The sequence below is a fragment of the Microbulbifer okhotskensis genome (genome assembly GCF_023895975.1).
In the GTDB taxonomy this organism is placed as follows: Bacteria; Pseudomonadota; Gammaproteobacteria; order Pseudomonadales; family Cellvibrionaceae; genus Microbulbifer; species Microbulbifer okhotskensis.
Window position 1 is genome coordinate 1 of record NZ_JALBWM010000013.1, and the last position, 57,671, is coordinate 57,671.

Consider the following 57,671-nt stretch of genomic DNA (forward strand, 5'->3'; position numbering starts at 1 on the left):
TGATAAGTAAAATATCGGGCAGGGCGTGCAACTTGCGCCGATCAACTCGAGGATCGTCCATGTCGTCAAAGTGATGTAAAAGGCTAACGCTATCCATTTTGTCTAAAAAACACTCTATGCTTCAAAAAAGATGGCTATTCTAGGTCTATTTTGTTCGTTTTTACACCGATTTATATGGGGCAGCCCTGCCGCAGAGAGGGAAACAGCGCTTGATATGCTTGCGGAATTACCGGATTCAAAAGTCAAGACAGTTGGTGCGGATAAAGGTTATGACACTCGTGGATTCGTAGAGTCCTGCAGAGGTTTGGGAGTCACGCCTCATGTTGCTCAGAATAATAAACGGCCAGGAGGATCGGCAATTGACGGGAGGACAACTCGTCACACTGGCTATCAAGCCAGCATGAAAGTTCGCAAACGAATTGAGGAAGGTTTTGGATGAGGCAAAACCATAGGACTGATTCGGCAAATCAAAGTGCGCGGTTTAGATCGTGTAAACGAGGTTTTCAATATGACATTTATTGGGTGGAATCTTACCCGAATGAAAAATTTACAGAATCAATCCGCCTGCTGAATGGGAAAGGGCAAGAAAACGCGAAGATTTTAGTTGATTTAACGATTTTTGGCTAAAAAACACCCTAATCAGGATTGATTTAGAAAAGGAGCTCGGAAATTTCATTTTTTCTGCGACCTAAATATTAATTCAGGTACTCATTTCAACAGCCTGCTAGGCAGATATTGGGAGAATATGTGGCCGCTTAAGCAGCCTAAAGGGTAATACACTTCAGAGTTGGATGCAGGTCATTAAAAGTATCGACTAGTATTTTTCTTTTGAAATCAGTCCAACTATTTCCCCACTGGCTACATTTACATCGACCACCCCAAAAAAATAACGGCCCGAATAATCAATTTCTACCGAACCCCTATCATTTAGGATGCCATATTCTGTCAATCTACCAATAGCATTCTCATAAGGCTCATAGAGCTCCGTATTGGTGGCAATATTACGCCCAAAAAAGGACCATGCCTGAATGATCACATCCTTGCTATCATCTGGCAAATTTACGTAAACCCAAGCAGGACCAAAACCCGAAATAAAAGAGTCAAACCCAGGCATATCCATTCTTGACTGCTCAAATGAATGACGATTTACAGTCACATACTTACCATCAAGAAACACAACGGCGATTGGGCGAGAATGCTCTACTACTGCCATCCCTCCGCAAATACAAGCAAACTGCATAACAGCAATGATCAACATATCTCTGGAAAGTTCTTTTTTTGCAACATTAAAAATCAATAAAGTCAATATTGGACCGACCACAATATCAACCCCAGCTATCAACGTTATCCCTTGCAACCCACCGTCCACCTCAAACAGAAATCCGGGAAACCAGACAAAACGGATAATACTGGACAACACTAAAAAAATCAGAAAACTTACAATTAGATGCAGAAAAAATGCAGACCATCGATTGTTTATTTTTTTTAAAAAAAACATTTTTCAAATAAAAGCTGTAACTATAAAACTAAACAAGGGCCTGCTAACCAACAGACCCTTACGTATTTACCTATTACGGAAGAAACTTACTGACATTCAGTAGGTGCAAATCGAGCGGGCAAAGAACCTGCTGTAATACCAGCCCAGGCGCCTGCGACTGCACCTGCGGCAGCGCAACGCCAAGCAATAGAATCTGTGGGCGGGGTGAATGCAGCAGCACCAGCAGGCAGTGGAGTTCCTATTGGCGAGTTAGGGGTAAAGGTTAAGTTACCGTTCCCCGCAGCAGCGCTCATAGTAACAATAATTTCTCCAGTAGCAGGAGTAATTGCGACACCTGTCACATTGTCGGTTGTGGTAGGAGAAGTATAACCCGTCGCATAACCGGTTGCTGCACCTCTCACATTACCGTTTGCCAATACATCTGCAACATTAATTTTTGCCGCTGCAGCAGCTAACAATCCCTCTGACACACGACCGCGAACGGTATAATCCTGATAGGCCGGCAGTGCCACTGCGGCCAGAATACCAATGATCGCCACTACGATCATTAATTCAATAAGAGTAAAACCCTGTTGTTTTTTCATTGTAACCGTCTCCATACAGACTTTAGGTAGATGCGATTTCCGCAAGGACGTACATCCTGTGAGGAAGTCACGGAACAAGATACAAGGTTTATGCCAATTCTTGCAAGCTAACGCAAGTTCAAACCACTACGGTTGAAAAGTGAATCACCTTAGAAATATGCTCACTAATGACCAGCACTATGTGTCACTATTCGCCAATCAGTGACACAAATTGTCAGCAGGGATTTTTTGCCTTTAATATATGTAGCAACCTCGCGCATCTGATTTGGCTCACTTCAACTAATTCGTTATATTTACCCAAGCTACGCCCTTAGTAGCAACCCACCTCAATCCAGCAAAACATGTGGGCATAAACTCTGCAATAACACTATCTGGCACCCCAACCCATGACAACTCCCCTCCTTAGCGGTCTGGCGAAACGCTTGGTTGCAGACCAAGTTCTTGATGAAGCAACGGCAGCTTCAGCACTCAAAGCGGCTCGCAGAGAAAAACAGACTTTTGCCCAACATGCCGTGGAGGCTAAACTGGTCTCGGCCAGGGAGCTAGCCAATATTGCCTCACTCGCATTTGGCACGCCTTTATTCGAACTGAGCAGCTATAATTTCGAGCTTATCCCCAAAGATATCATTGCTGAAAAATTAATCAGCAAGCACTTTACACTCCCCCTTTACAAGCGTGGCAATCGCCTCTTTGTGGCAGTAGCAGACCCCACCAACTTGGCAGCGCTGGATGAGATAAACTTCAATACCGGTCTAAACACCGATGCCATTCTGGTTGAGGCTGACAAATTAGCAAAGGCAATTGAAAGCTACCTCTCGCAAAATGACGATATGGGTGCCGGGCTCGATGGCGTGGACGATGAAGAACTCGACGCGCTGGATATCGACAACAATGAGCCGGATCGCAACAATGAAGATGAACCCGGAGGAGATGAGGCCCCCGTTGTGCGCTTTGTTAACAAACTACTCTTGGATGCAATCCGCACAGGAGCCTCTGATATCCACTTCGAGCCCTACGAGAAGACTTACCGAGTCAGGTTCCGAACCGATGGCATATTACACGAGATAGCCAAGCCGCCAATTCAGCTGGCAAACCGGCTTTCCGCCCGCTTAAAGGTGATGTCTAAAATGGATATCTCTGAGAAGCGAGTGCCACAGGATGGCCGCATCAAAATGAAGCTATCCAAAACCAAAGCCATCGATTTCCGAGTAAACAGCTTGCCCACGCTTTGGGGCGAGAAAATAGTTCTACGAATCCTCGACCCCTCCTCTGCCAAACTGGGAATCGACGCGCTCGGTTATGAGGACGCACAAAAACAAATCTACATGGATGCCTTGGCTCAACCCCAGGGCATGATCCTGGTTACCGGCCCCACAGGCTCCGGCAAAACGGTCTCGCTCTACACCGGCCTGAATATCCTAAACACCCCAGAACTCAATATCTCTACTGCCGAGGACCCGGTAGAAATTAACCTGGAAGGTATCAATCAGGTAAACGTCTCCACCAAAGTGGGCCTTAACTTTGCTGAGGCACTGCGTTCCTTCCTGCGGCAGGACCCCGATATCGTTATGGTGGGAGAGATCCGGGATCTGGAAACCGCCGAAATAGCGATTAAAGCGGCCCAGACTGGGCACTTGGTGCTGTCCACACTACATACCAACTCAGCCCCGGAAACCCTCACCCGCCTAATGAATATGGGCGTTCCCACTTTCAATATTGCCACTTCAGTCAGTGTTATTATTGCCCAGCGCTTGGCGCGAAGACTGTGCAGTAAGTGCAAAAAACCAGTGACATTACCAAGTGAAGTACTGGAAGCTGAAGGCTTCTCAACAGTCACCATCCCTCAAGATAAGTGGACGGTATACCAACCTATAGGTTGTGAACATTGCTCAAAGGGCTATAAGGGTCGCGTAGGCGTGTATGAAGTGGTTCGCATCACTGATAGCATCTCCAGAATTATAATGGAGGGCGGTAACTCCATTCAGATTGCGGATCAAGCTAGGGCAGAAGGCTTTAGTAATCTACGGCTTTCAGCCTTACGCAAGGTTGTGATGGGGGTTACGAGCCTGGAGGAGGCTAATCGGGTAACTAAGGATTGAATGCAGCTTTAGGAACTGGAATCCGGCTTTCGCCGGAATGATGCTAGATGTTTTATTCAGCAGCGTATTACCGGTAAGAAGTTAAAACGTAGAGGGTTATCTCTCACAAGTTTAGTAACCTTTGGCAAGAGATAAGAAGCAGGAAAAGTAATTATGGCTAATGCCACAGCAGTTGAATATATCTATAAAGGTGTGGATGGCAAGGGAACCAAGGTTCAAGGGGAGATCAACGGTACCAGCCCAGCCCTGATTAAGGCCCAGCTGCGCAAACAGGGGATTATTGCCAACCGGGTGCAAAAGAAACCCAAGCCACTATTTGGTGGCGGTAAGAAAAAAGTAAAACCTGCAGATATCGCACTCTTTACCCGCCAGATGGCTACCATGATGAAGGCAGGTGTACCACTGGTACAAAGCTTTGAAATTGTTGCCGACGGTCTGGACAACCAAGGGGTTAAAGAGCTAATTTTTAAAGTCCGCGATGAAGTTGCCTCCGGTACCGCATTTGCAGATGCCCTACGAAAACACCCCCTCTATTTTGATGCTCTATTCTGCAACTTGGTCGCCGCTGGAGAACAATCTGGTGCGCTGGAGACTATGCTAGACAGGATTGCTACCTATAAAGAAAAGACCGAATCCTTAAAAGCAAAAATTAAAAAGGCCATGACTTACCCTATAGCGGTAATTGTGGTAGCCATTGTCGTCACATCAATTCTGCTAATCAAAGTCGTACCCCAGTTTGCACAAACTTTTTCAAGCTTTGGGGCGGAGCTTCCTGCATTCACACAACTTGTAGTAGGAATGTCTGAATGGATGCAGGCGAATTGGATTATAGCCTTAATGTTTATAGTCATCGGTATTGGCGGCACTGTTGAAGCAAAAAAACGCAATAAAAAAGTAGCTGAATTTTTTGACCGGCTAATTTTAAAACTCCCAGTATTGGGGAGCATCACCTATAACTCAATCTCAGCGAGGTTTGCTCGAACGCTATCCACCACCTTTGCCGCAGGTGTTCCACTTATTGACGCTCTTAAATCTGTAGCAGGGGCGACAGGCAATAGCCTTTACGCGGAGGCAACGTTGAAGATTCGGGACTCAGTAGCCACAGGCATACCTCTCAATGCTGCCCTTCGCTCCTCAGGGCTCTACCCGACCATGCTTGTACAAATGACAGCTATTGGTGAGGAGTCTGGCGCACTAGATGAAATGTTAGCTAAGGCTGCTGATTATTATGAAGAGGCAGTCGACAATATGGTCGACAATCTCACCACTCTGCTTGAACCGCTAATTATGGCTGTTCTGGGTATTTTAGTCGGTGGGCTCATGATCGCGATGTACCTTCCTATCTTCCAACTCGGGCAAGTTGTTTAATAAAGATGCTAGGGAATTTCACTCTATACCCAGCGCTGCTCCTTAGCAGCGCCTTTATTTTAGGCCTACTCATAGGCAGCTTCCTCAACGTCGTTATCATGCGCCTCCCTGTCATCATGGAGCGGGACTACAAGCGGGATTTCTTTAGCTACTTTGATACCAAACCCACGCCTGCGGAGCAAGAGGAACTCAACAAGCCCTTTAACCTGATTTTACCGCACTCCCACTGTCCCAAGTGCAAGGTGGAAATCAAAGCCTGGCAGAACATTCCAGTCATTAGCTATTTGCTACTCCGCGGTAAATGCGGCTCTTGCGGCACCCCTATCTCCAAGCGCTACCCACTGGTGGAGTTGGCGACGGGCATTTTGACCGCGATTGTTGTCTGGCAGCTGGGCTTTACCTGGCAAGCCTTGGCGGGATGCTTCTTTACCTGGGCGCTAGTTGCTCTTACAGGTATCGATTTTGACAAACAGTTGCTGCCTGACAATATTACCCTACCCCTTCTCTGGGTCGGATTGCTGATCAATATTGGAGGGGTGTTTACAAGCCTGCAGGATGCCGTGATCGGTGCTATCGCTGGCTATCTATCGCTGTGGCTGGTGTTCCATATCTTTAAAATTGTCACCGGTAAAGACGGCATGGGAGCTGGGGATTTTAAAATTCTCGCGGCTATCGGCGCTTGGTTTGGCTGGCAGATATTGCCCTTGGTGATACTGCTTTCCGCGGCAGTGGGCGCCATTATCGGGATTGCCTGGAGCCTTGCCATGGGGCGGGATCGAAACCTGCCTATTGCTTTTGGCCCCTACCTCGCCGGTGCCGGCTGGATCGCGATGCTATGGGGGGATCAGATAATAGGCTGGTATCTCAACGTCTCAGGGCTTACCGGCTAAAACCTCTCGCTCACTCTTGTTGATCAAGTTGCATTACTATAACCCCGGCCAGATCCCTGGCCGGGGTTTTTGCTTTTGGCCCCTGGCGCTTCTCTCGGAGGATAACGATTGTTTACTGTAGGCCTAACCGGCGGAATCGGCAGCGGTAAGTCCGCAGCCGCGGGATATTTCCGTGATCTGGGAATTCATGTTGTCGATGCAGACTGGGCGGCGAGAGTTGTTGTACAACCCGGTAGGCCTGCATTGGAGCAGATTGCCCAACACTTTGGTGCCGATGTGTTGTTCGAGAGTGGCGAACTCAATCGGGGCAAGTTACGTACACTGATATTCAGTAATGCCCATGAGCGAAAGTGGCTGGAGAGCCTGTTACATCCATTGATCAGGGCAGAGATCATTTCCTCGCTGAGCCGGAGTCAGGGGGCCTACGCGATACTGGAATCCCCCTTGCTGATAGAGTCTGGGCAGCACCAACTGGTCGATCGGATTTGTGTGGTTGACTTGCCGGAAACCTTACAGCTTGAGCGCGCCAGTGCTAGAGATAACAGCCAGCGAGAGCAAATTCGTAAAATTATGGCTGCACAGATGACAAGGGAACAGCGGCTCGATAAAGCCGATGATAGGCTGGATAATACTAGCGGCCTTAGAGCGCTTAAGGCCCAGGTAGAGCAACTACACCAGAAATACCTGCAATTAGCTCGAGCCTAGCTGTCTGGCCCGAGTTACTATCGTAAAATTGCTACCGCAAAATTGCCCTCCCGATACACTTTAAAACCTGAATTACCCTATGACCAATTCTAAACAAGCCCCCACACTCAATTGCCCCACCTGTAAAAAACCGATCGAGTGGGGCGACAAGTTCCCCTTTAAGCCCTTTTGCAGCGAGCGCTGCAAGCTGATTGACCTTGGCGAATGGGCCAGCGAGGGGCATAAAATTCCAGGGCAACCTGTGTATGACGATGTTTTGAGTGATGACTTAGATCCCAACAAACCCCGTCACTAGGACTGTGCTGACACTCCTTGAGAAGCTACTTGCCGGTAATCTTCCCAAGGAGTGAAGCGCTGTTCTTGCAAAAACCGTTTTGTGTAGGATGGCCGGTAAGAGGCAGGAATTAAGAAAAGTTGGCTTTAACCGCGTCAATAATGGCCTGGTTAGCATCAGGGAATTGAAACTTATCCAATTCGGCAATGGAAACCCATTGGATGTCCTGCTGCTCTTGCCCTCGGGCTTCGCCAGAAAACTGTGTCACTTGCCAGGTATCCAGTAGTACGGTCTTGTCAGGGTAGTCGTGGCGAACTTCCAGCAAGGGCTGAAGTTGCTGTACCTCGATAGCCACCTCTTCCAATAGCTCCCGGCAGAGGGCGTCTTGTACCGTTTCTCCGACCTCCACCTTGCCACCGGGAAACTCCCAGCGCCCCCCCATATGTAAATGATCCGGGCGGCGGGCAATCAGAATCTTGCCATCCGCTCGAAACACCACCCCTACGGCGACATGGACAACCTTACTCACTTTAACCTCTCAGGTCCGGTACTCAGCATTGATGGTGACATACTCATGGGAGAAGTCACAGGTCCAGATATGTTCACTGCATTGACCGCGCCCCAGCTCAATACGAATAAGAAATTCAGGTTGTGAAAATACCTGTTCTCCACTTTCCTCCCGGTACTCTTGGGCACGACCTCCAGCACTAACCACCTGTACCTTATCCAGAAAAATATTGACCTTATCCGTATCCAGGTTCCCCTCAATCGCATTGCCAATTGCCATGACCAAACGCCCCCAATTGGGGTCTGAAGCGTAAAGTGCGGTTTTAACCAGGGGGGAATTGCCTACCTCAAAAGCAACTTTCAGGGCCTCCTCACTACTTTGCGCTGCGTCCACTTGCACGGTAACAAATTTAGTTGCCCCTTCACCGTCTTTGACAACCGCCTGCGCCAGCTCGATATGGATCTGGATCATGGCTTCCAGTAGATCCCGATAAGCAGTATCGTCATCACTCTTGAGCAACTCTCCCCGCACACCGGTTGCCACCAGTACACAGGCATCATTAGTAGATGTGTCCCCATCTACGCTGATACGATTAAAGGATACATTAACCGCTTCACGCACCATCTGATCTAATAGCGACTGCTCCACCGCTGCATCTGTGGCGACATAGGCCAGCATAGTGGCCATATTCGGCTGGATCATGCCCGAGCCCTTGGCAATCCCCACCACCGTAATTAGTTCACCATTGATCTGCACCGTTCGGCTGGCGGTTTTGGGCCGCGTATCGGTCGTCATAATGGCCTCGGCCGCTTGCTGCCAACCCACTGCGTTGAGCTGCCGGGCCGCAGCCGGTATCGCATCGAGTAACTTCTGCACGGGTAGATGCTCACCAATCACGCCGGTACTAAAAGGCAATACTTGCTCCGCATGGATTTGCAACGCCTCCGCTACCGCATCACAGGTGGCTCGCGTATCCACCAACCCTTTTAAACCGGTGGCCGCGTTGGCATTACCCGCATTGACCAGTAAAGCTCGTATCGCACCTTTGCCAATATGCTCTTTGGCCACAATTACCGGGGCTGCACAAAACGTGTTCTGGGTGAAGGTTGCCGCGACAGAAGCGCCTTCCGCCAACTCAATTAACAGTAAGTCATTGCGTTCCCAATCCTTAATCTTGGCGGGCACACTGGCAAGGCGAATCCCCTGTACAGAGGGTATGGATAATTCAGGCATAACAACAACGCTTTAAGGCTGCGGCAGCACTCCGAGAATCTTTGTTTCGACTCACAAAAAACAGCGGCGGCAATCATAGAAAGGAGACATTATCAAAGCCGCCTTGTATCAAGGCAAGCACAAAATAAACCTTTCTGCGGAATTTACGATAAAAACCGCAGATAATTTTTTAACTTTATAAAAAAATACCCCGCAAGCGGGGTATTTTCTTGTTAAAGCTGCCTTAAGCCAATCTCAAGCATTAACTCTGGGCAGAAGGGGCCAGCTTGCCGTGACACTGCTTATATTTCTTGCCGGAACCGCATGGGCATGGGTCATTGCGGCCTACCTTGGGACCGCGACGCTCAGGCACTGGAGCTGCAGACTGCTGACCTTGGGGCTCACCCTGGGGCAACGCTGAAGCTTCGGCATGCTGCAGTTCCAGCTGCTGCTGACGCTGCTCATCAAGGCGGCGCTGCTCCATCTCCTCCGCTTGCTCGCGAGTCATCGGTTCAACATGAGCGAGGATACGCACCACTTCGTGTTTGAGGTTTTCCAGCATGCTCTGGAACAGGTGGAATGACTCGCGCTTAAACTCCTGCTTGGGATTTTTATTGGCATAAGCGCGCAATCCGATACCCGCTCGCAGGTGATCCATACTGGAAAGGTGTTCTTTCCAGAGCTGATCCAGAACCTGCAGCATAATCTGCCGTTCAATGGTCGGCATCAAATTGGCATCATCGGAGGATTCGCCAATACGGGCAACTTTTGCTGCGTAGGCTGCCTGCGCAGCAATGGTGATCTTCTCGCGCAAACTCTCCTCATGCAGAGTGCGGTCGTCATCGAGCCATTTCTGTACCGGCAGCTCAACAGCCAGCTCACCGGAGAGCTGCTGCTCCAGACCGGGGATATCCCACTGCTCCTCCACACTCTGTGGAGGCACAGAACCGGAGACAATTCCGTTCACCACATCTTCGCGAATGGCCGAAATGGTCTCACTGATATTTTCAGCTTCCAGCAACTCATTACGCTGACCGTAAATCACCTGGCGCTGATCGTTGGCCACATCATCGTATTCCAGCAACTGCTTACGAATATCGAAGTTGCGGCCTTCAACACGGCGCTGAGCCTTCTCGATAGCATTCGACACCATGCGGTGCTCGATCGCCTCGCCGCGCTCCATACCCAACATCTGCATAAAGTTCTTCACCCGATCGGAGGCAAAGATCCGCATCAAGCTATCTTCCAGTGATAGGTAAAAGCGGGTAACACCCGGATCGCCCTGGCGGCCGGCACGACCGCGCAGCTGGTTATCAATACGGCGGGATTCGTGGCGCTCGGTACCAACAATATGCAGGCCACCCGCTTTGATCACCAGATCGTGGCGCTTCTGCCAATCTTCTTTAACCGCCAACAATTCGGCGTCGGTCAGCTCGCGGCCCTTCTCCTCACGAAGCGCGGTAGCTTCTGCCTCCCAGTTACCACCGAGCACGATGTCGGTACCGCGACCTGCCATATTAGTGGCGATAGTTACAGCACCCGGACTGCCCGCCTGGGCAATGATCTGCGCTTCATGCTCATGATATTTGGCGTTGAGGACCTGGTGCTCGATCCCCGCTTTCTGCAATCTGCGGGACATTTCTTCCGAGGTTTCGATAGAGGCGGTACCCACAAGGATTGGCGCCTGCTTTTCACGGCAGAGCTTTACATCCTCAATGATGGCTTCCATCTTCTCTTCTTGACTCAGGTAAACCAGATCATTGAGATCCTCACGCTGAATCGATTTATTCGCGGGGATCACCACCACGTCCAGACCGTAAATTTGCTGGAATTCGAAAGCCTCAGTATCCGCTGTACCGGTCATGCCCGCGAGCTTGGGATAAAATCGGAACAGGTTCTGGAATGTGGTGGAGGCAAGAGTCTGACTTTCGCTCTGGATCTGCACCGTTTCTTTCGCTTCCAACGCCTGGTGCAAACCTTCAGAAAGTCGACGGCCCGGCATGGTTCGACCAGTATGTTCGTCGATCAACACCACCTGGCCGTTTTGCACAATGTAATCCACATCGCGATTAAACAGCACATGGGCCCGCAGGGCTGCGTGCACATGATGCAACAAGCCGAGATTGCCGGGAGCGTAGAGTGACTGATCATCTTTCATTAGGCCACTGCCTGACAGCAGATCCTCAACCAAGAGGTGACCCTGCTCGGTCAGCTCTACCTGGCGAGTTTTCTCATCGACCGTATAGTGTCCCTCACCCCCCTCTTCTGCACGCTCAAGCTGAGGCACCAGCTTGTTCATGGCCAGATAAAGATGGGAAGAATCCTCTGCGGCACCGGAAATAATCAGTGGCGTACGCGCTTCGTCGATCAGGATCGAGTCCACTTCATCAACAATGGCGAAATTCTGCGGGCGCTGTGTGCGGTCTTCTTTGCGCAACACCATATTGTCACGCAGGTAATCGAAACCGAATTCGTTATTGGTACCGTAGGTAATATCGGCCTGGTACGCCGCTTTTTTATCTTCTGGTGGCTGCTGGGAAGCGATAACCCCCACGCTCATCCCCAGGAACTCATACACCGGACGCATCCAGTTGGCATCCCGTGCCGCCAGGTAATCGTTCACGGTTATAATATGAACGCCCTTGTCTTCCAGAGCGTTCAAGTAGGCCGGAAGAGTCGCAACCAGGGTTTTACCCTCACCGGTACGCATTTCCGCGATGCGCCCTTCGTGCAGAGTCATACCACCGATCAACTGAACATCAAAGTGACGCATTCCCAGTGCTCGACGACCCGCTTCACGCACCGCAGCAAATGCCTCGGGCAGAATCTGGTCCAATTTCACCCCATCTGCCAGGCGCTGCTTAAATTCATCTGTTTTTGCGCGAAGACCTGCATCATCGAGCTTCTGGAAACCCTCTTCCAGCGCGTTGACCTTTTCCACGACGCGTTGCATCCGCTTCAGCTCGCGGTCATTTTTAGAACCAAAGACCGATTTAATCAGTTTGCCAATCATTATCTAGAAACCACTTATCTTATTTGCGCTGTCGGCGCTAATACCGGGCAGATCAATGCACCGACGCTCCTTTATGCGAGGGATGCAAGTAAACAGGAAGGCGCAAGCGGTGGCAACTCCTATGCCAAGTTGCCGGCTATTGTGCGCAAAAGAAGGATAGTTCTTATCTGCCTGTGCGGCGGATGTAGCTGGCCGGGTCGACCGTGCGATTGTTCTTGTAGATTTCGAAATGTACGTGAGGCCCCGTTGAGCGCCCACTGGAACCCATTTGGGCTATCACCTGCCCCTTCTTGACTACATCACCGAGCCCCACCTTGAGGTCGCTGTTATGCCCATAACGGGTTGAGTAGCCATTGCCATGATTGATTTCAACAAGCTGGCCATAGCCATGCCGTTCATCGGCCCAAGTAACCACACCGGCAGCAACTGAAACGATGTCGGAGCCCATCTTGCCGGCAAAGTCGACGCCTTTGTGCCAGGTTCTGCGACCGCTAAATGGATCTGTGCGATAGCCGTAGCGAGAGGACATCCAACCTTTATTAATAGGGCGGCCCGCAAGAAATTGCTCATCCTCAAGCTTGAGGTTAGCCATCAGAGACTCAAGCGTATCCAGCTGCATCTGGCGATCTTCAATCTGGTGCGAGAGATCTCCAATAACATCCAGAAACTCGGGGGGCTGGTAGGGCAGCTCCGAAGTACCGGCGATCCCTGGGTCTTCAGGTCCCCCTATCGCTGGTGTACTGCCGAACTCAAACTCCCCTTCATCAAGATTCGCCACCGACGTCAGTCGCTCACCCAAGGCATCGATGCGAGTCAGGCGCGCCTGCAATTCAGCCAGCTTGACCGTTAGGGCAGCCAACTGCTCTCGGGCCTCTCTGTCTGCTTCTTCTATTTCACCCTGCTGCTTACGCAGCGCACGATTCCAAGCTTTGGCAGTGCGGGAGTCAAATAAGTCAGTCTCGGTGACAGGGAGGTTAGCGCCCAACAGAAATGCGCCGACTGGCAGACTGAGCAAGCATAAGCCCAATAGGGCTTTACTCAGACCACCAAAGTTCAAGCTGCGAGTCGCGCCGCGCTCATTGACTAGTATTACTTTCATAGGAAGCGTGAGGAGTTCGACATTTTTTTAGTTTTCATTAGTCCCCCAGCAGAGCGGGCAATTCACGCTCTCTATCAACTTTCAGCAGATAAGCCAGGGCGCCAAACCAATAAGGGTACCAGAAATCTATTGAGCTTCTCTGTGAAACAATCATACAAAAAAGCCGACACAATAATGCCGGCTTCTTACAAAACTATCAAACCGCCAGGATAGGCTTGATATAGGAGATTGGCGCTTCCTGCTCACCCTCAAAGGTGACCATTTCCCACGCATCTTTTTGCGCCATCAAATTGCGCAGGGATTTATTGTTCAACGCATGGCCGGATTTAAAGGCCTTGAACTCACCAATCAAGCTGGTGCCCAGAAGGTACAGATCACCAATGGCATCCAGAATTTTATGCTTCACAAATTCGTCTTCATAACGCAAGCCACCTTCATTAAGAATGCGGTATTGATCTATTACGATTGCGTTATCAACAGAGCCACCCTGAACCAAACCTTTGGAGCGCAGGTATTCAATCTCATGCATAAAACCAAAGGTGCGCGCACGACTCACCTCTTTCACAAAGGAGGTGCTGGAGAAGTCCACCGAGGAACTCAGATTGCGACCTTGGAATACCGGGTGATCAAAATCGATAGTGAAGGAAACTTTGAAACCATTGAAAGGTAGGAAGCTGGCTACTTTATCGCCCTCTTCCACCGTAACCGGTTTCTTAATACGCAAGAATTTCTTCGGAGCGGTTTGCTCCTGAATACCGGCAGACTGGATCAGGAAAACAAATGGCCCGGCACTGCCGTCCATAATAGGCACTTCTTGGGCAGACAACTCGACGATAGCGTTATCAATACCGAGACCCGCCATTGCCGAGAGCAGATGCTCAACCGTAGCAATGCGGACATCACCCTTTTCCAGGGTGGTCGATAGAAGTGTGTCACCGACATTTTCTGCACGGGCCTCGATTTCCACCGCTGGATCCAAGTCGGTTCTACGGAACACGATACCAGTGTCTACGGGCGCGGGTTTAAGGGTAAGTACAACCTTCTTGCCAGTGTGCAGACCTACGCCAGTGGCGCGAATAGCATTCTTAAGCGTGCGCTGTTTGATCATGAAACTATCTTTTCCCCGTCGGTGGGCTACGCGTCCAAGGCGTAGCAAGCCATCGATACTAGCATAATTGCGACGCCAATACCAATTGTGGGCGAGTGGTCACCACAACAGAGCACCACCTACCTTATTGAGGATAGATCAAGCAAAGATTGCAGCGCCAACGCATAGTCGATAAGACAGCATTCTAAGATCGTGAGCTCCGCAAGCACGGTTAATAATTGTTAATTATTTTATATATCTATTGTGACCTACCAGTTTTGATTTAACAAATTTTCCAAGTTAAGGCAAAAGCTCACCCATTCGACAAGGTGAGCTCAAGTAAAATCCGCACCGCAGCGGCAATACCCAGCCAACAACTGGGCAGACATGAGCGGTGTTATCCCCCTGCGGTACCCTTATATCAATCCGCCTGACGGCGCAGAAATGCGGGAATATCCAGGTATTCCATATCCGCATCAGCCGGATTCAGGGCCGGTGCGGGACGCTTAGGACGCTCCACCTCTACCCGGGGACGCGGATCAATCGTCTCGCGGCCCGCCATACCCGGAGCGTGGGCGCTGTGACTGTCGCGGCTTTCACGACTTTCACGGCTTTCACGCAGTGATTCACGGGATTCTGGGCGACGGGTGTTGTCCACAACTTTGGCCGGACGCGCTGCTGAGCTACCTTCACCGAGACCTGCAGCCACCACCGTCACACGCATCTCGTCACCGAGCTTGTCGTCTACTGCTGTGCCAATAACCACGGTTGCCTCATCAGAAGCGATCTCCTGAACAATCTCACCCACCTCAGAGTATTCACCCAGGGTGAGTTCCTGGCAGCCAGCTTCTTCACTGCCAGTAATGATATTCACCAGAATACCGCGAGCACCAGCCAGGTTCACGTTGTCCAGTAACGGACTGCGTACCGCTTTCTCAGCCGCTTCGCGCGCTCGGTTTTCACCGATAGCAGAACCTGAACCCATCATTGCCATGCCCATTTCAGACATCACAGTGCGCACATCGGCAAAGTCCACATTCATGATGCCGGGGCGAATCATAAGATCCGCAATACCCTGTACAGCCCCGAGCAATACGTTATCCGCTTCTTTATAAGCGGACTTCATTGTGATCTTGTTACCGAGCACTTCTAGCAAACGATCATTGGGGATAGTAATCAGGGAGTCGACTTTATCGCGCAGCTCGAGGATGCCCTCTTCCGCCACCACTGTGCGTTTGCGCCCCTCAATCTTAAACGGGCGAGTTACCACGGCAACGGTAAGAATGCCAAGTTCCTTTGCAATCTCAGCGACAATCGGTGCACCACCAGTACCCGTACCACCACCCATACCGGCAGTAATAAATACCATATCCGCACCGTTTAATACTTCAGCAATGCGATCGCGATCCTCAAGAGCTGACTGCCGGCCAACATCCGGATTAGCACCCGCTCCCAGTCCGCGGGTAATGGTGTTACCCAGCTGCAGGATGGTTCGGGCTTCAATATCTTTGAGAGCCTGTGCATCCGTATTTGCACAGATAAAGTCAACGCCCTCAACATCGTTGGCGATCATATGCTTAACAGCATTACCACCACCGCCACCAACACCAATTACCTTGATGACAGGCTTATCCTGTACACTATCAACTAGTTCGAACATTGCTGTTCCCCTTTCTTGCTCATGTCGAATTTTACAGCCATGCCTAAAAAAAGTCCCTCACGGTATGGCTAAATCTGGTTGCACGTTATTACAAATTACCGCGGAACCAGTGCTTTACCTTGTCCCACCACTGATTATCGTTGCGCGCGGGCTGAGTTTTCCCCTCGCGAGGATCCTCTTGCTTCATCGCATACATCAATAATCCAACCCCTGTGGAATAAATTGGATTGCTAACGATATCCGTCAAACCGGCGATACCTTGTGGTACAGCAAGTCGTACTGGCATATGAAAAATTTCCTCGGCCAGCTCCACCGCGCCCTCCATTTTTGAAGAACCGCCCGTAAGTACCACACCCGCCGCACACAAGTCTTCAAAGCCACTACGGCGCAGCTCCGCTTGCACTAATGTAAACAATTCGTCGTAACGAGGCTCAACCACCTCCGCCAGTGCTTGCCTGGACAAATCTCTCGGGGCCCGATCACCCACGCTCGGCACCTTGATGGTTTCACCTTCACGGGCAAGCTTTGCCAGCGCACAGGCATACTTGATCTTTAAATCCTCTGCGTGAGGCGTCGGCGTACGCAGTGCCATCGCAATATCGTTAGTCACCTGATCCCCAGCAATCGGGATTACGCCTGTATGACGAATCGAGCCTCCTGTAAATACGGCGATATCGGTGGTTCCCCCACCAATATCAACCATACACACTCCCAACTCTTTCTCATCTTCGGTCAGGACGGCATAACTCGAAGCCAACTGTTCGAGAATGACATCCTCCACTTCCAGACCACAACGACGAATACATTTCTCAATATTTTGTGCGGCATTAACCGCACCACTGACTACATGTACTTTCGCCTCGAGGCGTACACCGGACATTCCCAGTGGTTCTTTAACCCCTTCCTGATTATCAATCAGATATTCCTGCGGCAGGGTGTGCAAAATTTTCTGGTCCGCCGGTATCGCGACTGCTCTCGCAGCATCAATCACTCGATCGAGATCCTGCTTGGTCACTTCCCGATCCTTGATCGCAACTATACCGTGAGAGTTCAAGCTGCGAATGTGACTTCCCGCAATCCCTGCGAAAACAGAATGAATTTCACAGCCCGCCATCAACTCAGCTTCCTCCACGGCGCGCTGAATAGATTGTACGGTCGACTCAATATTAACTACCACGCCCTTCTTCATTCCTGTTGAACGGTGAGAGCCTATGCCGACAATATTGAGTGCCCCAGTAGCGGATACTTCTCCGACAATAGCAACCACTTTGGAAGTGCCAATATCCAGTCCAACAATCATGCGCTGATCGGATACTTGTGTCATTTTTGTACCAACCTCGCTGAGCTGTGTTCTGATTCAGGTTCTTCTATTGGATCAAAACTCAGCATTCGCCTTTAACTTTTATCGGTAAAGCAGCACCCGGGCTGCCTCCATGTTTACTCTTTTTCGTCTTTCCACTGAACCGCTATAGCATTGCTGTAGCGCGCATCGACGCTGGCTACTTTTTGTAAGTGTGGCGCCAACACACCGCGACTTAAAAACAGGAAGCGGTGAACCCGCTCCAACAAAGCATCATGACCAAGTTTTAATTCAACTCCCGACATCAATTCCAGATGCCAGCCACCCAGGTCATCAAATGACAATCGCTTTACTTCCATATCGCGCGTGGTAAGCAACCCCGCGAGGGCTCGGTATTGCGACATAATACGCTCTACCAGTTCTTCATCTCCGGCAAGCTCAGGCAAAGCCTGAACTTTCATATGTGCTGGCCTTGGCAATAACTTACCGCTCGCCACCAATAATTTATCTTGCTCCCAAACCGCAAGGGGCTGTGCCTCACTGATATCGACCTCGACACCCTTCGGCCAACGTCTATTTACCGCGGCGGCTGTAATCCAGGGGTTGGCAAGCAGTGTCCGTTGCATCGCCTGGATATCGGCAGAGAAAAAGCCGGCTTTCAAATACGGAAGTAACGCTTCTCGCAACTCCTCTTCAGTCACGGCATTGAAAGCACCGCGAACTTTTACTTGCTCCAAGGCATCGACTTGACTCAGCTCGACCGAGAGGGCCCACTTCCACAGCCAGCTGCCACCATAAAGTACGACAAAAAAGCCCGCGCATATCGCCAACAAAAAAAAACAGCGGCCCCAGTTCAAGCGAAGCTTGTCGTGAGTTGTAGACCCCAGGGGGCTCGCGCCGCGAATAGCCTTACCTTTCTTTTTGGAAGATTTCGCCCCAGCTCCCTTCACTGCGTATTCAGTCCCCACTACTCCGCTCGCCCAAGCGCCAATCAGCCAGTTTTTGCGAGAGCGCGCCAACATTACCCGCACCTTGAGTGAGAACAATATCCCCAGGCTCCAATAAATCGGCCAGCACCGGCGGCACTTGGTCAATGGCTTCCATGAAAATCGGGTCCACCTGACCGCGGTTGCGCAAACTCCGCGCAAGAGTTCTGCCATCAGCACCGGCTATAGGAGCCTCACCTGCGCTGTACACGTCAAGTAATATTAACTTGTCCACCTCTGACAGCACCTGAACAAAATCTTCAAACAAGTCCCTTGTGCGGGTATAGCGGTGAGGTTGGTAAATCATGACCAATCGACGGTCCGGCCAGCCATCCCGCACCGTTCTCACAGTGGCGGCCACTTCCCTAGGGTGGTGGCCGTAATCATCCACCAACATGACTTTGTCCGCATTGGCTTTATCACTCACGGCGAACTCACCATAAATCTGAAAGCGTCGTCCAACCCCCTGGAAGCCTTTCAGACCGTTGCGAATTGCCTCATCACTAATCCCTTCATCGGTAGATACCGCGATTGCCGCCGTTGCATTGAGCACATTGTGTATGCCAGGGGTATTTACAGAAACTTGCAACTGGTCGCCTTTAGGACGCTGCACGGTAAAGTGGCTGCGTAGAGGCTCCTGCTTTACTTCGACGATGCGGTAATCATTACCCTCATCAAACCCATAAGTAAGCACCGGGCGGGAAAACTTGGGAATAACTTCTTGGACATTTACATCGTCACCACAAACCACCGCTAATCCATAAAACGGCAGGTTGTGAACAAAATCAATAAAGATCTGCTTTACCTTTTCGAAGTCACCTCCATAGGTTTCCATATGATCCGCATCAATATTGGTGATCACAGTAACCATGGGCTGCAAGTGGATAAAAGAAGCATCACTCTCATCAGCCTCTGCAACTAGGTAGCGACTTTCTCCCAGCGCGGCATTTGCACCAGCAGCATTTACCAATCCACCAATAACAAAGGTAGGATCCTTTTTATCCGCAGCAAAAATAGAGGCGATCAAACTAGTGGTGGTCGTTTTACCATGAGTTCCCGCCACAGCAATACCATAGCGGTAGCGCATCAACTCACCGAGCATTTCCGCACGGCGCACAATCGGTATTCTCTTTTCACCAGCTTCAACCAATTCCGGGTTGTCACTACTCACTGCCGAGGAATTGACCACAACATCAACGCCGCGAACATTGTCCTCGCTGTGACCTATATGAACTTTTATGCCCAACTTTCGCAGCCTTTCGGTTGCCGCAGACTCTCGTAGATCGGAGCCAGAAACTTCGTAGCCCTGATTCTGTAATACTTCTGCAATACCGCTCATACCGGCACCGCCGATCCCGATAAAGTGGATCCGACGTATACGACGCATGGCCGGTACCGTATAATTTTTATCTTCGTTCGTCTGCACTGAAGACATTTCTTTAACCTTCATCCACTTATTTTCGATTACCTGGCCAGGGCCAACTCTTCGCCGCAAGCACTGATTACTTGCTCAGTCGCATCAATCTTAGCGACCTGTCGCGCTGCATTCGCCATTATTAATAGCTTCTTTCGATCCGAGAGCAAGCTCTGCAACAACTCAGACAACTTCTTTTCATCCATTGCACTTTGTTGCATAACAATGGCTCCGCCAGCTTTTTGCAACCACTCGCCATTACGCGTTTGGTGATCGTCAATGGCATAGGGGTATGGCACCATCACTGCACCGATCCCGGCCGCCGCTATTTCAGAAACAGTCAAAGCCCCTGAGCGGCAGATTATCAAATCAGCTGAACTGTAAGCCTCTGCCATATTGGCTATAAAAGGCACCACCTCAGCTTTCACCCCCGCCTTTTGATAGGCTTCATCAGCAATCTGCAGATGGCGTTCACCCGCCTGATGCACAACCGTTGGACGCAGAGCCGGCTCCAGCAAAGCAATCGCCTTGGGGACCAGTTCATTAATTGCTACCGCACCGAGGCTGCCCCCTAGCACCAAAAGTCTCAGGGATGCCTCGCTGCCAATACGAGCTTCTGGTTCCGGCAACTCAACAATTTCCCGACGCACCGGATTACCCACCTGCCTAGCCCCCGGCAAGCTACAGGGAAAGGCTTCGAGTACTCGGTTGGATATGCGCGCGAGCAAGCGATTCGTTGTACCCGCAACGGCATTCTGCTCGTGAATAATCAGTGGTACTCCACCCAGGCGTGCAGCAACACCGCCGGGACCCGTCGCAAAGCCACCAAAACCAAGTACAGCGTCAGGCTTTACTTTTTTGACCACCACTCGGGCCTGCGCAATCGCCCTTATAATTTGCAGAGGAGCTTTTAGCAACGCCAGCTTACCCTTTCCGCGAATACCTTCGACCTTGATACAGTGCAGAGGAATATTTGCTGAAGGCACCAAGCGAGACTCAATTCCGCGCTGAGTTCCCAGCCACTCAACTGTTGCTCCCTGCTCTTGTAACGCCTTAGCTACCGCCAACGCAGGGAATACATGTCCACCGGTTCCTCCGGCCATCAGTAGGAATTTCTTATCGGAAAAACGCTTGTTTACTTCAGACATCAAACCGCCTCTCCGTGATTGATTCCACTGACGGACTTGTGCTGATGAAATATTGGTAACTGACGTAAAAGCTCAAGTCCCCCACTACGACCATCAGGCTGTGGTCTTAATTCAGCCCGGATACGCACCGCCAGTCCGAGTAATGCACAACAAACAATCAGACTACTACCGCCCGAGCTGACAAAAGGCAGAGTCAATCCTTTAGTTGGCAACAAGCCAGAAGCAACACCCATATTTACAAAGGCCTGCCCGGCCAGTAGTACCGCCATACCAAAAGCCAGAAGTGCAGCAAAAAATTTTTCCTGTACAAGAGACTCTCTCACCAAACGGAGCAATGAGCAGGTGAGAACAACAAAAAGCCCCACCAACACCACTCCTCCGAGCATGCCCCACTCTTCAGCCAGGATGGCAAAAATAAAATCTGTGTGAGCTTCAGGCAGGTAAAATAATTTCTGCACACTATTACCCAGACCAACACCAAACCACTCACCTCGCCCAAATGCGATTAATGACTGTGTGAGCTGATAACCACTGGCAAACTGGTCTCCCCAGGGGTCCAGAAATGTCAATAGTCGTTGCAATCGGTAGGGGCTCATCAGCGCCATCAACGCCAAACCACTGGCTGCGGCAGCCACCAATAAAAAGGTATGGGGAAGGCGCGCTCCCGCTAAAAAAACCATTGCCAACACTGTGCCAGACAATACGACGACTGAACCAAAATCCGGCTGCAGGAGTAAAAGCAAAGCGACAGTAGCGAGAATAACCACTGGCACCATAAAGCTGCTCCAGTGGCGCAGCTGTTTATTTCGGCGGGTTAAGAAGCTGGCAAAAAACACCAACAAACAAAACTTGGCTACCTCGGCGGGCTGTACAGTAATCCCTGCGAACACCAACCAGCGCCGACTCCCGTTAACTTCTCGACCGATTCCCGGCACAAGCACCGCCAGCAATAGCAGGCAGGAGAACAACAACAATGGCCAGGAAAGTCGCGACCAGATCGCCAGCGGAATCTGGCTGACTAGCAGTGCTGCAAACCCGCCGACCGCCAGAAAAACCAGATGACGCTTAAGGAAGTACCAGGGATCACCATAGATATCGCTAGCAAAGGCAATTGAGGCCGACGCCACCATAACGACGCCGAGACTGACCAGAATCAAGACACTCAATACCAAAAGCCCATCGAGCCATTCACCTCTGCGCACTTTTGCAGCCGGAGTACTCACTCTGCACCTCCACCCACATCGCTGAGCCCTTTCACCGCCCTGCAAAAATCATCGCCGCGAGCTTCAAAGTTGCGATACATGTCAAAGCTTGCACACGCTGGCGACAACAGTACATAGTCACCACTTTTCGCCAGGGATCTGGCCTCAACAACCGCCTCTTGCATCGAATTGGCTCTTCGAATCTGACACTGACCATCAAACATCCGGGCAATTTTATCGCCGTCTGTACCGATGGAAACTACAGCGCGAAGCGACTTTGAACTTTTTTGTAATGGCTTAAAATCCGCACCTTTCCCATCCCCGCCAGCAATAAGAACGACTTTGTTGCTATCGGTGGAGAGCCCATCCAATGCCGCCCGGGTAGCACCGACATTGGTACCTTTCGAGTCGTTGACATAAACCACACCTTCCAGATCAGCCACTCGCTCACAGCGGTGCTTTAACCCTCTGAAGTTACGCAATACCGACAGCATCGCGTCCATCGGCAAATCAAGAACACAACCCATAGCCAGAGCCGCAAGACCATTAGCTACATTGTGTTTACCCACCATCGTCAATTCAGTAACGGGCATTAAAGGCTCAGAGCCACGGACCAACCAACTTTGTCCCTCGTGCCTGCGCTGGCCAAACTGGTTGAGATCCGGTTGATCAAGCCCAAAACTCCACTCGCGCCGTTCCCGAGACAAGGGGCCCTGTGAAAGCGGGTCTGCCCGATTAACCACAAACTGATCCGCTCCGCGATAAACACGTTGTTTTGCCCGGTGGTATTCCATCATGCTGGGATAGCGGTCCATATGGTCCGCGCTCATATTTAATAAGGTTGCGACCGTAGGCTCTAACGAATAAGTTGTCTCTAGCTGGAAACTGGAAAGCTCCAAAACGAACAATTGAGGCAGTGGTTTTTCCAGCAGATCTAACACTGGTACGCCGATATTACCGCCGACACGCACACTCACCCCAGCCTCTTCTGCCATCTTGCCAAGTAACGTAGTTACTGTACTTTTGCCGTTGGAACCGGTGATTGCAGCAAGTTTCGCGGTGGAATTCTCTCGTTTAAGCGCCTGCGCAAACAACTCAATATCCCCAATTACCGGAACGCCATCAGCAATGGCTTGCTGCAGAACAGCTTCTGCCAATGCGACCCCCGGACTGACAATAATCAGGCTTGCGGCGAGTAAAGTACCTGAGCGCAACGGCCCCGTCTCCACCGCGACTTGCGGGAACTCCCGGCAAAAAGCTTCAAGTCCTGGTGGCTCGTCGCGACTGTCTGCGACCACTGGAGTGTGACCGTGACGCAGCAGGTAGCGCACCACCGACTTACCGGTAGCGCCAAGACCAATGACCACTTTTTGCTGGGACGAAGTCGCGATCAGGCTCATTATCTTTTATCGAAGTTTTAGTGTTGCCAGTCCGGCCAATACCAGAATGACGGTAATAATCCAAAAACGTACTATCACTCGCGGCTCAGGCCATCCTTTTAATTCGAAGTGATGGTGCAGCGGCGCCATCCGGAAGATTCGTTTGCCCGTCAGCTTGAACGATGCCACCTGCAGGATTACAGAGACGGTTTCCATCACAAACACCCCTCCCATGATAAAAAGGACAATTTCATGACGAGTGATCACCGCAATAATTCCCAGTGCCGCGCCCAGAGCCAAAGCGCCCACATCTCCCATAAAAACCTGGGCTGGATATGTGTTGAACCATAAAAATCCAAGCCCGGCACCACCTAGCGCCGCGCAGAACACAGCCAATTCACCCGCTCCGGCAATCGCAGGAATATGCAGATAGTTGGCAAATTGCACGTGGCCAGAAAGATAGGCAATAACGCCCAGAGCACCGCCGACCATAACCGTTGGCATAATCGCCAAGCCATCCAGCCCATCGGTCAGATTTACGGCATTACTGGAGCCTACTACCACAAAATAAGTCAGCAGAATGAAGCTTATCGGCCCCAGATTTATCGCTATATCCTTGAAAAAAGGCACAAAAAACTGGGTCTCAGCGGGGCTTGATGCACTCATATACAAGTAGATTGCCGCTCCCAGCCCGGCGATGGATTGCCAAAAATATTTCCAGCGGGCAATCAGGCCTCGGGGATTTTTGTACACGACTTTTTTATAGTCATCGACGAAACCAACGGCACCAAAAACAAAAGTCACTAGTAATGTCACCCATACATAGCGATTGCTGAGATCGGACCAGAGCAGTGAAGAGGCAAAAATAGCAGCAAGAATCAAAGTACCTCCCATAGTGGGAGTACCGGATTTACTTAAATGGCTCTGCGGACCGTCGTCGCGAATTGCCTGGCCCACTTGCAGGTGGTTCAGCCAGTGAATCATTCGAGGCCCCACAAGCAATGATATTCCCAGCGCCGTCAATGCCGCCAAGATTGCCCGCACGGTCAAATAATTAAATACCGAAAAGCCGCTAACCTGTTGTTGTAATAGTTCTGCCAGCCAAAGCAGCATTACTTCTCTCCTCTGCTATTGCCAAGCAGTGCCTGGGCTACCAATTCCATACGGGCGCTGCGCGACCCTTTTACCAATACCGTAGTTTCTTTATCCAATTGCTGGGTGATGGCCGCAACCAGCGACTCCCTTGCGCGATAGTTACGCAGCGACTCTTGCCTCCCCGCAGAAAAAGCAATGCTGGCAGCAGCGCCCAACGGCCCAAACGTAAACAGTGCGTCCAGACCTCGTTCTCGCGCTAAGGCCCCGACACTGCGGTGCATTTCCTCGGCATCCGGTCCCAATTCGGCCATATCGCCCAACACCAGGATTTTTTTACCCGAACGCTGTGACAACAGCTCAATTGCGGCACCTACCGAGCCCGGATTCGCGTTGTAGCTGTCATCAATAACGGTTGCACCGGCAATACCTGGCAGCTGCTGTAATCTACCAGCAACGCCAGTGACCTGATTAAGCCCTTTAGTGATCTCCGCAGCAGATACCCCCGCAGCAAAAGCACAACCCGCTGCTACCAAAGCATTATGTACGTTGTGCTCACCAAGCAGCTGAAGATTTACCGGATGGGCAACACCTTCGACCACCAACTCAAACGAGGCACATCCATTTTCATTTAATACAATATTATCAGCGTGAATACCGCATTCATTTGACAGGCCCACCGCCAGGGTTTTTACGCCTTCAGGCATATTTTTAAGCCAATAATCTGCGTAATTATCGTCGGCATTGACTACCGCAGTGCCCGCCACATCCAGTCCCGCATAAATTTGTCCCTTTGCTTTTGCAATGGCATCCACGGAGCCGAAGCCCTCGACATGTGCGGGCATCACATTGTTAACAGCACTGACGTGGGGCTTCCCTATATTGCACAAGTAGCTAATATCGTCGGGGCCATTGGCACCCATTTCGAGGATTAACACATTGTGCTGCGCTGATATCCCGAAAAGCGTCATCGGCAAACCAAACTGGTTGTTCAGATTCCCCTTTGTTACGCAGGGCTTATGAGTCTGCGAGAATATTGCGGACAACATTTCCTTTATTGTGGTCTTTCCACAGGACCCGGTGATAGCAACGACCAGCCCATTAAATTGCTCACGACACACAAGCCCAATCTGTCCCAATGCTACCGTCGTATCTTCAACACGCCACTGTGGCAAACTGCAACCCCGCACTGCCCGATCAACCACCAAACCCAACACCTGGCCATCGAGTTCGCCTACAAAATCATGTGCATCGAAATTCTCCCCCACCAGAGCGACGAACAGGGATTGGGGGTCTAGTTTTCGTGTGTTCGTGGAGACTTGTGCAAACTCGACAGAGCCATTAACAAGCTCGCCACCAAAACGTCTCTGCAATTGCTCCAGAGTCAGAGAGTTAATCACTTTATTTCCCCTTCAACGTCACCGGTATGACGTGAATTGCTCTCACGCGCCAGCAATGCAGCGGTGGCTTGCTCGCGGTCACAGAAGTGTATTTTTTCACTACCGATAATTTGGTAATTCTCATGCCCTTTGCCGGTAATCAGCACAATATCACCGGCCTGTGCAGCAGATATCGCTTGCGAAATTGCAGCGGCACGGTCAATTTCTACTTCGATATTACTGGCAGCACCCTCGAGAATATCGTCGATAATTTTTTGGGGTGCTTCACTGCGGGGATTATCGCTAGTCACTATTGCGCGGTCCGCCATCTCAGAGGCAATTCGGCCCATGGCCGCGCGTTTACCGGTATCACGGTCACCACCACAGCCAAAGACACACCAGAGGTTACCTCGGCAGTACGGGCGCGCAGCTGATAGTGCTGCTCGAAGGGCATCCGGAGTATGCGCGTAATCCACTAAAATCCCGACGTCATCGGAACTCTCCACCTGAACACGCTCCATTCGTCCCGGCACTGCTTTGATAGTGGGAAAAGCGGCAAGAATATCCTCAAAGGGCATGCCTTCAGCAGCCACTGCTGCGACGACTGCCAATGCATTGTGAATATTGAAATCACCAATTAGGGGCGCCTGCAATTCACCGTTCCCCCAGGGGGAATTGAGCTTTACTGAAAAGCCTTTCTCATGTCGGCGCAGATCGGTTACATGTAGATCCCCTGCTTGCAAGCCGTAAGTGATAACGCGGAGTCGGCGCAACTTGCAGCGCTCTGCCAGCTGGGCTCCAAAGGGGTCATCCAGATTAATAATGCCGCGCTTGAGTTTTGGCAATCCAAATAGTTTTTCTTTGGCAGCGCCATAGGCGGCCATATTGCCGTGATAATCCAAGTGATCGCGGCTTAAATTGGTAAAAATTGCCGTATCAAAAATAAGCCCGTGCACACGCCCTTGGGACAGGGAGTGGGAGGAAACTTCCATTGCCGCAGCCGGAACACTATTATCGCGATAATTGGCAAAATCTGCCTGTAAGCTTACCGGATCTGGTGTGGTCAGCCCGGTCTCCTGTAACTCAATCTCACCCTCACGCCAAATGCCATTACCAATGGTGCCGATTAAGGCAGCACTTCCAAAGTGATGCGCCAGTAATTGGGAGGTCAGGTAGGCACAAGTGGTCTTTCCATTAGTACCCGTCACTCCAACCAAATGCATATCGCCACTGGGATTTCCGTGAAAGCGTGCAGCGATTTCACCTACACGCTTGGCTAGGCCCGGTACACTCACCACAAGAATATTGCCGCGATTTTTGCACTCTAGCTTGTCGCCGTCCGCCAGTACCACTGCAGCACCGGCAGCAATTGCTGCATCGATATATTCGCGGCCATCAACAATAGAGCCGCGTAAAGCCATAAATGCATCACCCACTTTTACCTTGCGGCTGTCGAGGGCAATGCCACTCACAGAAATATCGGGAATTCCTGCGTATCCAGGTACCAGCTCTTTAATAGAAACCGAATGTTGTTCGCGCTGAGTCACGATTTTGAACCCCTTTCGCTTAACTGCGCGGCCAGCTGCCCTTCCGCCGATTTAATCTGTTCAGGCGGGACCTGCAGCAGGCGCATAGCCCCAGCCATAACCGAACCAAATACCGGCGCAGCTACTTCACCGCCGTAATATTTGGCATGACTGGGATCATCAATCACTACCACGGCAGCCAACCGCGGCCTGTCGGCGGGAATAAAACCCGCAAATACCGAGCGGTAACGATTGTCCGCGTAACCCGTACTGCCAACTTTGTGCACCGTACCGGTCTTGCCTGCAACTCGATACCCTTCCACGGCTGCGAGGCGGCCAGTGCCTCGAGCACCGATAACCGTTTCCAACATTGCCGTGACCTGTCGAGCAAGCGGTCCATCAATTACCTGTTGAGGCTCAACCTGCGTTTTGTCACCGGATAAAACCAACGAAACCGGGCGTTTAAGTCCGGTGTTTGCCAGCACACTGTAGGCTTGAGCCAATTGCACCGCATTGACTGTTAAACCGTAACCGAAGGCGAAATTAGCCCGCTCAATTGGATGCCAGCGGCTGCGGCTGGGTAAGATTCCCGGTGCCTCACCGGGAAAGCCGCTGCCAACCGCCTCGCCCAGCCCCAAGCGATAAAAGAGTTCCCGCAGAGAATTTGGTTCCAAATCGAGTGCAATTTTTGTAATACCCACCTGACTCGACTTGGTAATAATTTTAGTGAGGTCTATTTTTCCGTAATTAACCGGGTCCACCAATGTTTTTCCCGGTACCCGAATATATCCAGGGCTGGTATTTATTTCTGTTTTAGGGGTATAGCGTCCGGTTTCCAAAGCCGCCAGCACCGTCAAAGGCTTAACCGTTGAACCTGGTTCAAACTGATCGATCAGAGCGCGATTGCGCATCGCGGCCGACTTAACCCCCTTACGGTTATTGGGATTAAAGGAAGGCTGATTGGCCATAGCCAGGACGTCGCCACTGCGGGTATCCAGAATAACCATAAACCCAGAGGCGGCACCATTTTCTGCCACCGCCTGCTTTAACTCCCGGTAGGCCAAATATTGCAGACGCATATCAATTGACAGGCGCAGATCGCGGCCCGGTTGCGCCTCCTGCTGGATAGCCAGATCCTGGACGGTTCGCCCCTTCAGATCCTTCACCACCTTGCGCGCGCCCGGCTGGCCCGAAAGCCAATCATCGTAGGCTAGTTCCAGCCCCTCTTGGCCGCGATCATCAATATTGGTAAAGCCGAGAAGTTGCGCCACCACCTCTCCCGCCGGATAAAAACGACGGTATTCTTTTTTACTATAAATACCGGCGATATCCAGCTTCAACACCTGCTCAGCTTCCTCGGGAGCGAGGTGCCGATGAAGGTACATAAATTCTTTAAGTCGGTATTTTTCTAGACGTGCACGCAATTTGGCCGGCTTTAGTTGTAGTGCCTTGGCTAAGTTTGCCAAGTTATCGACACTTATTTCACGCAATAATTTAGGGTTGGCCCACAGGCTGTGAACCGGGGTGCTGACGGCCAGAAGCTCACCATTTCGATCGACAATCGAGCCTCGATAAGCTGCAATTTCCTCCGTACGGAGTGTCCGCGCACGCCCCTGATCCTGCAGGAAGCGATATCCACGTTCGGCGGCCGGCACCACCTGAAGCCTAGCCAAGTGAAATACCAGAGTCAGGGCGAGCAGACACAACAGGGCTGCCACCAACACAAAACGCCAGCGAGCTATTCCCGGTTGAATTTCCTTTTTTTTGACTGCGCCCATGTTTGTCCAGTTGGCGTTATCTATTTATTCTGCGACTGAGCTGAGCCCACTGCCCCGTTCGGCCTTACCCCCGACACATTTAATCAGAGCACAAAATATTTATAATTATTCACGAGGCCAAAGCCCCAAACGCAGAAACCCCACCGAAAAACAGTGGGGCACAGTACGTCTCACCTCGGGGTCGCATGAGCCTAATCTGTTACTACCAAAACCTGCTCTGAAGGGCTCGGTGCATGCATCTTCAATTTTTTGCGCGCCACCTGCTCTACTCGGCTATAAGCTGACCAAGCTCCTTTTTCCAACAGCAAACGCTCTTGTTCGTAGCGCAACTCATCATGGGCTTTTTGTGTTTTACCCAGCTCGGCGGTCAACTCCCTACTGCGTTGAGTGATATAAACGACCGAGAGTGACGACAGAATGACAGCAACCCACATCAGCCCCACACCAAACAGCAGCTTCCCGGACATAAACTCAATTTCCAGCCAGCTTCTCCGCAACCCGCATTACCGCACTGCGTGATCGCTGATTCTCATCTACTTCGCTGGTATTCGCCTTTACTGCTTTACCCACCGAGCGCAGTGTTTTTACAATCTGGCTGTCCATCACCGGGAGTCCACGGGGAAGCTGAGGACCACGCTCCTTCTCACGGATAAATCGCTTCACGATTCGGTCCTCCAGAGAGTGGAAACTGATAACTACCAATCGCCCTCCGGGCGCCAATAACTGCAGTGATTTATCCAGAGCGCTATGGAGATCGTCCAATTCTCCATTGATATGGATACGGATAGCTTGGAACACCCGAGTGGCTGGATGCTTACCTTTCTCCCAGGCGGGATTTGCTTCTTTTACGACCTCAGCCAAATCGAGGGTGCGCTCAAATGGCTTCTCCTTCCGTCGCCGCACAATGGCTCCAGCCATTCGGCGGGCAAAGCGCTCCTCACCATATTCTTTAAACACCCGAACCATCTCAGCTTCAGCTTCAGTATTGACCCATTGAGCTGCGCTGAGGCCTCGACTGGTATCCATACGCATATCCAGCGGGCCGTCGTTCATAAAACTGAAACCTCGCTCGGCCTGGTCCAACTGCGGCGAGGAAACCCCCAAATCGAGCAAAATTCCACTGACCTTTCCTGCAAATTGTCCCGCAGCAACATCCATATCCGCAAAAGACCCATGCCAAATAGAAAAGCGCGACTCTCCAGCAAATCTCTGCTCAGCAAAATCGATAGCCTGAGGGTCTTTATCCACCCCCACCAATTGGCCATCGGGGCCAAGGCTATCCAAGATAGCTGCACTGTGCCCCCCGCGACCAAAAGTACCGTCGAGATAAAATCCGTCAGGCTCCGTTACCAAAGCGTCTACGGCCTCGCGTAACAACACACTGCGATGCAATTCTTGAGACACCCGGTATTCCCCTTATAAAGAGAGGGATGCCATTTCCTCTGGCATACCCCCCTCATATTCACTATCGTCGAGCCAGGACATCCAGCGCTCCTCACTCCAGAGCTCCAGTTTTTTTCCCTGGCCCACTAACATCAGTTTCTTTTCAAGCCCCGCATACTCCCGTAGAGTCGGGGGGATCAACACCCTGCCATTGCCATCCACCTGTAGCTCACAGGCATACCCTATGAGCAGGCGCTGGGCGCGCCGAGCCACTTTATTAAAACTTGGTAGAGCCTCAATCTTCGGTAAAATCAGTTGCCACTGCGGCGATGGATAGACCAGTAAACAGCGTTCTTCGGTGTGGGCAGTCACCACCAGGCAACCCGCACACTCATCCAACAGCTTGTCGCGGACGCGCGCTGGTATTGCCAGACGCCCCTTGGCGTCCATGTTGATGGCATGGCTGCCTAAATACATTCCTGTGATTCTTACTCGCTACTGAGATCGCACTGGTTGCGACTCTCTCCGCTATGGCGGGCCCTTGGGGGAAAATGCTCGATTTTTGACGGGCGATGTAAACGCCCACTTACTTACCGGGAATAAACCACAAATTTCCACGATTTTCCACTTTTTCCCACCCTCAACACTATAAAACTGGCCTACATAAAGTCAAGGAAATCGACCGCAAAGTCCCCATAAGCCCTTGTAATTTCGCGGACTCCAGTGAAGTGGCGCATATTGGCACATAAGAACCACTCACAACAGTCCGAATTGGCGCGAGCGCTCCCTTACAATTTCATCGATTTATTTCTCCTGCGCGGAAGCTCACACAGTCGATATCAGGGCGACCACAGAGTGAATATTGGGGAAGCTCACGGCAAAAGAGAGGGAGCAAGATTTCTATACAAACAAAAAAGCCCGGCAAATGCCGGGCTTTTGAAGTTGTTGAGCTGGCCTGTAAGCCGGGTTCTGTCGAGGACAATCATTCATCTGGGATGCCTGTCACCAGACACCTCAAGCGACCTACCCGCCCTCAGTGCGGGTCACACCTGTAGAGGGCCTATTTGGTCTTGCTCCGAACGGGGTTTACCATGCCACGAACTGTTGCCAGCCGCGCGGTGCGCTCTTACCGCACCCTTTCACCCTTACCTGTGCCCGCAAGCGGGCCATCGGCGGTCTACTCTCTGCTGCACTTTCCGTAGGCTCGCGCCCCCCAGGCGTTACCTGGCGTTCCACCCTATGGAGCCCGGACTTTCCTCTGCTACCAAAGTAACAGCGATTGCCCAGCCAGCTCGCCGCGAAGAGTAAAGAGGCGACAGCTGGAATGCAACAGGCAATCGCAACAATCAGTGTAAACAGCTGCCCTATTTTTGCTCCAGGCTCCAGTTATACAGAACTTTCTTCTTTACGCCGGTGATCTCTGCAGCAAGAGCTGCCGCTTTCTTCGGTGGCAGCTCCGCAAGCAATAAAGACATTATCCGCTGAGCTTCTGCGTCAAGTTCGCTTTCGCGGGAACGCTCGGCGCCGCGCACCAACAAAACAATTTCACCGCGCTGCTGGTTGCTATCGGCACGCACCCACTCGACCAGTTTCACCAACGGCATCAATTGGAAGATTTCAAAGGCTTTACTGACCTCACGGGCAATGACAGCCTCTCGCCGACCACCAAAGACCGTGGCCATTGCCTCTAACGTGCCGACAACACGGTGCGGCGCCTCATAGAAAACCAATGTGCGACCATCATCAACCAACCCTTGCAACGCACGCTCACGCGCACCAGGCTTGGCCGGCAAAAACCCTTCAAAACTGAACTTATCACTCGGCAGGCCCGCGGCACTCAGTGCGGCAACAAACGCACAGGCACCGGGTATCGGCGAAACCTTAATCCCTCGCTCACGCGCTTGGCGCACCAAGCGATAACCCGGGTCAGAGATAAGCGGTGTGCCGGCATCGGATATCAGGGCAATGGTCTGCCCCTGCTCGAGGCGCTGTAAAATCTGCTCGGTGCGCTTGTCATCCGAGTGATCATGGTACGCCATCAATGGAGTATCGATATTAAAGTGGGAAAATAATCTCTGACTGTGACGCGTGTCCTCCGCCGCAACCAGATCGGCACATTGTAGAACTTCGACCGCTCGCGGTACCATATCACCCAAATTACCAATGGGCGTAGCGACAATATAAAGCAGCGCCTGATCCGGTCCCATAGCTGTTCACTCCAAATTTAAATATTGCGGGAGAAGATTATGTCCGCCTCTTCCCGGCGCACCCCTACTGTAATCACCAGAATGGCCGTTGCCGCACTGGCAGTGGCGCTGTCTGCCTGCCAGACCCCGGCTTCCCGGCCGAGCGTTTATCAGCCAACCTATCCGGCAAACCATACCGCTAGCCGCAGTGATGCGGTACGTATGCTGCGCGCTGCCGAAGCTCTCCCAGCTCCGGCACGAGACCAGCAGCGCCTGCAGGCGGCCGCTATTCTATACGAGCTAGGCGATAAAGAGACGGCAAAAGAGGCCGTCGACAAAATTACGCCCGAGCAGCTAGACGACATTCTGTTCGCCAGCTTTGCTCAGGTCTATGGCAGCCTACTCGCCGCTGATGACGATTTCTTTGAGGCCTTGGACCTTGCAGCCTCGCCCCGCCTGCAAGAAGTGTGGCCACAATTGCCGCGTACTACGGCCCTGCCACTGCGCAATCTCCGTGCGGACCTGTGGGGGTTACTGGGCAATCTCGACAGCGCTATTGATGAGCGACGCGAAATCTCCTACATCGCCCAATCCGAGCAGGCGATTACCGAGAACAACAACGGATTCTGGCATTTGCTAACACAACTGCCTTCCAGCGAGCTGAAAATGCGCGCTACGCTGAGTACCGATACGCAAATGCGTGCCTGGTACCAGCTGGCACTCCTTGGCCGAGACACTCAATCCGACATCAGTTCCCAGCTCATCGCCCTGAGTCGCTGGCGTGAACGCTGGCCCGCTCATAGCGCCAACTCACACCCGCCCCAGGCGTTACTGCTACTTGAAAAATTGGCCACCCAGCGGGCCAGTAATATTGCGCTGTTACTCCCCCTCTCGGGCCCCCTCGGAAATGCAGGACGCGCAATTCGCGACGGCTTTATGGCCGCTCACTACACCGCACTAAACGCCGGCGGCGCCACGCCAAAGTTATTGGTCTACGACACGGGAGCGGAACACCCCTTCGATGAGATTTATCAAAAAGCCGTGGATGCCGGAGCCCAGGTAATTATCGGGCCCCTGGATAAAAGTAAAGTCGCCAACTTACTCGCCACAGAAAAACTGCCAGTACCCACTCTGGCCCTGAACTATGGCGATCAAGGCCGATTGACCAATGATCTGGTCCAGTTCGGACTGGCCATTGAGGACGAAGCCAGGCAAATCGCGCAACACGCCTATCGCCAGGGAAAACGCCAGGCGATGGTCCTAACTGCCGACAATAATTGGGGACAACGCGGTGCTGAAGCATTTCAAGCGGAATGGCAACGCCTGGGTGGCTCTGTCAGTATCCGCAGAACCTTCAAGGACAACAGTAAATTCTCAACCCTAGTCAGCGATGCGCTACTGATACCGGCCAGTCATACACGAAAAAAAGAACTGCAAAGCCGCCTCGCTGCAAAACTGGAATTTACCCCGCGCCGCCGCGACGATGTGGATATGGTCTTCCTGGCGGCCCAGCCGCAGCAAGCACGCCAACTCAACCCCATGCTGACTTATTATTACGCCAATGATCTACCGATATACGCGACCTCCCATGTGTTTGGGGGCAACATCAACCGCAATCGCGACAGGGATATGAACGGTATTCACTTTACCGCTCTGCCCTGGTTATTTGAAAGCCATCAAACCAAGCAGGATATTGAAGAGCAGGCCTCTCCAGCCCCGGCTTTTGCCCGCTTGTACGCCTTGGGCGCAGATGCCTTCCGCCTCTATCCCCGCCTGCCAATGCTGCGCCAATTCCCCGAACAAAAAGTACATGGGCTCACCGGCGCACTGAGCCTAAGCGCCGATGGTCGGATTATTCGCGAGCAAATGTGGGCACGAATCGACAAAGGGGTACCGGTGCCCGTAACCACCATAGAACCGCTGCTGCCGCAGCAGGAGCCCATCGAACTAAACGGAAAACGTGAAGCTTTTTAAAGGCCCCAGCAGTGCCCTAGGCACTCAAATGGAGGATGCCGCGGCCCGCTATTTAAAGCCTGCAGGGCTCTTCCTGCTCGAACGCAATTACCGTAGTTATTACGGAGAGATAGACCTTATCGCCCGTGAAAGCGATACTGTCGTGTTCGTGGAAGTGCGCTTCCGACGCAAAAGCCGCTTTGGGGGAGCCGCAGTCAGCGTGGACACACGTAAACAAAAGAAGCTGCTGGCTACCGCGAACAGTTATTTACAGCAACATAAGCTGGACTGTCCGTGCCGCTTCGATGTCCTTGCCATAGACGGCAATGCACATAACATTCAGTGGATTAAAAATGCCTTCGAAGCTTAAGGCAAAATTGAGATTTACCCCGTCAAGTTATGGTGAGCCTGGACTCACCTGAATTAAGGACACAATGGAACAGCGAGTCGTAACCCTTTTTCACCACAGCCTAGAAGCCACTATGAATGCTGGCGAAATACTGGCCCCGCTGATCGCAGAAGCCAGTGAAATGGTGGTGCATACACTCTTGTCAGATAGCAAAGTCCTGCTCTGTGGTAATGGAGTCAGTGGCGCATTGGCGCAAAGTTTCAGCTCGCAACTCACCGGGGGCTTCCAGCGTGAACGCCCCGGCCTTCCGGCAATGGCACTCAATAGCGACGGGGTCTCCATGGGTACCGTTGCACAAAATCATGGCAGTGCAGATACTTTTGCACACCCGGTTCGCGCCTTGGGGCAACCCGGTGACCTGCTGGTAATCATCAGTAGTGATGGCCGTGATTCCAATCTCGTACAAGCTATGCGCGCTGCCCGGGACCGGGATATGGGCATACTTGCCCTCACAGGCGGCGAAGGTGGCGACTGCGCTGCATTGCTCGACACACATGATATTGAACTGCGCGTACCATCTGATGTCGCAGCTGAGGTACACCAAGTACATCTTCTGACTATTTTTTGCCTGTGCGACCTGATCGACAGCAGTTTGTTCGGTGGCTACGAGGACTAAACGATGAACAACAAAAAGTTGCCCGTGGGAAAATGCCTACTGGTTGCACTCATTGCCACCGCCCTGCTGGGTGGCTGCAGCACCGTGCTGGAAGCCACCAATGACGGCCCCATTCAACAGGACCCTGGCCAGCGATCTTTTGGGACCTATATTGATGACCAGCGTATCGAGACAGTAACCACGGTCAACATCAATAAGGCCCACCCCGACCTGAAAACCTCAAATATCAATATCAATTCATTTAACGGTGTGATCCTCCTCACTGGACAAGTACCCAGCCAGGAGCTGCGCCTGCTCGCCGGACGCACCGCCGAACAAGTGCAAAATGTCCGCCAGGTCTACAACGAAACCCAGGTGCGCGGCAAGGTCACCCTGCTTGCCAGTACCAGCGATACCTGGCTGACTACCAAGGTGAAAAGTAACCTGTTCGCAAACAAAGAGGTGGACAGCGGGCGAATCAAAATCGTTACGGAAAATGGGGTGGTTTACCTGATGGGACTCCTCACCCCCGCAGAGGCTGAGCACGCAGCGGAAATTACCCGCTCCATCGGCGGGGTACAAAAGGTTGTGAAAGCGGTGGAATACATCAACTAACGCCATAGACCGCACAACTAAAAAACGGAGGCCTTGGCCTCCGTTTTTTAGTTGTGCTCAAGCGCCGCTGAATTACTCTCGCTCAATAGCAACTGCGGTAGCTTCCCCTCCACCAATACAGAGACTCGCCACTCCCTTCTTGGCATCACGCTTTTCCATCGCCGCCAGCAGGGTAACCATGATTCGAGCACCACTGGCACCCAGCGGATGGCCCAGAGCACAGGCGCCACCGTTAACGTTCACCTTCTCCCACGGTAAATCCAGTTCGCGCATTGCCGCCATAGTAACCACGGCAAAGGCTTCATTGATCTCAAACAGGTCCACATCTGCCGCAGACCAGCCCGCGCTCTCCAGTAACATCTTCATAGCGCTTACCGGAGCAGTGGTGAACCACTCTGGCTCACGGGCAAACTGAGACTGCCCTTTAAGCACCGCCAAAACTTTTAGCCCGCGTTTTTCAGCCTCACTCTTGCGCATCAATACCAGTGCCGCAGCACCATCGGATATAGAGCTAGAGTTTGCAGCCGTTACAGTACCATCTTTACGAAAGGCCGGCTTCAACTGGGGAATCTTGTCGGGGCGAGCATTCCCTGGTGCCTCGTCAACACCCACTTCTATCTCACCTTTACGTGAAGTAATGGTTACCGTCGCAACTTCACGAGTAAAATCACCACTCTCAATGGCAGCCTGAGCACGCGCCAGGGATTCCAGGGCAAATGCATCCTGTTCTTCACGAGTGAACTCGTACTTATCTGCAGTGGACTCTGCGAAGCTACCCATCAACTTGCCATCAGCGGCATTCTCAAGGCCGTCCAGGAACATGGAGTCCTTCACCTCACCATGACCGAGACGCATACCCGCGCGCGCCTTGGTCAGCAAGTAGGGGGCGTTACTCATACTTTCCATACCACCGGCAACGATGACCTTGCCTTCCCCCAACAGCAGAGCGTTACGGGCCATCATCACGGTCCTCATACCCGAACCACAAACCTTATTGACCGTGGTACAGGGTGTTCCCACCGGAATACCGGCAGCCAGTGATGCTTGGCGCGCAGGGGCCTGCCCGACCCCCGCCGGAAGCACGCAACCCATCAGCACCTCATCCACATCCGCAGGTGCCACCCCTGCATCCTCCAGGGCCGCGCGAATAGCCACTGCGCCCAACCGGGGGGCGGTAAGGGCGGACAGGCTACCCTGCATAGCGCCCATCGGTGTGCGTGACATTCCGACAATTACGACGGGGTCCGAAGTTACATCACTCATTCTGGCTGCTCCAAGTTCTGTGCCGCCATCACTGATGTGGCGGCAATTGTTTTAATGTCGCCGCATTATAGCCGAAGCCCCACCCCCCTCCGCCAGAGGCTGGAGATACGCCGGCAGCCCAGTCCAGACGTGTTACTATCTGCGCCACAGCCAGGGGGAATAATGAGAACTTATATGGAGTCTACGGGAATTATTGTGCTGGTCATCGGTGCCGCACTGCTGTTTTACATCGCCAGCATTTTTAACAAACTGATCTCGCTCAAGAATCGTGGAGAGAATGCTTTTGCACAAATTGAAGTTCAATTAAAAAGGCGTCACGATTTAGTGCCCAATCTGGTCGAGAGCACAAAAGCCTACCTGACTCACGAAAGGGAAACCCTGGAGGCCGTAACCAGTGCACGAAATACAGCGATTACAGACCTCAAAACTGCAGCTCGAAACCCCACCAGTGCCAGCGCTATTGGTAACCTTAGTCGCGCTGAGAGCGCGCTGAACAGCGCCCTGAGCCGACTCAATGTAGTGATTGAGGCCTATCCCGAACTAAAGGCCGATCAGACCCTGATACAGCTTAATGAAGAACTCAACAGCACCGAAAACAGGGTTGCATTTGCTCGCCAGGCCTTCAACGACTGCGTGACGAGCTACAACATTTACAAGCAGAGTTTTCCGCCTGTATTCCTCGCTGGCTTTTTTGGCCACCGAGCCAATGCCAAGTTGCTCGAGTTTGCCGATTCAGAAGCCCTCCAGGTAGCACCACGTATCGAGTTTTAAATCATGGATTTTTTCGCACACCAGGATAAGGCGAAACAAACCAGTCGCTTATTGGTCAGCTTATTCGCTCTCGCAGTCATTACTTTGATCTGCCTGACGACGCTGGCAACTGCCGCAACGGTGTCCCTGTCCCACGCCCAACCGTTTTTGCCCTCAGAGATTGTCCAAGTTCTCGGCTGGGAAACTCTTGTTTCAATCGCTTTCTGCATCACCGCCATCGTCGCCTTAGGTAGCCTATATAAGTTCCAACAATTGGCGGCGGGCGGGATGGCGGTGGCCGAGTCCCTCGGCGGACATAAACTCAATGTGGCAGCCCTGAATGATCGCGAAAAGCGCGCCCTAAATATCGTGGAGGAAATGGCGATTGCCACAGGAGTTCCGGTACCGGATGTGTACTTAATTGAAGATGAGGCCATCAATGCCTTCGCTGCAGGCCATTCACCTACCGATGCTGTGATTGGTCTGACACGAGGATCTCTGGAAAAGCTCAGCCGAGATGAATTACAAGGGGTTGTCGCTCATGAGTTCAGCCATATCCTCAATGGGGATATTCGCCTCAACACCCAGATAGTAGGTCTTTTGAACGGGATCTTGATTATCGGGCTACTTGGACACTGGTTATTTCGAGGGCCATCTGCCAGCGGCCGGGCGACCATTGTGAGACTGCCACTACTCGGCCTGGGGTTAGCATTAATTGTTTTCGGCTACGCCGGTACACTTTTGGGCAACCTGATCAAAGCCGCTGTGAGTCGACAACGGGAGTTTCTCGCCGATGCATCAGCAGTTCAATTTACGCGAAATAATCTCGGCATCGCCAATGCTCTAAAAAAAATTGGTGGCTACAATCTAGGCTCTGAACTCAGCAGCCCCAGTGCAATAGAATTTGGGCATATACTATTTGCCGCGGGAATGAAGCGGTCGCTGCTGAGCCTCCTTGCCACTCACCCTCCCCTACCGGTGCGCATTGCGCGGCTGGAACCGGCCTGGAAGGGGCTATACCCCGATACGAATGCTGATTGCTGGAAGGAGGATAAGCCGCAACCTCCAACAGCAGTGGAATCACAAATCGCGCAATTCTCAGCAGCGGTTACACCTACGCCCTTCCAAGCTGCCCTGGATGCCGTAGACAACAGCATCGCGCGCGTCAACACCCCTCAAGTGGCACTCGGCCACCAGCTACTTGCCACGATTCCCAGCACAATCCAACAGGCTGCTCATGATCCGTTCAGTGCCCGCGCACTGATATACCACCTACTTCTGCACACTGACAAATCCGAGCAGCGCCGGCAGTTAGAGTTATTGGCAAAGATTGCTCATCCTGCAGTGATTCGGGAGATGCAGAAACTGAAACCTCAGATGCAGGCGCTTCCCAGCAATGCCCGCCTCGCTTTAATCGACCTCTGCATTCCCGCTTTACGCGCACTGGTCCCCCAGCAATATCAAATCTTTAAACGAAACCTGATCAAGCTACTTCACAGTGACGGCAAGATAGAAATCTGGGAGTGGGCCCTCTACCGGGTTCTGATACATGCACTGGAGGGCAGCCCCGATCGGCAACGCTTATCCACCCGCAAGAATGCAGGCAAGGATGCCTCTCGCTTTATACTGGCGGCTATAGCCCACTCCGGCAACAACGAGTACCTGCCGGCGAAGCGCGCTTATGAAAAGGGGCTCTTCGCTCTAAGCCTGGAAATTACCCCACTGCCCAGCAAGGCTGACATTACCCTGCCCCGGCTCGACAAAGCCATTACAATAGCCAAACTCACTCCACCGCTGGAAAAGCCGCAGCTGCTGAAAGCAGTGGTAATCACCCTGAACCTCAACGGATTGATTGAAGCGGAGGAAATAGAATTACTGCGAGCAGTAGCGGACAGCTTGGATTGCCCTATGCCCCCCATTATGGGCAACGAAAACTAGCCTCTACAACGCCGACACAACTGCCGGTTGCTTAAAAGTCAGGAAGTGTGGTGCTGATACACAGGCCCAATGCCAACACTCCACAGAATGACCGACCCAATAAGCACGGTAACCATCATTACCAGAGCTACGGTCAACACAGAGCAGGCGTACAAAAAAGCTCTGTCTTTATTCATATTCATCAGAATTGGAATGCCCGCAAAGACCAGATAGATCGAATATATGCCTGCAATCCCCACCGCCGCCATAGTCAGCCAAGGATGTGGATAAAGTACCACGATGCTGGCCAGGAAAATTGGCGTAGTAATAAATACTGCCAGGGCAGTGCCCTCATAGTGCCGGGTGGACTCATCACCCTCCACCCGGTATGAACGCGCCATCCAATTAATAAACTCCCCTAGACAGTAAACGCCCGCCAAAAGAGCAAAATATGTAACAACAGACAGTACAGCCGCGCTTTCCGGGGTTAACTTGGCCATATGTCCCCCCACCTGAAATCCTACCCGGGTCACACCGAAGTAACCTGCAACAGTGGGAATCAGCGCCAGAAATGGGATATGGGTTACAAATACCACAAAAAAGGAATGGCGGTCAGCTCGTATCGCTTTCCATTCTTTCTCCGGGTTGGTAAGAATGCCAATGGTATGACTAAGTAGCCGCACGCTGAATCTCCCTTCTAATGCCCTATCCTGCAGTATCGGGGGGTCGCCTCCGATTAACCAATGACAAAAGGAAATTAAGTGCCACTTTTAAATTTTCTTGATTTATATCAGGCGTGAACTCTCAAGCAATTTCGCCCATTGCGTTTTGCTTTGTACAGGGCCTGATCAGCCGCCTTCAGAATACCATCAGAGCTTTTTAATGATTTATGGCGATGTGCCACTCCAATACTAACAGTAATCCTCACTTGCCTAGTTCCCTCCTTACCCCTCGACGAACCAGCACTGCCATTAAAGAGGCGTCCAGACGCTCTCAGGCACATCGGGTAATGGGCGATTTTCTCCCTCAGAGCCTCCAGTAATATCTCTTTTTCGATGCCGTTTCGCCCGGGTATAAAGATGACAAACTCTTCCCCACCATATCGAAAAACTGTGCCGCGAGTGTGGCGACTGATCTGAGCTGCCACCATTCGCAAGGCTTGATCACCCACCTGATGGCCGTGCCTATCGTTCAGCTTTTTAAAATAATCAATATCCACCATCGCGATACTATAGTGACGCCCCGGCGTCAGCATTTGATAGCGAAAAGCCCGCCTCGAGCGTACCCCGGTCAGCTCGTCACGAAAAGCCAGCTCATAGCTGGCACCCAATAGTGAGGTCAGCAGTAACACTGCCGCAACAGTCCCGATAAATTCTACCGGGAGATTTATCCAGACAGCGAACAGGAGTAATAAATTACAACTGAATAATCCCATCGCTGTGGGCCCAGGGTACAAAAAGAGCAAAGCAAAGGCCCCAACAGCAGAGACACAACTCACAAGCTGCGGTAGAGAAAATATTCTGGGTAAAAATCCAACCAGCCACTCTGGAAGGGTTTCCAACGGAAATATCATCCTGAGGGGCGCACAACACTCCAATAGCATTGCCAACCCCACGCTCTCGGCAATTAAACCCGAGAGCCAAAGAAACCCAAAAAAGCTAAACAGGCTGCGGTCACGACTGCAGGCAAACAGCACAAGGTTGACCGCTGCGATAGACAGGTAGAGTGGCAAATCTGTATTTAAATTGGGCAGGAACTGAAGTACTGCCGCAACATAAATAAGCATAATTAGCAAAGAAGCCAAGGCAACCCGGCTCGAGCGAAAACCCAAACTGAGCATCAACGCCATAACCAACAGCAATACAGGCAACTGCACGCTATACAGCGAGGTTAGATCAATCCAGGGTAGGTACTGCGCAGCGAGAAGAGCCAGAAGTATCCCTGGCAACCATATAAAGCGCAGCCACTGAAGGTAGGACGGCATGATTTGGCAGTATTAGAAGATAACGCACCATTATACGGACATAGGACAGGTGCGTACCTGGAACAAGCTCACATAAAAGAAAGCTGACAGGGCAGGCGAACTCCCCCCCTGTCAGATAAACCGGAGTGCTATTTGACTACGCGCAACGCCGGTTTTTTCGCCGCCTTTTTACCCAGGCTGGTAGGCGGGGTCGGCTCGGGGGGCTCTGGAGTTTCCTCGGCCTCAAATACCATTCCCTGCCCGTTCTCACGAGCATAGATACCAACGACAGCCCCCACGGGGACTTGGATATCGGTTGGCACTCCACCAAAGCGTGCGTTAAACCTGATGGCGTAGTTATCCATATTCAAACTGGCAACAGCACCCTCCGAGATGTTCAAAACTATTTGACCATCATCGTTAACGTGCTGTTGAGGCACTAGGACACCAGCTAAGTGGGTATCAACAAGAATATAAGGAGTGCACCGGTTATCGGTTATCCACTCGTAAAACGCCCGTAAAATATAGGGACGGTTGGATGTCATCGCCGGCTTACTCACCAATATTCCCTCAACGCATTTCCCGTTCGTATTCGGTCAAACTCTGCTGAAATGCCTCACGAGCAAACAGGCGATCCATATAATCCAGCAATGGTTTTACTTGTTTGGTTTTCGGCAAACTAACCTCAAACTGTTCGAGGCGCCACAGCAAAGGAGCCATGCAGCAATCCACCAGAGAGAACTCCTCGTTAAAGAAGTACGGCAGATCGGTAAACATCGGCGCTATGCCAACAAGGCTATCGCGCAATTCTTTCCGCGCGGAAGCAGCATCTTTACCACCAGCGAGAATCTTATCCACCAACGGGCACCAGTCCCGCTCAATGCGATACATAATCTGGCGACTTTGCGCTCGGGCAACCGGATAAACCGGTAGCAGTGGCGGATGGGGGAAGCGCTCGTCCAGATACTCCATCATGACCTTGGTCTCGAAAAGCACCAGATCGCGATCCACCAGGGTCGGCAGGGAATTATAGGGGTTGAGGTCAGCGAGTTCGGCTGGTTTATCGTCGGAGTCTACATCGGTAATGTCGACGGAAACTCCTTTTTCTGCAAGTACAATACGCACTCGATGGCTGTAATGGCTGCGACCATCGGAAAAGAAGGTCATCGAAGAGCGCTTGTTGGTAGGCACACCCATGTTCAAACTACCTCAAACTGTAAGTCGGCTAAAGCCAACCTTTTATTCAAAATATAAAAGGGCAGTGAGCAAGCCCACCCCCCATTAAAGACAGATTATCGACGGCTTTTTAGTGCTGCATGTCTTTCCAGTATTCGCGGTTCAGCAACCAGGCGAAGATAAAGAATACAAAAATAAACGCCAACACGTAAAAACCAACGCGCTTGCGATCTTCAGCCATAGGCTCTGCAATGTACTCCATAAAGTTGACAAGGTCATACATGGCCCCATCAAATTCTTCCGGGGTCATAGAACCTTTTACCTTACCAACCTGCAGGCTACCACAAGCAGCATCCATAATCGGGTCGCCCAGCTCATCGCGGACGATTTTACCATGATCACGCTTGGGACCTGGTGCACACTCTTGAAGCCCCTGTAACTCCATCAGCACATGAGGCATAGCCACGCTCGGGAAGACTTTATTGTTTACCCCGGTAGCACGACTGTCATCCTTGTAGAAGCTGCGAAGGTAAGTGTAGAGCCATTCCGGTGAGCGAGAACGAGCAACTAGCGTCAGGTCGGGAGGCGGAGCACCGAACCACAACTTTGAATCATCAGGGCGCATCGAGATCTTCATCAGATTACCGATCTTGTCATCACCCAACACCAGGTTTTGCGCCATCAACTCAATGGGGATATCCAGGTCGGTAGACACTCGCTCCCAACGGGAGTAGTTAGCACTGTGACAACCCATGCAGTAATTGACGAAGTACTTGGCACCGCGCTGCAGTGACGGCGTGTCCTGCAGGTCGACACTAATGTGATCCAACTCAACGCTGGACTCCGCACCTACGGCCTTAATCGGAATAAAAGTCAACAGTCCAACAACAATGATACCAATAAACAGGATACCGAACGTTTTACCACCCGATGGGCTGGTTACGCGCTCAGGTTCTGGATGAACCTCATCACGACTGGTGAGCCAAGGCAGTACCGCAAAGAAGCCTGCCAACAGGAGCGTCGCAATACCGACAAATGTATTTACAAATCCGTTCTTGCTTTGGTCTTCATCACCAAAGGTAAAGTTCGCAAATGCCATCCACAGGAACAGTGCCGCGAAGATGCCACTCACAACCCATGATACTACTCCCTTGCGCGCCTTCGGATTGGACCAAATAGGCATAGTGATAAAGAAAGCAAAGTAGAACAGAGTTGCCACTTGAGACAGGAAGTTACGCCCCGGGGTCGGAGACTTAACACCCAGGTAACCGAGGATAATAAATACCGCAGCGAACAGCAGCAGCAATCCTTTTGGCAACCAACCCTTGTAGCGGATAGATCGCACCGGGCTTTTATCCAGCCAGGGCAATACAAACAAGACTGCAATCGCCGCCCCCATGGCTATCAGGCCAAGGAATTTCGCCGTAAGCGGACCAATATCCATGGTCACCGCACGTAGAATTGCGTAGAACGGTGTGAAGTACCAAACCGGGGCAATATGTGGAGGCGTCTTCAGCGGGTTAGCTTCTTCAAAATTGGCGTGCTCCAGGAAGAAGCCGCCCATCTCCGGGAAGAAGAACACTACCGTGGCGAAGATAAACAGGAATACGGCAATACCTACCAAGTCGTGCACAGAATAGTAAGGGTGGAAAGCAATACCATCTTTCGGAATGCCGTTCTCGTCCTTATTCTTCTTGATCTCGATACCATCAGGGTTATTCGAGCCCACCTCATGCAGCGCCAGGATATGCAGAACTACCAAGAGCACCAATACCAGCGGCAGTGCAATCACATGCAGAGAGAAGAAGCGGGTCAGGGTAATACCGGAAATCAGGTAATCACCGCGAATCCACTCTACCAGGCTGTCACCAATAGCGGGAATGGCCCCAAATAGAGACACAATCACCTGGGCACCCCAATAGGACATCTGCCCCCAAGGCAGTACATACCCCATAAAGGCTTCAGCCATCAGTACCAGATAGATACACATGCCGAAGATCCACACCAACTCGCGGGGCGGCTTATAAGAGCCGTACATCAAACCGCGGAACATATGTAGATACACCACTACGAAGAAGGCAGACGCACCTGTCGAGTGGAGATAGCGTATCAACCAACCCCACTCTACATCGCGCATGATGTACTCAACCGAGGCAAATGCTTCCTCGGCAGAGGGGTTATAACTCATCACCAGCCAAATGCCGGTCAGGAGCTGGTTAACTAGCACCAGCAGGGAGAAAACACCGAAGAAATACCAGAGGTTAAAGTTTTTGGGCGCGTAATACTTGCCCATGTGCTTATCCCAGGCTTGGTAAATCGGCAGCCGCTGATCTACCCAGCCACCGAAATCTGCGAGCCACTTCATGCGGTGCCCTCCTGGTCTACGCCAATCACGATTACATCGTCGTTCTCATAGGAATAAGGCGGCACCTCAAGATTGGTAGGCGCGGGAACACCGGTATAAACTCGGCCAGCCATATCGTATTTAGAGCCGTGGCAGGGGCAGAAGAAGCCGCCCATCCAATCATCACCACCCAGGTCAGCTGCGCCCACTTCAGGCCTGTACATTGGGGCACAGCCCAGATGCGTACACAGGCCCACCAGTACCAACAACTTTGGTTTTATAGAGCGGTTTTCCGGGTCGACATAAGCCGGCTGAATAGATTCTTCGGAGTTAGGGTCCCGCAACAGCGGCTCCACCTTCTCCAGGTCTTGCAGTATCTCATCGGTACGGCGCACAACATAAACCGGTTTACCTCGCCACTCTACAGTGACCATTTGGCCCGGTTCTACTTTGCTAACATTGTATTTAACCGGAGCACCCGCAGCTTTTGCCTTGGCACTCGGCTTCCAGGAAGCGACGAAGGGAACGGCAACCCCCACCGCACCCGCGCCACCAACAACAGAGGTGGCAGCGGTTAGAAAACGGCGCCGTCCTACATTTACACCGTCATTACTCATGACGTAGTTCTCCCATCACAGCGACCCCGACAGCCCGGAGTTTCGCTGGCCCAAACCCAAAAAGTCTTGAAAGAAGTCCCGACGCGGCAGATTGCCCGTGCGAATAAACCCCACAAATCAAGCGGATACAAATCGGCGCAATGTTAAAGAAAATGCCAATTTGATACAAGGCAATGATATGGGGAACGCCGGGAATCCCGTGGTGAAACCGTGAGAAATCCAGCAAAACTCACATAGAGCACTGAACAACTACAGATACGGGAATATAAAAAAGCCCGGCAGAAGCCGGGCCAAAAAGAAAGCTTAACGCTTGGAGAACTGGGGCTTCTTGCGCGCTTTACGCAGACCCACTTTCTTACGTTCAACCTCACGGGCATCGCGGGTAACATAACCGGCGGCGCGCAGCGGCTGACGTAGCGCTTCATCGTACTGCATCAGGGCGCGGGTCAGGCCGTGGCGGATGGCGCCCGCCTGACCAAAAGAACCACCGCCTTTTACCGTTACAGTGATGTCGAATTTTTCGACCATGTCGACCATTTCCAGCGGCTGACGCACGATCATGCGAGCCACTTCACGGCCGAAATATTCGTCCAGAGTACGACCATTTACGGTAACTTTACCTTCACCCTGCTGCATAAATACACGAGCAGTAGAGGTCTTGCGGCGGCCGGTACCGTAGTATTGAGTAGTTGCCATCAGATTTATTCCCGTTTAGATCGCCAGTTCAACCGGCTGTTGTGCCGCATGAGGGTGTTCACTTCCGCTGTAAACTTTCAGCTTCTTGAACATGGCACGACCCAAAGGACCCTTCGGCAGCATGCCTTTAACGGCGCTTTGAACGGTGCGCTCGGGCGCTTTTTCGATCAACTTTTCAAAGCTGATGGATTTGAGACCACCGGGGTAGCCTGAGTGGCTATGGTAGATTTTGTCTTTGGCCTTGTTACCGGTCACGCGAACCTTTTCTGCGTTGATTACAACAATGTAATCGCCAGTGTCCACGTGGGGTGTGTATTCAGGCTTGTGCTTGCCGCGCAGGCGGTGGGCGATCTCGGCAGAAATACGGCCGAGGGTCTTGCCCGCTGCGTCAACAATGTACCAGTCGCGTTTTACCGCTTCTGGCTTGGCACTGTATGTCTTCATGTTATAAACACCTGTAATATGACCCCCAGAATTAGGGGCCGTCCCACAAAAGAGCGCGGATAGTACAAAAGGAGTGTACGCTTTTCAAGCAAAATAAGACCCGACCGGCAGATTCACTCGGGCCTGTGGGGCCTCTCCAGATACTCTCGGGATTGCATCTCCAAAAGCCGACTCACCGTCCGCTCAAACTCAAATTGCAGATGCCGGCCGACATATAGGTCCTCAGCAGGGACTTCTGCAGAAATCACCAGCTTGACGCTCCGGTCGTAGAACTCATCCACCAGATTGATAAACCGGCGCGCCTGGGCATCCATACGCTCATCAAACCTGGGAACAGCCGCGAGCAGCACCGTCTGAAACTCCCGCGCTAATTCGATATAGTCATTTTGCGAGCGCGGCCCATCGCAGAGATCACAGAAATCAAACCAGGCGACGTCATCCGCCACCCGCAAGGCCCTGATTGGACGCCCTTCCACCTGCAATTGAACCTCAGCGCGAACCTCACAACCATTGACACTCAACTGCGAAAAGCTCTGCATCAAACGCTCGCCTGCAACCTCATCCAGCGGTGAATGATAAAGCTCCAAAATTTCCAAGGTTCGCAATCGATAGTCGGTGCCACCATCCACATTGACTACTTTTGTATGACGCTCCAGCAGACTGATAGCCGGGAGGAATCTCGCCCTTTGCAGTCCATCTTTATAGAGTCCTCCCGGTTCAATATTTGAGGTCGCCACCAAAGTGACCCCACGAAGAAACAGCGCCTCCAGCAAACCCGCCAATATCATGGCGTCGGCAATATCAGAAACAAAGAACTCATCAAAGCAGAGGACACGAGCCCGACGGGAGATTTTATCCGCCACCTTCTCCAACGGGTTTTTCTCTCCCGCGCACTCCTTCAAATCCTTATGGGCCCAGCGCATGAAACGGTGAAAGTGCGTTCTCTGCTTATCCGCAAAAGGAAGGGACTCAAAGAAAGCATCCATCAAATAGGTCTTGCCACGACCTACCCCCCCCCAGAAATAGAGCCCACGCTCAGGCTCCACGCCATTTCCACGCAAGCGGGAAAAGAAACTGATTATTGTTCCGCGCCCGGAACGCGCCACAAGCCGCCGGTGAAGGTCCTGCAACTCTTCTACCGCCCGCCTCTGGGACAGATCCTCAACAAAGTCAGGGCGCTGCAGATCACTCTCATAGCGCTCAAGTGGGGACGAAAATAGTGGCTTGGCGGACAACATAGAGGAAAATATCTTCAACTACTGGTTTATGGCGCGCACTCTAACAAATTCAACAGGGAACCGCATAGGCGCATAGGCGCATAGGCGCATAGATATCACAGGTGCCTGCCAGAAACAGCTCGACACCCCAATTAACCAATCCTCCCAGGAAGCTGAAGCCAGATGCTAACTTTCTACTGCAATTGACCGACAACATTAAGTGTCAACGTAATAATCGCGTATACTCGACCCTCTATTATCAGGGACAATAGTCACTTAACAGGGACTGCCCAGAGTGCAGGACATCGGCACAGTCAAAATAAAGGCCGTCTAACCTTCCCGCGAGGTAACCTGTACAATAAAAAATAAGTTGAGGAGGTAGTAAGTGCACTCTACATCGGTATTAATTCTAGTCGGCGCTCTCGGTATGACCCTAGGTGCATTTCTCGCATTCCTGGCCGTGCGCGGGCGTACCAGTGTGGAGCGCTCGGAAGAGCTGGAGCAAAGGCTCCGCGAGGCCAATAACAAAATTGAAGACTTTCAACTTCAGGTCAATGAACACTTTGACCAAACTTCACAGCTCGTTCACAACCTGACCGAGAGCTACAAAGAAGTTCACGAGTACCTATCCAATAGCGCGCTGCGTCTATCCAGCCAAGATATCGGCCGGCAGATGCTCAAGGCCGGCAGCGGCAAACTTAAAGACAATGACGAAAAGCTGCAGGATATAGAGCCACCCCGCGACTGGGCCCCCAGAGAGCCCGGCGCCAAAGGTACGCTCGCAGAAGATTACGGCCTTGAAAAAGAAGCTCACGAGGGCAGCTGAAAACGGTATCTCTTAAGGAAGACCAAGCGAAAACAAAAAAGGCGGGTAATAACCCGCCTTTTTTATTGGGGCTTTACAGGCTCTGGTAGTAATCCATCAAAATCTGCGCCACCTCAGGCCGGGAGAATTCAGGAGGCGGCGCAATGCCCTCACCCAACATCTCGCGAACCTTAGTGCCAGAAAGCAAAATAAAGTCCTCTTTGGCGTGATCCGGCACATCGCGCATCATAACTACTTTATTCAACTTCTTGGAGTACGCGGTGTGATCTGCACGGAAGATTTCAATTTCCAAAGCTCCCTCTGGCACTTTTTCATCAAAGATTGTCTGCGCATCAAAAGCACCGTAATAATCACCCACGCCAGCGTGATCGCGGCCAACAATCAGGTGGCTACAACCACAGTTCTGGCGGAATAGTGCATGCAGTACCGCTTCTCGCGGTCCGGCATACAACATATCAAAGCCATAACCCGTCACCATTACGGTATTTGCCGGGAAGTACAGCTCCACCATCTTGCGAATAGAGGCATCGCGCACCGGAGCAGGGATATCCCCAGGCTTGAGTTGACCGAGCAACATATGAATCAGTACGCCATCAGCCTTCACGCCCTCCAAAGCCATCTTGCATAACTCTTCGTGGGCACGATGCATAGGGTTACGGGTTTGGAAGGCAACTACCGTACTCCAGCCGCGCTCTTTGAATTCATTGCGGATCTCAACCGCAGTGCGGAAAGTATCTGGAAAATCGCTCTGAAAATAACTGAAATTTAACACTTCAATTGGGCCTGAAATCAGAGTACGACCCGCAGATTTTAAAGTAGCAACGCCCGGGTGCTTCTCATCCAGAGTACCAAACACCTGCCCTGCCATTGTGTCCATCTGCTCATCAGAGATGACTTCAACGGCTTCTACGTCCATCACAGCCAATACAGGGTTGCCCTCGACATTTGGGTCGCGCAAGGCTATACGAGAGGCTCCTTCAATCGGGCTGGCATCCTCAACAATATTCACTACCGGCACCGGCCAAAACAGACCATCAGCGGTACGCAACGTTTCAGCAACGCTCATGGCATCCGCCAGGTTCATATAACCGTGTAAAGGGTTGAAGTACCCAGCCCCGAGCATAACCGCGTTGGCGGCAGCAGCAGAACTGACCACGATCGACGGCAGGGACTCCGCCTCACGCATCAATTCATGATGCCGTTCACTGTCGTATACAAAACGCGGTTGCAATTCAACGCTGCCATGGGGGCGAACAAGGGACATTTAGGTCTCCAAATACAGTAGTTGCCGGTTAATCTTAAAATTTCGACTGGCTATTATACGCAACTATTGCCACTGACCAATGTCAGACGAACACCCCCCCCCCCACTATAACTGGCCGCGAGATGCCCCCCCCTAAACCTCCCAAACCCCACAAGCCTCTCAAAGAGCGCTGCACTAGAAGTGCGCCCCCCTTTCCATCCACCGGTTTAAGTCCAGAGCTCCAATTCCCATTCCAAATAAATGGCAGCAACTAACATAGCAAACACTCAAACTTAAGCCCTCCTGTAAACGCCCCCTAAGCGAGAGAAACCTAATTTGCGGCACTAAAAACCCTTGGGGAAAGCGACAGTAATGTTAACTTATTTGATACAGGGAAATTTACATTCGCCCACCCACCTAATGAACACACAACGCCCATTGCGAGAGAATAATTTCAACACACAGAGCTAGACAGCGAAAAGGAACCCGCCCCAGCGCTTGAACTACTCGCGACCAGTAAAATAAAGCCGAGAACATATCAAAAAATGACAATGCCAGTGGCACAACACAATGACCCTACTCTGCATTTGCTTTGTCAAATATAAAGAATATATTCAGAGTGCCAACTAAAAAACATACTGCAGAAGCTCCCCACTAAATATCAAAATTTGCCAAATTACGAAGCCCTTAATACAGAATCAGTATCAACTCCGAAACTGGCTTTTACAGTGAAGGCGCGGGCCAAACAAGCACAGTTCACACCTATAATTTAAGGCGGTTATTTTTACTGGGAAATGGTCATTACAGAACAATATTTCACTCAGACCTCGCCAAAGCCCTGCATCACCAATATTCATCCAGAATACACTTCACACTAGGTAACGCTGCATTTCAAGGTATGGCGGCTTACTTACAAGGGCTATTGCGCAACAAAATTCCTCGAACACTTACGCTCACATTCGTTTGGCCACTACCTAGCTCAAAGGGAACTGTACCTCTTTGTTGGCAGCTCTGATCAACTATCTCGGTCCGACAGAGCGCCAAAACAAGAGTGTTTTGGAAGGCCTCGCACCCTCCCCTATAATACCCAAAGACCCAGTGAGTTTGCGCCTGACCACTGAACGAGAGCCCCCAGTCCAACTACCTGAAAGCTAATTACCAGTTCGACCGAAAGCCATCAGCCCTTCTTGCTGTCTATTATTTTTTCCGTAGTGAACTCGCCATGAACCCCAACTTTAACTGCCCCCTGTTACCGCAGCAGATTGGCTTAGGCCTACATACACTTCGAAGCCAATAGAGCTTTGCCCAAAGGCGCTCTCGCATCACAAAACCTGGAGCTTACATCGATTGCGCCAGCATTGTGGTACTTAACGTCCACGGCACAGCAACAATTTCCTCCCCTTAACACCTTGCGTAACGATTCCCTCAAGAGACGTGTGTATAATCAGCGCAAAGAGGAGTCACGAGTGTCCCAAAATCGATTTCTACAGGATTGGGCCCTACCAATTCTGGTAGGCCTTGCCATGGCTGCATTGCTACTGGTTATATTCCCCCAACTACGCGGCATAGCTCCCACCACGGCGGGGAACAACGCTCAGGGGCCTGTATCCTATGCACACGCCGTAAATGTGGCAGGCCCTGCCGTAGTGAATATTTACACCCGCATGGCGATGCCCCAGCGCCAGCACCCCTTATTCAGTGACCCCCTTTTCAGGCGTTTATTTGACAATATGAATGTTCCGCAAAGAGAAAGGATGCAATCCAACCTCGGTTCGGGAGTTATTGTTAGTGACAACGGTTACATCCTGACCAATCACCACGTAATTGATCAGGCCGACGCCATCGTCATACTTTTGGCTGATGGACGAGAAGCTCAGGCTCGACTCGTGGGCAACGATGCCGATTTTGACTTAGCCGTTCTTAAAATCGATCTCGATGGTCTGACATCAATTTCCGTGGGCGAGCCCGACAGGGCACAAGTCGGGGATGTGGTTCTGGCAATTGGCAATCCCTTTGGTGTCGGGCAGACAGTCACTCAGGGAATTATCAGCGCTAAGGGCCGCCACCTTGAGAATTCTGGCACCGGCAGCTACCTGCAAAATTTCTTACAAACCGACGCCGCCGTTAACCCAGGCAACTCAGGAGGCGCACTGGTAGATTCCCGCGGTCGCCTGCTGGGAATTAATACCTCGATCCTCAACCAATCCGGTTACGCCGGCGGTATCAGCTTTGCCATCCCCGCCAATATCGCTTTTAAAGTGATGCAGGATATTATTGCCTATGGTCGCGTTGTACCCGGCTGGCTGGGAATTGAAGCCCGTGGTATCAGCCCACAAATGGCCAAGGAGTTCAACCTTAACTCCACCGGCGGCGTAATGGTGACAGCAATATACAATGAAGGGCCCGCACACAATGCAGGGCTTCAACCAGGGGATGTCATCACTCACATCGACGGCCTGCCCATAGGAGATGGAAAGCAGGGCGAGGCTACCATGGCTACCCTTCGACCCGGCGACACCATCTCCATAACATTTATCCGCGACGGCTCATCGCACACAGTCGAGGCAACAGTTTCAGAAGAGCCCCAGACGAAAACCACAATAGAATAAACCCTTAAGGAATCTCTATGCGCTCATTGGTACTGGCTTTACCTCTCACAGTAACCGCAATTCCCGCAGCCGCAGGAGACCGCGAGGATTTACATCAGCTCGTAACCGACTTTATCAGCAAGGCCGCTAGCGACTCGCAGGCACACCAGCGTTTTTGGGCCGAGGAGCTGATTTACACCAACTCCAGCGGCAAGCGTTTTGGGAAAAGTGAAATTATGCAAGGGATGCAATCCCCTTCAGAAGAACCGATTACAGTCAAATACTCTGCCGAAGATATCGATATACGCTTATTGGGAGATACTGCCATTGTTGCATTTAAACTGATTGCTCATGACAGTAACAAAACCGAAGAGAACCACTATTTTAATACCGGCACATTTATTAAGCACCGCGGTGAATGGCGAGCACTAGCCTGGCAAGCCACCAATATTCCAATAGAAAACTAAGAAATTTTATATTGCCCTCCAGGACTAAATCACCGCAGGGCGCCCGCTCAAATCATTCTTTCACACGAAAGCCTGCTGAGCGCGCATGGGCTTCAAGCCCCTCTCCACGAGCAAGGGTCCTGGCTACACGCCCAAGGGTATCGGCACCTTCTGCGGAGCAGTGGATAACCGAGCTGCGTTTTTGGAAGTCATAGACCCCCAGGGGGGAAGAAAAACGGGCAGTGCCACTAGTAGGGAGGACATGATTCGGCCCTGCACAGTAGTCCCCCAAAGCCTCAGCGGTGTATCTACCCAGGAAAATTGCTCCAGCATTACGAATCTCCGGGAGATAGGACTCGGCGTCCTTCACCGAAACCTCTAGATGCTCAGGCGCAATACCATTGGAAATCTGTATCGCTTGCTGTAGAGACTCCACCTGAATTAAAGCCCCGCGATCAGCGAGGGATTGGCGGGCGATTTCGGCGCGAGGCAAGCCAACTAATAGCCGCTGCAATGAACTCTCAACCTGATCGAGAAATGCACCATCAGGGCAAAGTAAAATGGACTGCGCCTGCTCATCATGCTCTGCCTGCGACAACAGATCCATTGCGATCCAGTCAGGGTCTGTCTGCCCATCACAAATCACCAAGATTTCCGATGGCCCGGCGATCATATCAATAGCAACATGACCAAAAACCGCGCGCTTAGCACTGGCCACAAAAATATTGCCCGGACCCACGATTTTATCCACAGCGGGAATGGACTCGGTTCCATAGGCCAGCGCCGCTACTGCTTGAGCGCCTCCAATGGTAAATACCTTATCCACCCCAGCAATAGCCGCCGCCGCCAACACCAAATCACTCAACTTTCCCTTCGGCGCCGGCACTACCATATTGACGGCATCCACCCCAGCCACTTTGGCTGGAATTGCATTCATAAGTACCGAAGAGGGGTAGCTGGCCTTACCGCCGGGCACATAAATGCCTACGCTTCGCATCGGAGTAATTTGCTGCCCCAGCACGGTGCCATCAGCCTCGGTATAGCGCCAGGACTCCTGTAACTGGTGCTTGTGATAACGGCGCACTCGCTCTGCGGCAAACTCCAGAGCTTCACGCTCTTCTGTACGAATACGGCCCAACGCCACAGTCAATGCAGAGGCCGGCAAGAAAAAATCTTCTGCCCCTTTAAGCGCTCGATGGTCGAATCGGTTGGTGTACTCAATTACCGCCTTATCGCCATGACTCCGCACCTGCTGCAATATCTCTGCAACAATAGCTTCCACCTGATCGTTGGCTACCGCCTCCCAAGCCAACAAGCAATCCAACTGTTTGCCGAAATCCTGATCAACTGCTTTTAAGCGCCGAATCACTTTACCCGCCATAATACTTAAGAGGTTTGCTTGGTTTGTGCGACAGCAACTGCCAGTTTCTCGATCAAATCATGAATCGGCGCATACTTCATCTTCATAGCCGCCTTATTCACAATTAGCCGAGTACTGATCTGCGCAATGGTCTCCCGGGCCTCCAAACCATTGGCCTTGAGAGTATTTCCACTGTCGACAATATCCACGATCTCATCGGCTAGGTTCATCAGAGGGGCGAGTTCCATTGCCCCATACAACTTAATAATATCCACCTGCCGCCCAATAGAGGCGTAGTGCTTCTTGGCGCTCTGTACAAATTTAGTCGCGACTTTCATTCGCCCTCTGGGCGGCTCCCCACCTTTAATGCCTGCCGTCATCAAGCGGCAGCGGGCAATGTCCAGGTCTAGTGGCTCATAGATGCCATTGGAACTGTGTTCAAGTAGCGTATCCTTGCCCGCAACACCGATATCTGCTGCGCCATGCTGCACATAGGTTGGCACATCAACACCCCGCAGAAGTAGAAGACTTACACCTTCACAGTTTGTCGGGAATATCAATTTGCGACTCTTGCTCAAGTCCTCAGCAGGCTCCAGACCCGCAGCTTTCAACAGCGGCAGGGTCTCCTGTAAAATTCGCCCCTTGGTCAATGCGATAGTAATTTGCACAGTCATTATCGTTTACGCCAGCTCGTCATTGGCTTTCATACCATTTGGCAGCCACCGGGCAATTAGCCCGGTATACGGCGAATGTTCGCCCCCAGCTGCCGGAGTTTCTCTTCAATACACTCATACCCGCGGTCGATATGATAAATACGATCCACCAAAGTTGTACCTTCCGCCACCATCCCGGCAATCACAAGACTGGCTGATGCTCGCAGATCCGAGGCCATTACCGGAGCGCCCTTGAGCTTCTCCACCCCGCTAACGATTGCAGTATTCCCCTCTAACGTGATATTCGCTCCCATCCGGTTGAGCTCATGCACCTGTATTAAACGGTTCTCAAAGATCGTCTCAACCACCGCCCCCTTGCCCTCGGCCACTGCGTTCATAGCAGTAAACTGCGACTGCATATCGGTGGGGAATGCGGGATAGGGTGCCGTACGGAAACTGACCGCTTTGGGCCGATTGCCTTTCATATCCAGCTCTATCCAATCATCTCCGTTACTGATATGGGCCCCGGCCTCTTCAAATTTGAGCATGACTGCATCGAGGATGTCGGCCCGAGTATGGAGTAAGCGCACCTTGCCCCGTGCTGCAGCTGCAGCTGCCAGAAAAGTGCCGGTCTCAATACGATCTGGCATCACCGTAAACTTACAGGGAGCCAGCTTGGATACACCGTGGACGCGCAGTGTGTCTGTACCAACGCCCTCTATCTGAGCCCCCATTGCGATCAGGAATTCTGCCAGATCAACAATTTCCGGCTCGCGCGCTGCGTTGTGCAAGGTCGTAGTCCCCTCGGCCAACGCCGCAGCCATCAGCAGGTTCTCAGTACCGCCAACGGTCACCTTCTCCATAACAATGTTCGCGCCCTTGAGGCGGCCATTGGAGCGAGCTCGGATAAAACCACCATCAATCGTGATCTCAGCACCCATGGCCTCCAGGCCCTTAAGGTGGATATCGACCGGGCGGCTACCGATGGCACAACCACCAGGGAAAGAAACATTTGCCACCCCATGCCTTGCCAACAATGGTCCCAAGACCAGAATCGAAGCCCGCATGGTTTTTACCAGCTCATAAGGCGCGGTCAGCTCGTTAACCGAGCGGGGATCAATCTCAACACCCAGTTTTTCATCGACCGTGACTTCACACCCTATACACCGAAGCAGGGTAATCATGGTGGTGATATCATTTAGGTGCGGCAGATTCTCAATTTGCACAGGCCCATCTGCCAGCAAGGCAGCCGCCAAAATCGGCAGCGCTGAATTCTTAGCGCCAGAAATCCGCAATGTTCCGGAAATTGGGCTGCCGCCCTCTATTATCAACTTATCCATTCGATCTCATATCTAGATCGCCAACACCGCAGAGGCAATGGCTGGTTAACGATTGGCTTCTTCTGGAGTCAGAGTCTGCATTTGCACGGCGTGCAAAGTGCCATCGGCGATTTTTTCACCGAGAGCCGCATAGACAAGCTGTTGTTTTTTTAGGCGATTCAGGCCTTCAAAGGCACTGCTCACCACAGTTATCATGAGATGACTGCCTTCAAAAGCCACTTCAACAGTACTATCAGGAATATGCCCGTCAATCAGGGCTTTGATTTCATCTGGTTGCATAGGAGGGAGTTGCGATTAGTTAAAAACAGCACGCAAGTGTACTTGAATCAAGCGGAGTGCGCAGCTGCGCACCCCAAAGTTCGCCTATTAGCTCACTTTATTGGCCACATCGTCAGCTGCCGACCAATTGGATATCACCTTATCGATATTTCCATGAGTCTGCATTGACTGCGAAAACTGGCTGCGGAAAGTCTTGCCCAGGTTAAC

General features: G+C 51.7%; 52 protein-coding genes, 1 other RNA gene and 1 pseudogene (1 of these 54 running past the window's edge). 15 read left to right on the forward strand and 39 right to left on the reverse strand.

Going from position 1 to position 57,671, the window contains the following annotated elements:
- Nucleotides 1–190: 190 nt before the first annotated feature.
- Nucleotides 191–571: pseudogene (locus MO867_RS23920) on the forward strand (transposase); the annotation flags it as partial.
- A gap of 243 nt (nt 572–814) precedes the next feature.
- Here MO867_RS23920 and MO867_RS04860 read toward each other — a convergent pair.
- Together MO867_RS04860 and MO867_RS04865 are read right to left on the reverse strand one after the other, a co-directional pair.
- A complete protein-coding gene (locus tag MO867_RS04860; protein WP_252465112.1) occupies nt 815–1,498 on the reverse strand; it encodes a hypothetical protein in 684 nt (227 codons plus the stop codon).
- Between the two features lie 86 nt (nt 1,499–1,584).
- Complete coding sequence (locus tag MO867_RS04865; protein ID WP_252465113.1) at nt 1,585–2,082, reverse strand: pilin; 498 nt, start codon at nt 2,080–2,082, stop codon at nt 1,585–1,587.
- 386 nt (nt 2,083–2,468) lie between these two features.
- Here MO867_RS04865 and pilB point away from each other — a divergent pair, with 386 nt between their 5' ends.
- The 5 genes from pilB (at nt 2,469) to yacG (ending at nt 7,439) form a co-directional block, all read left to right on the forward strand.
- A complete protein-coding gene (gene pilB, locus MO867_RS04870; RefSeq protein ID WP_252465114.1) occupies nt 2,469–4,181 on the forward strand; it encodes a type IV-A pilus assembly ATPase PilB in 1,713 nt (570 codons plus the stop codon).
- A gap of 153 nt (nt 4,182–4,334) precedes the next feature.
- Nucleotides 4,335–5,549, forward strand: coding sequence for a type II secretion system F family protein (locus tag MO867_RS04875; protein ID WP_252465115.1), 1,215 nt, complete (start codon nt 4,335–4,337; stop codon nt 5,547–5,549).
- A gap of 5 nt (nt 5,550–5,554) precedes the next feature.
- The gene (locus MO867_RS04880; RefSeq protein ID WP_252465116.1) at nt 5,555–6,439 is read left to right on the forward strand and encodes a prepilin peptidase; all 885 of its coding nucleotides are present in this window, start codon (nt 5,555–5,557) and stop codon (nt 6,437–6,439) included.
- Nucleotides 6,440–6,547: 108 nt separating this feature from the next.
- The gene (coaE, locus tag MO867_RS04885) at nt 6,548–7,144 is read left to right on the forward strand and encodes a dephospho-CoA kinase (protein WP_252465117.1); all 597 of its coding nucleotides are present in this window, start codon (nt 6,548–6,550) and stop codon (nt 7,142–7,144) included.
- Nucleotides 7,145–7,223: 79 nt separating this feature from the next.
- Entirely contained in the window at nt 7,224–7,439 is a 216-nt protein-coding gene (gene yacG / locus MO867_RS04890; protein WP_252465118.1) for a DNA gyrase inhibitor YacG, read from the forward strand.
- Nucleotides 7,440–7,548: 109 nt separating this feature from the next.
- Here the strand turns inward: yacG and mutT are convergent, their stop codons facing one another.
- The 21 genes from mutT to rsmI all read right to left on the reverse strand — a co-directional run bounded on the left by mutT (nt 7,549) and on the right by rsmI (nt 32,791).
- Nucleotides 7,549–7,947: an 8-oxo-dGTP diphosphatase MutT gene (gene mutT, locus MO867_RS04895; RefSeq protein WP_252465119.1), complete on the reverse strand. Its 399-nt coding sequence runs from the start codon at nt 7,945–7,947 to the stop codon at nt 7,549–7,551.
- A gap of 9 nt (nt 7,948–7,956) precedes the next feature.
- On the reverse strand, nt 7,957–9,159 hold the full coding sequence (gene argJ, locus MO867_RS04900; protein ID WP_252465120.1) for a bifunctional glutamate N-acetyltransferase/amino-acid acetyltransferase ArgJ: 1,203 nt from the start codon (nt 9,157–9,159) through the stop codon (nt 7,957–7,959).
- Nucleotides 9,160–9,400: 241 nt separating this feature from the next.
- A complete protein-coding gene (gene secA / locus MO867_RS04905) occupies nt 9,401–12,151 on the reverse strand; it encodes a preprotein translocase subunit SecA (RefSeq protein WP_252465121.1) in 2,751 nt (916 codons plus the stop codon).
- A gap of 163 nt (nt 12,152–12,314) precedes the next feature.
- Nucleotides 12,315–13,250 carry a M23 family metallopeptidase gene (locus MO867_RS04910; protein ID WP_252465122.1) on the reverse strand — a complete coding sequence of 312 codons (936 nt, stop codon included), beginning with the start codon at nt 13,248–13,250 and terminating at the stop codon, nt 12,315–12,317.
- A gap of 196 nt (nt 13,251–13,446) precedes the next feature.
- Nucleotides 13,447–14,358, reverse strand: a complete 912-nt coding sequence (lpxC, locus tag MO867_RS04915) for a UDP-3-O-acyl-N-acetylglucosamine deacetylase (protein ID WP_252465123.1) — start codon at nt 14,356–14,358, stop codon at nt 13,447–13,449.
- A 400-nt stretch (nt 14,359–14,758) separates the two neighbouring features.
- Nucleotides 14,759–15,997 (reverse strand): cell division protein FtsZ, encoded by a 1,239-nt coding sequence (ftsZ, locus tag MO867_RS04920; protein ID WP_252465124.1) that lies wholly within the window; start codon nt 15,995–15,997, stop codon nt 14,759–14,761.
- 88 nt (nt 15,998–16,085) lie between these two features.
- Entirely contained in the window at nt 16,086–17,321 is a 1,236-nt protein-coding gene (ftsA, locus tag MO867_RS04925; protein ID WP_252465125.1) for a cell division protein FtsA, read from the reverse strand.
- 113 nt (nt 17,322–17,434) lie between these two features.
- Complete coding sequence (locus tag MO867_RS04930) at nt 17,435–18,319, reverse strand: cell division protein FtsQ/DivIB (protein ID WP_252465126.1); 885 nt, start codon at nt 18,317–18,319, stop codon at nt 17,435–17,437.
- Nucleotides 18,255–19,718: a UDP-N-acetylmuramate--L-alanine ligase gene (gene murC / locus MO867_RS04935; RefSeq protein ID WP_252465127.1), complete on the reverse strand. Its 1,464-nt coding sequence runs from the start codon at nt 19,716–19,718 to the stop codon at nt 18,255–18,257. Before murC ends, MO867_RS04930 begins: the two co-directional genes overlap by 65 nt.
- Before the next feature lie 29 nt (nt 19,719–19,747).
- On the reverse strand, nt 19,748–20,845 hold the full coding sequence (gene murG / locus MO867_RS04940; protein WP_252465128.1) for an undecaprenyldiphospho-muramoylpentapeptide beta-N-acetylglucosaminyltransferase: 1,098 nt from the start codon (nt 20,843–20,845) through the stop codon (nt 19,748–19,750).
- Nucleotides 20,845–22,068, reverse strand: a complete 1,224-nt coding sequence (gene ftsW, locus MO867_RS04945) for a putative lipid II flippase FtsW (protein ID WP_252465129.1) — start codon at nt 22,066–22,068, stop codon at nt 20,845–20,847. Before ftsW ends, murG begins: the two co-directional genes overlap by 1 nt.
- Entirely contained in the window at nt 22,065–23,447 is a 1,383-nt protein-coding gene (gene murD / locus MO867_RS04950; RefSeq protein ID WP_252465130.1) for a UDP-N-acetylmuramoyl-L-alanine--D-glutamate ligase, read from the reverse strand. Before murD ends, ftsW begins: the two co-directional genes overlap by 4 nt.
- Nucleotides 23,448–23,453: 6 nt before the next feature.
- Nucleotides 23,454–24,539 (reverse strand): phospho-N-acetylmuramoyl-pentapeptide-transferase, encoded by a 1,086-nt coding sequence (mraY, locus tag MO867_RS04955; RefSeq protein WP_252465131.1) that lies wholly within the window; start codon nt 24,537–24,539, stop codon nt 23,454–23,456.
- Nucleotides 24,539–25,918, reverse strand: coding sequence for a UDP-N-acetylmuramoyl-tripeptide--D-alanyl-D-alanine ligase (locus MO867_RS04960; RefSeq protein ID WP_252465132.1), 1,380 nt, complete (start codon nt 25,916–25,918; stop codon nt 24,539–24,541). The genes mraY and MO867_RS04960 overlap by 1 nt, the downstream gene beginning before the upstream one ends.
- A complete protein-coding gene (locus MO867_RS04965; protein WP_252465134.1) occupies nt 25,915–27,444 on the reverse strand; it encodes a UDP-N-acetylmuramoyl-L-alanyl-D-glutamate--2,6-diaminopimelate ligase in 1,530 nt (509 codons plus the stop codon). Before MO867_RS04965 ends, MO867_RS04960 begins: the two co-directional genes overlap by 4 nt.
- A complete protein-coding gene (locus MO867_RS04970; RefSeq protein ID WP_252465135.1) occupies nt 27,441–29,201 on the reverse strand; it encodes a peptidoglycan D,D-transpeptidase FtsI family protein in 1,761 nt (586 codons plus the stop codon). Before MO867_RS04970 ends, MO867_RS04965 begins: the two co-directional genes overlap by 4 nt.
- A gap of 191 nt (nt 29,202–29,392) precedes the next feature.
- Nucleotides 29,393–29,668 (reverse strand): cell division protein FtsL, encoded by a 276-nt coding sequence (ftsL, locus tag MO867_RS04975; RefSeq protein WP_252465136.1) that lies wholly within the window; start codon nt 29,666–29,668, stop codon nt 29,393–29,395.
- 4 nt (nt 29,669–29,672) lie between these two features.
- A complete protein-coding gene (gene rsmH, locus MO867_RS04980; protein ID WP_252465137.1) occupies nt 29,673–30,605 on the reverse strand; it encodes a 16S rRNA (cytosine(1402)-N(4))-methyltransferase RsmH in 933 nt (310 codons plus the stop codon).
- A 12-nt stretch (nt 30,606–30,617) separates the two neighbouring features.
- Nucleotides 30,618–31,061 carry a division/cell wall cluster transcriptional repressor MraZ gene (gene mraZ, locus MO867_RS04985; protein ID WP_252465138.1) on the reverse strand — a complete coding sequence of 148 codons (444 nt, stop codon included), beginning with the start codon at nt 31,059–31,061 and terminating at the stop codon, nt 30,618–30,620.
- A 465-nt stretch (nt 31,062–31,526) separates the two neighbouring features.
- Nucleotides 31,527–31,879: RNase P RNA component class A (gene rnpB / locus MO867_RS04990), an RNA gene on the reverse strand.
- A 69-nt stretch (nt 31,880–31,948) separates the two neighbouring features.
- A complete protein-coding gene (gene rsmI / locus MO867_RS04995; protein ID WP_252465139.1) occupies nt 31,949–32,791 on the reverse strand; it encodes a 16S rRNA (cytidine(1402)-2'-O)-methyltransferase in 843 nt (280 codons plus the stop codon).
- A 39-nt stretch (nt 32,792–32,830) separates the two neighbouring features.
- On the opposite strand from rsmI, the gene MO867_RS05000 reads away from it, so the two are divergent.
- The 4 genes from MO867_RS05000 to MO867_RS05015 all read left to right on the forward strand — a co-directional run bounded on the left by MO867_RS05000 (nt 32,831) and on the right by MO867_RS05015 (nt 36,342).
- Nucleotides 32,831–34,744, forward strand: a complete 1,914-nt coding sequence (locus tag MO867_RS05000) for a penicillin-binding protein activator (RefSeq protein WP_252465140.1) — start codon at nt 32,831–32,833, stop codon at nt 34,742–34,744.
- Entirely contained in the window at nt 34,731–35,093 is a 363-nt protein-coding gene (locus tag MO867_RS05005) for a YraN family protein (RefSeq protein ID WP_252465142.1), read from the forward strand. The genes MO867_RS05000 and MO867_RS05005 overlap by 14 nt, the downstream gene beginning before the upstream one ends.
- Before the next feature lie 64 nt (nt 35,094–35,157).
- Nucleotides 35,158–35,748 (forward strand): SIS domain-containing protein, encoded by a 591-nt coding sequence (locus tag MO867_RS05010; RefSeq protein WP_252465143.1) that lies wholly within the window; start codon nt 35,158–35,160, stop codon nt 35,746–35,748.
- A 3-nt stretch (nt 35,749–35,751) separates the two neighbouring features.
- The gene (locus MO867_RS05015) at nt 35,752–36,342 is read left to right on the forward strand and encodes a BON domain-containing protein (RefSeq protein WP_252465144.1); all 591 of its coding nucleotides are present in this window, start codon (nt 35,752–35,754) and stop codon (nt 36,340–36,342) included.
- 72 nt (nt 36,343–36,414) lie between these two features.
- On the opposite strand, the gene MO867_RS05020 is transcribed toward MO867_RS05015, so the two are convergent.
- Nucleotides 36,415–37,605 carry an acetyl-CoA C-acyltransferase gene (locus MO867_RS05020; protein ID WP_252465145.1) on the reverse strand — a complete coding sequence of 397 codons (1,191 nt, stop codon included), beginning with the start codon at nt 37,603–37,605 and terminating at the stop codon, nt 36,415–36,417.
- A 174-nt stretch (nt 37,606–37,779) separates the two neighbouring features.
- Between MO867_RS05020 and MO867_RS05025 the strand changes: the two genes are divergently transcribed.
- Nucleotides 37,780–38,376 carry a LemA family protein gene (locus tag MO867_RS05025; RefSeq protein ID WP_252465174.1) on the forward strand — a complete coding sequence of 199 codons (597 nt, stop codon included), beginning with the start codon at nt 37,780–37,782 and terminating at the stop codon, nt 38,374–38,376.
- Between the two features lie 3 nt (nt 38,377–38,379).
- On the forward strand, nt 38,380–40,293 hold the full coding sequence (locus MO867_RS05030) for a M48 family metallopeptidase (protein WP_252465146.1): 1,914 nt from the start codon (nt 38,380–38,382) through the stop codon (nt 40,291–40,293).
- Nucleotides 40,294–40,331: 38 nt separating this feature from the next.
- Here the strand turns inward: MO867_RS05030 and MO867_RS05035 are convergent, their stop codons facing one another.
- The 9 genes from MO867_RS05035 to zapE form a co-directional block, all read right to left on the reverse strand.
- Nucleotides 40,332–40,955, reverse strand: a complete 624-nt coding sequence (locus MO867_RS05035; protein WP_252465147.1) for a Yip1 family protein — start codon at nt 40,953–40,955, stop codon at nt 40,332–40,334.
- Between the two features lie 107 nt (nt 40,956–41,062).
- Nucleotides 41,063–42,256 (reverse strand): GGDEF domain-containing protein, encoded by a 1,194-nt coding sequence (locus MO867_RS05040; RefSeq protein ID WP_252465148.1) that lies wholly within the window; start codon nt 42,254–42,256, stop codon nt 41,063–41,065.
- Nucleotides 42,257–42,384: 128 nt separating this feature from the next.
- Nucleotides 42,385–42,780: a ClpXP protease specificity-enhancing factor gene (locus MO867_RS05045; protein WP_252465175.1), complete on the reverse strand. Its 396-nt coding sequence runs from the start codon at nt 42,778–42,780 to the stop codon at nt 42,385–42,387.
- Nucleotides 42,781–42,805: 25 nt separating this feature from the next.
- Nucleotides 42,806–43,432 carry a glutathione S-transferase N-terminal domain-containing protein gene (locus MO867_RS05050; RefSeq protein ID WP_252465149.1) on the reverse strand — a complete coding sequence of 209 codons (627 nt, stop codon included), beginning with the start codon at nt 43,430–43,432 and terminating at the stop codon, nt 42,806–42,808.
- 109 nt (nt 43,433–43,541) lie between these two features.
- A complete protein-coding gene (locus tag MO867_RS05055) occupies nt 43,542–45,776 on the reverse strand; it encodes a ubiquinol-cytochrome c reductase (protein WP_252465150.1) in 2,235 nt (744 codons plus the stop codon).
- Nucleotides 45,773–46,372, reverse strand: a complete 600-nt coding sequence (gene petA, locus MO867_RS05060; protein WP_252465151.1) for a ubiquinol-cytochrome c reductase iron-sulfur subunit — start codon at nt 46,370–46,372, stop codon at nt 45,773–45,775. The genes MO867_RS05055 and petA overlap by 4 nt, the downstream gene beginning before the upstream one ends.
- Before the next feature lie 303 nt (nt 46,373–46,675).
- Complete coding sequence (rpsI, locus tag MO867_RS05065) at nt 46,676–47,068, reverse strand: 30S ribosomal protein S9 (protein WP_252465152.1); 393 nt, start codon at nt 47,066–47,068, stop codon at nt 46,676–46,678.
- Between the two features lie 15 nt (nt 47,069–47,083).
- On the reverse strand, nt 47,084–47,512 hold the full coding sequence (gene rplM / locus MO867_RS05070; RefSeq protein ID WP_252465153.1) for a 50S ribosomal protein L13: 429 nt from the start codon (nt 47,510–47,512) through the stop codon (nt 47,084–47,086).
- A 113-nt stretch (nt 47,513–47,625) separates the two neighbouring features.
- Nucleotides 47,626–48,750: a cell division protein ZapE gene (gene zapE, locus MO867_RS05075; RefSeq protein WP_252465154.1), complete on the reverse strand. Its 1,125-nt coding sequence runs from the start codon at nt 48,748–48,750 to the stop codon at nt 47,626–47,628.
- A 364-nt stretch (nt 48,751–49,114) separates the two neighbouring features.
- Here zapE and MO867_RS05080 point away from each other — a divergent pair, with 364 nt between their 5' ends.
- Nucleotides 49,115–49,555 (forward strand): Z-ring associated ZapG family protein, encoded by a 441-nt coding sequence (locus tag MO867_RS05080; protein ID WP_252465155.1) that lies wholly within the window; start codon nt 49,115–49,117, stop codon nt 49,553–49,555.
- A gap of 73 nt (nt 49,556–49,628) precedes the next feature.
- Here the strand turns inward: MO867_RS05080 and sat are convergent, their stop codons facing one another.
- Nucleotides 49,629–50,819 carry a sulfate adenylyltransferase gene (gene sat / locus MO867_RS05085; RefSeq protein WP_252465156.1) on the reverse strand — a complete coding sequence of 397 codons (1,191 nt, stop codon included), beginning with the start codon at nt 50,817–50,819 and terminating at the stop codon, nt 49,629–49,631.
- 1,445 nt (nt 50,820–52,264) lie between these two features.
- Between sat and MO867_RS05090 the strand changes: the two genes are divergently transcribed.
- Nucleotides 52,265–53,407 carry a S1C family serine protease gene (locus MO867_RS05090; protein WP_252465157.1) on the forward strand — a complete coding sequence of 381 codons (1,143 nt, stop codon included), beginning with the start codon at nt 52,265–52,267 and terminating at the stop codon, nt 53,405–53,407.
- Nucleotides 53,408–53,424: 17 nt separating this feature from the next.
- Entirely contained in the window at nt 53,425–53,853 is a 429-nt protein-coding gene (locus tag MO867_RS05095; protein ID WP_252465158.1) for a nuclear transport factor 2 family protein, read from the forward strand.
- Between the two features lie 52 nt (nt 53,854–53,905).
- On the opposite strand, the gene hisD is transcribed toward MO867_RS05095, so the two are convergent.
- From hisD to MO867_RS05120, 5 genes are all read right to left on the reverse strand, one after another.
- Nucleotides 53,906–55,213: a histidinol dehydrogenase gene (gene hisD, locus MO867_RS05100; protein ID WP_252465159.1), complete on the reverse strand. Its 1,308-nt coding sequence runs from the start codon at nt 55,211–55,213 to the stop codon at nt 53,906–53,908.
- 5 nt (nt 55,214–55,218) lie between these two features.
- Nucleotides 55,219–55,866 (reverse strand): ATP phosphoribosyltransferase, encoded by a 648-nt coding sequence (gene hisG / locus MO867_RS05105; protein ID WP_252465160.1) that lies wholly within the window; start codon nt 55,864–55,866, stop codon nt 55,219–55,221.
- 56 nt (nt 55,867–55,922) lie between these two features.
- Nucleotides 55,923–57,185 (reverse strand): UDP-N-acetylglucosamine 1-carboxyvinyltransferase, encoded by a 1,263-nt coding sequence (gene murA / locus MO867_RS05110; RefSeq protein WP_252465161.1) that lies wholly within the window; start codon nt 57,183–57,185, stop codon nt 55,923–55,925.
- Nucleotides 57,186–57,230: 45 nt separating this feature from the next.
- Nucleotides 57,231–57,464 (reverse strand): BolA family protein, encoded by a 234-nt coding sequence (locus MO867_RS05115; protein WP_252465162.1) that lies wholly within the window; start codon nt 57,462–57,464, stop codon nt 57,231–57,233.
- An 87-nt stretch (nt 57,465–57,551) separates the two neighbouring features.
- Nucleotides 57,552–57,671 carry the end of an MlaC/ttg2D family ABC transporter substrate-binding protein gene (locus tag MO867_RS05120; protein ID WP_252465163.1) on the reverse strand. The gene runs 534 nt beyond the window's last position, so the window shows 120 of its 654 coding nt (coding positions 535–654); its start codon lies beyond the right edge, outside the window; it ends in the stop codon at nt 57,552–57,554.

Bases quoted from the DNA above. Each gene is read 5' to 3' on its own strand.
- MO867_RS04860 (WP_252465112.1), bottom strand. From the start codon at position 1,498: ATGTTTTTTTTAAAAAAAATAAACAATCGATGGTCTGCATTTTTTCTG.
- MO867_RS04865 (WP_252465113.1), bottom strand. From the start codon at position 2,082: ATGAAAAAACAACAGGGTTTTACTCTTATTGAATTAATGATCGTAGTG.
- pilB (WP_252465114.1), top strand. From the start codon at position 2,469: ATGACAACTCCCCTCCTTAGCGGTCTGGCGAAACGCTTGGTTGCAGAC.
- MO867_RS04875 (WP_252465115.1), top strand. From the start codon at position 4,335: ATGGCTAATGCCACAGCAGTTGAATATATCTATAAAGGTGTGGATGGC.
- MO867_RS04880 (WP_252465116.1), top strand. From the start codon at position 5,555: ATGCTAGGGAATTTCACTCTATACCCAGCGCTGCTCCTTAGCAGCGCC.
- yacG (WP_252465118.1), top strand. From the start codon at position 7,224: ATGACCAATTCTAAACAAGCCCCCACACTCAATTGCCCCACCTGTAAA.
- argJ (WP_252465120.1), bottom strand. From the start codon at position 9,159: ATGCCTGAATTATCCATACCCTCTGTACAGGGGATTCGCCTTGCCAGT.
- secA (WP_252465121.1), bottom strand. From the start codon at position 12,151: ATGATTGGCAAACTGATTAAATCGGTCTTTGGTTCTAAAAATGACCGC.
- MO867_RS04910 (WP_252465122.1), bottom strand. From the start codon at position 13,250: ATGAAAGTAATACTAGTCAATGAGCGCGGCGCGACTCGCAGCTTGAAC.
- lpxC (WP_252465123.1), bottom strand. From the start codon at position 14,358: ATGATCAAACAGCGCACGCTTAAGAATGCTATTCGCGCCACTGGCGTA.
- ftsZ (WP_252465124.1), bottom strand. From the start codon at position 15,997: ATGTTCGAACTAGTTGATAGTGTACAGGATAAGCCTGTCATCAAGGTA.
- ftsA (WP_252465125.1), bottom strand. From the start codon at position 17,321: ATGACACAAGTATCCGATCAGCGCATGATTGTTGGACTGGATATTGGC.
- MO867_RS04930 (WP_252465126.1), bottom strand. From the start codon at position 18,319: ATGTTGGCGCGCTCTCGCAAAAACTGGCTGATTGGCGCTTGGGCGAGC.
- murC (WP_252465127.1), bottom strand. From the start codon at position 19,718: ATGTCTTCAGTGCAGACGAACGAAGATAAAAATTATACGGTACCGGCC.
- murG (WP_252465128.1), bottom strand. From the start codon at position 20,845: ATGTCTGAAGTAAACAAGCGTTTTTCCGATAAGAAATTCCTACTGATG.
- murD (WP_252465130.1), bottom strand. From the start codon at position 23,447: ATGAGCCTGATCGCGACTTCGTCCCAGCAAAAAGTGGTCATTGGTCTT.
- mraY (WP_252465131.1), bottom strand. From the start codon at position 24,539: ATGCTGCTTTGGCTGGCAGAACTATTACAACAACAGGTTAGCGGCTTT.
- MO867_RS04970 (WP_252465135.1), bottom strand. From the start codon at position 29,201: ATGGGCGCAGTCAAAAAAAAGGAAATTCAACCGGGAATAGCTCGCTGG.
- ftsL (WP_252465136.1), bottom strand. From the start codon at position 29,668: ATGTCCGGGAAGCTGCTGTTTGGTGTGGGGCTGATGTGGGTTGCTGTC.
- mraZ (WP_252465138.1), bottom strand. From the start codon at position 31,061: ATGTATTTAGGCAGCCATGCCATCAACATGGACGCCAAGGGGCGTCTG.
- rsmI (WP_252465139.1), bottom strand. From the start codon at position 32,791: ATGGGACCGGATCAGGCGCTGCTTTATATTGTCGCTACGCCCATTGGT.
- MO867_RS05000 (WP_252465140.1), top strand. From the start codon at position 32,831: ATGTCCGCCTCTTCCCGGCGCACCCCTACTGTAATCACCAGAATGGCC.
- MO867_RS05010 (WP_252465143.1), top strand. From the start codon at position 35,158: ATGGAACAGCGAGTCGTAACCCTTTTTCACCACAGCCTAGAAGCCACT.
- MO867_RS05015 (WP_252465144.1), top strand. From the start codon at position 35,752: ATGAACAACAAAAAGTTGCCCGTGGGAAAATGCCTACTGGTTGCACTC.
- MO867_RS05020 (WP_252465145.1), bottom strand. From the start codon at position 37,605: ATGAGTGATGTAACTTCGGACCCCGTCGTAATTGTCGGAATGTCACGC.
- MO867_RS05025 (WP_252465174.1), top strand. From the start codon at position 37,780: ATGGAGTCTACGGGAATTATTGTGCTGGTCATCGGTGCCGCACTGCTG.
- MO867_RS05030 (WP_252465146.1), top strand. From the start codon at position 38,380: ATGGATTTTTTCGCACACCAGGATAAGGCGAAACAAACCAGTCGCTTA.
- MO867_RS05040 (WP_252465148.1), bottom strand. From the start codon at position 42,256: ATGCCGTCCTACCTTCAGTGGCTGCGCTTTATATGGTTGCCAGGGATA.
- MO867_RS05045 (WP_252465175.1), bottom strand. From the start codon at position 42,780: ATGACATCCAACCGTCCCTATATTTTACGGGCGTTTTACGAGTGGATA.
- MO867_RS05050 (WP_252465149.1), bottom strand. From the start codon at position 43,432: ATGGGTGTGCCTACCAACAAGCGCTCTTCGATGACCTTCTTTTCCGAT.
- MO867_RS05055 (WP_252465150.1), bottom strand. From the start codon at position 45,776: ATGAAGTGGCTCGCAGATTTCGGTGGCTGGGTAGATCAGCGGCTGCCG.
- petA (WP_252465151.1), bottom strand. From the start codon at position 46,372: ATGAGTAATGACGGTGTAAATGTAGGACGGCGCCGTTTTCTAACCGCT.
- rpsI (WP_252465152.1), bottom strand. From the start codon at position 47,068: ATGGCAACTACTCAATACTACGGTACCGGCCGCCGCAAGACCTCTACT.
- rplM (WP_252465153.1), bottom strand. From the start codon at position 47,512: ATGAAGACATACAGTGCCAAGCCAGAAGCGGTAAAACGCGACTGGTAC.
- zapE (WP_252465154.1), bottom strand. From the start codon at position 48,750: ATGTTGTCCGCCAAGCCACTATTTTCGTCCCCACTTGAGCGCTATGAG.
- sat (WP_252465156.1), bottom strand. From the start codon at position 50,819: ATGTCCCTTGTTCGCCCCCATGGCAGCGTTGAATTGCAACCGCGTTTT.
- MO867_RS05095 (WP_252465158.1), top strand. From the start codon at position 53,425: ATGCGCTCATTGGTACTGGCTTTACCTCTCACAGTAACCGCAATTCCC.
- hisD (WP_252465159.1), bottom strand. From the start codon at position 55,213: ATGGCGGGTAAAGTGATTCGGCGCTTAAAAGCAGTTGATCAGGATTTC.
- hisG (WP_252465160.1), bottom strand. From the start codon at position 55,866: ATGACTGTGCAAATTACTATCGCATTGACCAAGGGGCGAATTTTACAG.
- murA (WP_252465161.1), bottom strand. From the start codon at position 57,185: ATGGATAAGTTGATAATAGAGGGCGGCAGCCCAATTTCCGGAACATTG.
- MO867_RS05115 (WP_252465162.1), bottom strand. From the start codon at position 57,464: ATGCAACCAGATGAAATCAAAGCCCTGATTGACGGGCATATTCCTGAT.